The organism is Legionella maceachernii (genome assembly GCF_900167045.1).
Classification (GTDB): domain Bacteria; phylum Pseudomonadota; class Gammaproteobacteria; order Legionellales; family Legionellaceae; genus Tatlockia; species Tatlockia maceachernii.
The window spans coordinates 1-57671 of sequence record NZ_FUXJ01000014.1 but is presented as its reverse complement, the minus strand read 5'-3'; the positions used below and the strand labels follow the sequence as shown (position 1 = coordinate 57671).

The following is a 57671-nucleotide window of genomic DNA, read 5'->3' as shown; positions in this document are numbered from 1 at the left end:
TTAATGAACATTCGTGCTTCATTCATTACCTTCATGGCAATGCCTGTTTCGTTTATTCTTGGAATTTTAGTGTTGTATCTTTTTGGTTTTGGGATCAATGCCATGACGCTTGGTGGAATTGCCATCGCCATTGGTGAAGTGGTCGATGATGGCATTATCACCGTGGAAAATGTCCTGCGACGCTTACATTTAAATCGCTTATCCATTTCGCCTCAACCCGCTATTGCAGTGGTTTTTGATTCAATTCTTGAAATTAGAAATTCGGTAATTTATGCCACGCTGATTATTAGCCTAGTGTTTCTCCCCATTTTTTTCCTTTCAGGCATTGCAGAACGAATTTTTAGCCCTTTAGCTGTAGCGTATATTGCATCCGTCATTGGCTCTCTTGTCGTTTCCATTACTATGGTTCCTGCCCTGTGCTACCTGCTTTTAGTCAATCGTCGGGAAAAACAAAACGAGCGACAAGTCATTTTGCATCCGATGACCAAAGAAGAACGAATTGCACAAATGACAGAAAACCCTGAAGCCAGTTCCACCGAAAGAGAAACACGTTTTTCCAGAGCGCTTAAAGCGCGTTTTCAGCGTATTTTAAATTGGGCTCTTAATCACCTTTGGTCAGTAATTAGCCTTTCTGGTTTAGGATTTGTGCTTGCGCTCGCCTTTATACCTTTTTTTGGGACAGCCTTTCTTCCAGAATTTCATGAAGGGAATTTTATTATTGCCATGGCCACCCTCCCTGGCACATCGCTCGATGAATCCATGCGGATTGGCCAACAAGTTCGCAAACAACTCCTCAAATACCCACAAGTGATTTCTATTTCTCAGCGGGCCGGGCGCAGTGCTATTGATGAAGATGCTCTACCTCCCAATGTGAGTGAATTCGATGTTAATCTTAATTTTGATAAAGATAAAAGCGTGAGCTCAGCCGAATTAATTAGGCGGATTCGTCAAGACTTAGCCAATATTCCTGGTGCCGTTTTCAATATTGGTCAATTTATCGCCCATCGCATGGATGAGGTCCTCTCTGGCGTGCGCTCCCAAATTGCCATCAAAATTTTTGGTGACAATCTACAAACGCTTAATCAATTAGGCGTATCAGTGGAATCCTTGCTAAAAACCATTCCAGGTGTTGTCGATATTAATAAAGAGCAGCAAATCAATGTCCCTCAATTGATCATTAAAATTGATCGTGAAAAAGCAGCCCGCTATGGCATCAATGTCGGCCAAATTTCTGAAGATGTACAAACCCTACTGAATGGGGTCCGTGTTTCTAGCGTCTTGGAAGGACAGCGGAGCTTTGATCTTTACGTTCGTATGGCTGAATCCGGACGAGACACGGTCAGAGCAGTACAAGACATGCTAATCGATGCCCACGGAGCAGGGATAGAGAATGGTGATAAAATCCCTTTGCGTGCAGTCGCACAAATTGTTGAAGAAGAACAACCCTTTTCGATTAGTCGCGAAAACACGCAACGCATGATTTCAGTAGGTTTTAACGTGGAAAGGCGTGATTTAGGAAGCGTCATCCGTGAAGTTCAAGAAAAGATTAAGAATCAAATTCAACTCCCTAACGGTTATTTTATTCAATACGGTGGGCAATTCAAAAGTCAGCAACAAGCAACACAAACCATTTTGTTTTTAGGTATTTTAGCGGTTGTCGCCATGCTGCTTCTATTGCATAAGGCCTTTGGACAAGTAAGAGAAGCCCTTTTAGTCTTATGCAATTTACCTTTAGCCTTAATTGGTGGTGTTTTATCCCTTTATTTTACGAGTGGTGAAATGAGTGTGGCTGCGATGATTGGTTTTATTACCCTCTTTGGAATTGCTGCTCGAAATGGTATTATTTTGGTCAGTCACTACAATCAATTGAAAGCAGAAGGCAAACCGCTACAAGACATCGTGATTCAAGGAACACTTGACCGACTTGTTCCTGTTTTAATGACTGCGGCGACCGCTGCTTTAGGTTTAATCCCGCTGCTGTGGGGTTCACCGGTGGGTAAAGAGTTAGAAAGACCTTTAGCGCAGGTTTTACTAGGTGGGCTTTTTACATCAACCCTCTTGAATATGATTGTTGTACCAACACTCTATAATGCAATGGAGAGACGTCGAGAAAAACGGATGGCTCACCAATCGGGAGAAGAACACAGTGATAAATTTGCAAATGTTAGCTAAATCCTTCCTTCAAACAAGTATTTTTCTTTTAAGTTCACTTTATCTGCCACTTAGCCTGGCTCATACCCATGGAATGCATCATCCTACGGCAATGACTGAAAAAAAGAGCCCAGCTATCATTAAGCTGTCCGTGGAAAGAATAGTGAGTGGACGGGGGAAAAACTTGGTTTTTGTGAAATTAACTGAAATTAAGACCAATAAACCCATCTCCTTGCAAGATCTTAGCGAAGTACACACTCAGAAAATCCACATGCTCATTATTGATGATAGTCTCAGTGATTACAGTCATGTCCATCCTGTTCCAACCGATGAGCCTGGTGTATATCAATTTTCTTGGAAACCCAATAAAAAGGACGCTAATTATCGTATTTGGGCTGACCTTGTGCCTATCAACACCATGCAACAAGAATATGTTATTGCTGATTTATACAAAGCGAAGTCTCATTTTGCTCAAATCATTCCACGCATTACCACTGAAACAGTTGTTGATGGGTATAAATTTAAATTGTCTTTTGATAAGCCTAAGCTCGAACTAGGCAAAGCAGCAATGGGTAAAATTGAGATCAGTGATGCTCAAGGAAATCCGGTGCACAATTTGGAACCCATCATGGGGGCTTATGCTCACATAGTTGGCTTTAGTGACGATTTTAACACCGTAGTGCACGTTCATCCGATGGGAATCGAACCTTCGCAAGCAGCAGATAGAGGGGGTCCTGAGCTTAACTTTCATATTGAGCCGCAAAAAGCCGGAGCAATTAAACTTTTTGCACAAGTTAAGATCAATGGGAAAGAACTGTTCGTTCCTTTTAGTTATTATGCTGCTGTCGGTTGATCATCATGGGTAAGGGGTTTTTTATTGTCATTATTCCCTTACCCAAGATCTAAGGAGTTATTGCTGAGAGCAGTTTTGCACTACGCAATTTTTCGCATAAGTTGAACCTTTTGAGCAAGCAGCCATTGCACTAGCCAGTGCACTTGCACGATCCCCGCCGGTCCCCGTAAATGTCAACTGTTTAGCATCAGAAACTGAGCACATCCAAGCTGCATTTGCTGCACCTACACTAGCTATACCTAAAACGGCAACAGTGAATAATGTTTTGATTGTTTTCATGACTATCTCCTTATAGTTCCATAAGCAATAGGTTATTTTTATATGGATTAATCCATTAGATAAAAATTTTCCTCAATGTTTAAATAGCAAACAATAAAACTGTAGAAGAGGAGTCCCTGTTTTGTCAAATCAAAAGTCAGACCCTTAACGCCTTAACCAACGTTCCATGGACAAGCTATTGGACCTCATCGAGAAGAGTCGATGTGTGTTTAGAAGAATTCAAAGGGGCAAACCTTCTCTGCCCCTTTTTAATTTACTGGAAAGATTAATCAAGCAAGCCTAATTCTTTAACAGCGTCTCGTTCTTGGCGAAGCTCATTTAACGTTTCATTGAATTTCGCTTGGCTATATTCATTGAATTTCAAATTTTCCACCACATGCACGTCATTGTGTTCACGACGACAAGGGAACGAGAAAATTAAGCCTTCATCCACCCCATACTCCCCTTGAGAGCTGCGGCAAACGGAGAAAGACTCCATTGATGGCGTATCATTGGTTAAGCAGCGAACGCCATGAATGGCGGCATTCGCAGCCGAGGCCGCAGATGAAGCACCACGGGCTTTAATGATTGCAGCACCTCGTTGTTGTATTGTGGAAACGAAAGTGTTCTTTAACCATTCTTCATCTTCAATGACCGTTGCTGCCGGAAAACCATTGATTTTAGCATTGTAAAAATCAGGGTATTGTGTCGAAGAGTGATTCCCCCAAATGGTCATTTGGGTCACTCCTGTTACATCAACACCCGCTTTGTTTGCAAGCTGAGCACGCGCTCGTAGCTCATCCAGAGTAGTCATTGCATAAAATCGATCATCCGGTATATCTCTGGCATGATGTTTAGCAATTAAGCAATTTGTGTTGCAGGGATTTCCTACTACGAAGACACGAACATCTTGAGCCGCGTAGTCATTAATCGCTTTCCCTTGTTTAGTGAAAATTCCGCCATTAATTTGCAGCAAATCAGAGCGCTCCATGCCTTGTTTACGAGGTACGGAACCGACCAATAAGGCCCAGTTTATGCCATCCATTGCCTGTTTTAACTCAGAAGTACAAACAATGTTTTTCAATAGTGGGAAGGCGCAGTCTTCTAACTCCATTGCGACCCCTTCAAGCGCTGGCAAAGCTTGTTCTAACTCAAGCAGGTGCAACTCAATATCCGTATTTGGACCGAACATTTGTCCTGATGCAATTCTGAATAATAAAGCATATCCAATTTGCCCGGCAGCGCCAGTGACGGCGATTCTAACTCGTTTATTCATTGTTCACTTCCTCTTTCTAACCATTGTTTTACCATTAAAAGCGCAGCAATGCTGCGCGCTTCAGAAAAATCTGGACGCACCAATAACTCATTATAAGCACTTAAAGGCCACTCGATGACTTCAGGAGGCTCAGGCTCATCTCCAGGAAGAGGCGAAGGGTATAAATCTCTGGCAACGACTAAATCGATCTTTGCACCAAAATAAGCAGGAGCTAAAGTCATTGTTTTCAACCAGTCTAATTTTTTCGCAGCAAAACCGACTTCTTCACGCAACTCACGATTAGCGGCTTCAAATAAAGATTCACCTTTTTCAATTAACCCTTTTGGAAAACTGAGTTCGTAGGTGTCCGTTCCGGCGGCATACTCGCGTGCAAGCAGCAGCGACTCACCCGCCGTCAGGGCAACAATTAATACTGCCCCATGACCATGGCTACGAATTCGCTCAAAACAACGCTGAGCACCATTTGCAAAACGAAGATGCATTTCTTCGACAGTAAATAATCTTGACTTGGCAACGACTGTTCTATGAGTACAAACCGGTTTTTCTCGCATCCTGATGATTACCTTTCCAAAATAAGCGACTCGGTAGTCCAAAACAAACTATGATACTATTGCCCTCCTGAACAAGCCAGTACGATTTAAATAATGTTACCAACCTCTTTGTATATCCATATTCCTTGGTGTCTTCGTAAATGTCCTTACTGTGACTTTAATTCTCATAAAAGTCCGGAAAGTTTACCCGAAAAGCAATACCTCAGCGCTTTACTCGCTGATTTTAAAGCCGATTTAACTCATTTCCCTACACGCGAAATTCAGAGTATTTTCATCGGTGGAGGCACACCTAGCTTATTATCCGCAGAAACTTATGCTCTTTTATTTGCTCAATTGCAGAAACTTGTTCCCTTTGCTAAAGACATTGAGATTACTCTGGAAGCGAATCCAGGCACTGTGGAACAGCAGCGCTTTACTGACTATCGTCAATTGGGAATTAATCGACTCTCTTTAGGAGTTCAGAGCTTTAATCCTCTGCATTTAAAAGCGCTTGGGCGTATTCATGACGATAAACAAGCTCATAAGGCAATTGAGGCAGCTCGTTATGCCGGTTTTAACAATCTCAATATTGACATTATGCATGGATTGCCCGGGCAATCAGTCGACCAGGGACTTGAAGATTTAAATATAGCTTTAGCTCATAGGCCAGAGCATCTATCTTGGTATCAATTAACCATTGAACCGAATACCCTTTTCTATAAAAGTCCTCCGTCTCTACCTACTGAGGATGAGGCTTTTCTGCTCGAGGAGCAAGGCCTAGCGTGCTTAGCAACAAATGGCTATCAACGCTACGAAATCTCTGCCTTCTGTAAAACTGAACAAGTTGCTCGTCATAACCTCAATTATTGGCTTTTTGGGGATTATTACGGCATTGGTGCAGGCGCACATGGAAAAATAACGGTGGATGGGCAAGTTTTTCGCACAAGGAAACAGCGTCAACCGACTGATTATTTAAACCCCGCAAAACCATTTCTTGCCGCAAAGGAACAAGTGAACGCCGATTCACTAGTTTTTGAATTCATGTTGAATACAAGCCGTTTAGAGCAAGCTATTCCTCATTCTTTATTCACTGAAAGGACTGGCCTGCAAGGACATATTTTAAGCCCTTTACTGAAAAAAGCAGCAAAAAGAGGCCTTATCACCTTAAATAATGATTTTTGGCAAGTTACTTCTCTAGGTCGGCGCTATACTAATAATTTGCAAGCGATGTTTTTGCCCGATTAATCCTCTTCACTTCCAACTCGCTTTGCTTAATAATAGATTTTCATTCTGAACTTAAACAGGACCCGAACAAGGGAATTAAAAAAGATTAAGTTGAGATCTTTCCTGTAGTAGGAGGCATACAATGGCAGCCCTGGCATTTATTTTTTTTATGGTCCTTGGTTACGTATTTGGTTCAATTTGCTCCGCCGTAATTGTCAGTCGTATTTTTTCCCTTCCCGATCCCCGTATTTCTGGGTCACGAAATCCAGGTGCTACCAATGTTCTGCGATTAGCGGGCAAAAAATATGCAGCCATAGTATTAATTGCGGATATGCTAAAAGGATTACTTCCTGTCCTACTGGCTAAAGCATTTGATGTGAGTCCCATCACCGTTAGCTTCACCTGCTTAGCTACCGTTCTAGGGCATATGTACCCCGTTTTTTTTGGCTTTCATGGGGGCAAAGGGGTCGCCACAGCCATTGGTTCGTTGCTCGGCCTACACTTTATTCTAGGCGTTATGGTGATTGCGACATGGTTATTGATTGCAAACTTCACTCGCTACTCATCGCTAGCTTCCATTGCCTCCATGGCACTCGCCCCTTTATACGCCCTCCTTACGATAGGACGGCTCGATATTTTCCCTCCTCTCTTTTTCATCGCTTTATTCATCCTTTATAAACATCGCAACAATATCACCCGCCTCATTGATGGTGAGGAACCTAAAATTAAATTTAATCGCAGCTCACTCAATGAAGAAATCAATGCGACTCTCACTGAAGCAATCCGAGAGAGCCAAATTGAACAAGAAGAAGAGGCTACGTTATTGCCACCTGATGAAGCGAAAGAAAAGTTAGCCCCGATTCTTAAGGAAAGCGAACCTCCAAAAGAATTACCACCTGCAACTGAAGCCGAAGAAAAACGTCCATCAAAACCCAAACGTAGAAAAAAAAGAACTGAAGCCGGTGGAACTCGAGTTAAAGGAGAAGAAAACAAATAATCACAAACTGTGCTTAGTTAAAGGCCAGCGCGCTTTGACCTCCACCGCAGCACTTAAATCTTTTTCTCCTTGTAACAAATGTAGGCAACCCGCGTAAGCAACCATCGCCCCATTATCAGTACAATATTCGGGGCGGGGGAAATAAACCTCCCCTCCTAACTCCTGCATTAAAGCCTGCAAGGCAACACGTAAACTGCGATTAGCCCCTACGCCTCCTGCTACGACTAACCGACGGCATGCTGTTTGTTTTAATGCCCGCTTACACTTAATCAGCAAAGTCTCCACTATTGCTTGTTGAAAGGCTTTGGCAATTGCTGCTTTAGCTGCGTCATTTTTAGCACTGCCACTCCATGCAGTTAATGCATGGGTTTTAAGGCCACTGAAGCTGAAATCGAGACCCGGTCTATCTGTCATTGGTCGAGGAAAAGGAGGAAAGGCCTCAGCTTCAGTAGGACAGTCATCTGCTAATTTTGCAAGAATTGCCCCTCCGGGATAAGCCAATCCCATCAATTTTGCAGTTTTATCAAACGCTTCACCCACTGCATCATCCAAAGTATCACCCAACAATTGATAATCTCCTAAACCATACACCTCAATCAACTGGGTATGCCCTCCAGAAACCAATAAAGCTAAAAAAGGAAAATCAAGCTGGGGTGAATCCAGCTTCGCGGCTAACAAATGGGCTTCTAAATGATGGATGGCTAATGCCGGCTTATTAAGACCCAAAGCTAAGCTCTTTGCAAAACATGCGCCGGTTAAAAGAGCACCCACTAAACCAGGACCCGCTGTGTAAGCAATGGCATCAAGAGCGGTTTTCGTAACACCCGCTTGTTGTAAAACCCTATCCACCAAGGGCACTAAATACTTTACATGATCCCGTGAAGCAAGCTCGGGCACCACACCACCATAACGTTGATGTATCGCGATTTGTGAATGAAGTGCATGAGCTAACAATCCCTTTGCAGAATCGTAAATGGCCACACCTGTTTCATCACAAGAAGATTCAATTCCCAAAACTTGCATCAATACCCCAAAAAAATCATCTTTGCCAATTATATACCCGCGATCCTTCAAAACGCTATTTTGGGTCTATTGCCTTTTCCGCCTGGGATTATTTTAAAAACTCGCAAGGACTTGCTATTACTCGTTTTTAAAATAATCCCAGCCAAAAAAATCAAGTTGCCCAAAACATAGCATTTTGAAGGATCACGGGTATATAAAGATAAACAATCCACAATCCAGGGCGTGTTGATAATTAACTCATGAAATAAACTTGACGACTGTTACAACTAGCACTAGAATTGCCAACCTATTGTATTCAATTAAATCAGAGGAAATAATTAATGCCTACCGTTCGTGTGAAAGAGGGAGAAAATCCCGAATACGCACTACGCCGTTTCAAGCGTTCCTGCGAAAAAGCAGGAATTTTGACTGAGTTACGTCGTCGCGAGTTTTACGAAAAGCCAACTGCTGAGCGTAAACGCAAACAAGCAGCTGCGGTAAAACGTCATCTCAAAAAGATTTCTCGTGATGCTACTTCTTCTCGCCGTAATGTCAAGCATCGACGTAAATAATCATGACCATTAAAGACCGTATTAGTGACGATCTCAAAGATGCGATGCGTGCCAGAGATAAAAAAAAGCTGGACACTCTACGCCTCGTTGCTGCTGCTGTCAAACAGGTTGAAGTCGATGAACGAATTGTTATCGACGATGAGCGAATGCTGACCATTCTGGACAAACTTGCTAAGCAACGCAAAGAATCCATTGCTCAGTTCCAGACCGCAGGGCGGGATGATCTGGTCGCCCAAGAGCAATATGAATTGGACATTATCAACCATTATTTGCCTGAACCCTTGTCAGATGAAGAAATCGAGGCGCTTATTGCAAAAGCTCTAGCTGATACAGGTGCAACCAAAATGAGTGATATGGGTAAAGTGATGGCGCAGTTGAAACCTCAGCTGCAAGGTCGAGCTGACATGAGCAAAGTCAGTCAATTAATAAAGGCTAAGTTGAGTTAGCACTCCTCATGTCTGGCTTAATACCACGGCCATTCATTGATGAACTGCTTAGCCGAATTGATCTTGTAGAGCTAATTGACGGTTATGTTCCTCTCAAAAAACAAGGCACTAGCTATGTGGCTTGCTGCCCTTTTCATAGTGAAAAAACCCCATCATTCAACGTAGTGGCTAAAAAACAGTTTTATCACTGCTTTGGCTGTGGTGTAAGCGGCAATGCTATTAGTTTTATCATGAGCTACTTAAATCAAGGATTTACTGACGCCATCGAAACTCTAGCCTCTCGCTTAGGAATGAAAGTTCCGCGCGAGGGAAACACTGAAAAACACCAACACACTCTAAGCTTGTATCAACTGCTTAACCAAGTGAGCCAATTCTATCAGCAAACACTTAGAACAAACGGCGAAGTAGCGATTAACTATTTACGTCAACGCGGTTTAAGTGGCGACATCGCAAAACTATACCAATTGGGTTATGCGCCAGCAGGCTGGCAAACGCTTGAATCACAGTTTAAGCGGAACAAAAGTGAACTTATCGCCACAGGAATGCTTATTAAAAAAGAAGAGGGCAAAACCTATGATCGTTATCGTCATCGGATTATGTTTCCCATTCACGATCGCCACGGCCGTATTATCGGTTTTGGTGGACGAAGCATTGATCCACAGCAAAAACCTAAATATTTAAATTCACCTGAAACAACCCTGTTCCAAAAAAGCCGAGAACTTTACGGCTTACATCAGATTCTTAATCAACAACGGACTATCGATAATATTGTAATTGTTGAAGGTTATATGGATGTTATCGCTTTAGCCCAACATGGGATTAGAAATGCAGTTGCTACACTAGGAACAGCAACGAGCAGCTACCATATCCAGCTTCTCACCAAACACACTAAACAACTCATTTTCTGTTTTGATGGTGATGAGGCCGGCCGCCAAGCGGCTTGGAGAGCTTTGGAAAGTTGCCTGCCGGAATTAAATGCGGGTCTCGATGTAAATTTTATTTTTCTTCCTGAAGGGCACGATCCGGATAGCTTAGTCAGAGAGGAAGGTAAGGAGAAATTTCAAGAACGCTTAAAAAACGCAACCCCTTTAAACCGCTTTTTCTTAGATAATATCGCTAGCGGAATAGATGTTTTTACCGTTGCCGGAAAAAGCCAATTAATCAATGCGGCAAAGCCGTATTTATTAAAAATGGCAGAGGGACCCTATAAGCAATTGTTACTCAATGAACTCTCTCGCATGACTCATATTGAGACTTACCGAGTTGCCCAAATACTTTACGACAATCATCAACAAAAAAAACAAGAAAGCAACAAAAAAATTGCAAACTCCCCCATTCGCCTCGCAATCGCTTTGTTGATTCAAAATCCTGAAATCTACCATGCTTGCAAAGCCCAAATAAATTCGGGCTTGCTCGATGGTAAAGGACAAGAAATACTGCGGAAACTTCTTCAACAAATTGAAAATTCACCCAATGCAAATACAGCCACTCTTATCGAAGCTTGGCGGGACACGCCGTATTTTGAAGCGCTCGGAAAACTGGCAAGCTGGGACCATAATGAGCCAGAAGAGGAGTTAACAAAAAAATTTACGGATATCATTCTATTTTTGCAAAAACAAAATTTAGAAAATAAAATAAAATTATATCTTGCAAAATCACGAAATCAGGGCTTAACTGTCTCTGAAAGATTAATGTTACAAGAGATGATGAAACAGAGGCATCAAATTGAATGATGAAATTTAACCCATAATAAGCTGGCAAGTTTACGATAGCGGGTTTATAATCAAACCCTTTTTGTAGCTTTATTCACTCACCTGAAAGTGCCTATGAACATGAATGACCAAGAACAGCAGCGCTCGCAAATCACCAAAGTTATTAGCTTAGGTAAAGAACAAAACTACCTGACTTATGCTCAGATTAACGACCTGCTACCCAACATTGTTGATACTGAACATTTTGATGTCATCATCAGCATGTTAGAGGGCATGAATATTAAAGTATTCGAAACACCTCCAAGCGATGATGAGTTAGCGCTTTTGGGTACCACCGAGGAAGCGCCGGAAGATGTGGAAGAAGCAGCTGCTGTTCTCGCTTCTGTGGATAAAGAAACAGGCCGTACAACTGATCCCGTACGCATGTACATGCGTGAAATGGGTACGGTAGAGCTTCTGACCCGTGATGGTGAAATACGCATTGCTAAACGCATTGAGGAAGGCATTTACCAAGTCTTAAAATCACTCGCTCATTACCCAGAAACAGTTGAGCTAGTGCTAGAAGATTACGAACGAGTCGCTACAGAAGAAATGCGCCTAAGCGAAATTATCAGTGGCTTTGCCGATACCGAAGAAGAAGCCCCGCCTACTACTATCGGCTCTATGCTCGACGAATCGCAGCAAGAAGCCCTCATCGCCGAAGAAGACATTCTTGCTACTGAAGAAGATGAAGATGGCGAAGGCGGCGGAGGAATCGTTGAGGCTGATGATGGTCCCAACCCAGAACAAGCTAAAATCTATTTTGACGAGCTGCGCGAGAACTATAACCATGCAATGAAGGCATTGAAAGAACATGGTCGAAATGATAGCAAAACGCTGGTTTTACTCGACACAATGTCTGACTCCTTCTTAAAATTAAAATTAACTTCTCGACAAGTCGACAGGCTTACCCGTCACTTCCGTCAACTGCGTAATCACATCCGCGAATTCGAACGAAGTGTGATGCGACTTTGCATTGAGAAAGCACGCATTCCACGTAAACTCTTCATTGAGACTTTCCCAGGCCAAGAAACGGATCTGAAATGGTTAGATGATTTGATTCGTCAGCACGGTAAAAAGCTTGAAATGGAACGTATCGAAGAATACCGTGATGAAATTCTACGCTTACAAAACAAACTTGCTGCCTTCGAGGAAGAGTATGGCTTGACCATCAGCGAAATCAAAGACATCAATCGGAAGATGTCTATTGGTGAAGCAAAAGCAAGACGCGCTAAAAAAGAAATGGTGGAAGCCAACTTACGTTTGGTGATTTCAATTGCCAAAAAATACACCAACCGCGGCTTGCAATTCCTTGATTTAATTCAAGAAGGTAACATTGGTTTGATGAAAGCGGTGGATAAATTTGAATATCGCCGTGGCTATAAATTCTCCACCTACGCAACCTGGTGGATTCGTCAAGCAATCACTCGATCGATTGCTGATCAAGCGCGCACCATTCGTATTCCGGTCCATATGATTGAGACCATTAATAAACTCAATCGTATTTCACGCCAAATTTTACAGGAAACCGGTCGTGAGGCCACACCTGAAGAATTAGCGGAAAAAATGGAGCTCAGCGAAGATAAAATACGCAAAGTATTAAAAATCGCGAAGGAACCCATCTCCATGGAAACACCGGTTGGCGATGATGACGACTCGCATTTAGGTGATTTTATCGAAGACAACAACATCGAATCACCCATCGACTGCGCAACCGCGGAGGGTCTACGAGAAGCAACCCTAGAAATTTTGGAGACGCTAACCCCAAGAGAAGCAAAAGTACTGCGCATGCGCTTTGGCATCGAAATGAATACCGACCATACACTAGAGGAAGTGGGCAAACAATTCGACGTAACGCGCGAACGAATCCGCCAAATCGAAGCCAAAGCCCTCCGCAAACTACGCCACCCTTCCCGCTCAGAGAAACTGCGTAGCTTCCTTGAAGGAGATGAATCCTAAGAAATAATCTGAGGACGAAATTTCGTCCTCAGATAAAAAACTGTGGAAATAAACCCTTTTAGCCATTACAATGGCAAACTCCCCGGGCCCATAGCTCAGTTGGTTAGAGCAGCGGACTCATAATCCGTTGGTCCTAGGTTCAAGTCCTAGTGGGCCCACCAATTTAAGCCATTAAAATCAATAAGTTACACTTGATACCTTTAGTCACCTCAAAAGCCTTGCGTGACTTTTGCGTGACCTACATTTAAAACCCTATAAAACAACTACCTTTGAAGCCTGTTTATTTGCAGGCATTCTCAAATTTGGATTACGTAACAAAGTCAGCACTACCCCACTTTTTTGTTTTTCACACACTTTATTCGCAGCATCATACAGATTTTGTAATTCTGCTGATGAATAATGCGTTGTAATCCGACCTGAGCGATGGCCAAGCAAATCCTGCCTATCTTCAAAACTGACACCAGCTGCACGTAATCGTCGACCAAAAGTATGCTTAAGATCATGAACACGCACCTGTTGAAGATTGACTTTAGTTCTTGCTTGCCTCCATCCAGTTGATAAAATTCGAGCTAAGGGTCTTCCTCTAAAACTAAAAACATGAGTAGGATGCTTTCCCCTCTCTTCTTCTACAACTGAACGGGCAGTGTCATTACAAACAACAAGTCGCTCTTCACCATTTTTTACTAACTCAGCTGGAATAATAAATACTAAAATATGAGGTAGCTCCGGAATTTTTATTTCCCAATCCCAACGCAAACCGCATACTTCCTGATCTCTACATCCAGTATTCACAGCAAATAATGCCATTTTTTTCAGATGAGAAGGAAGCTCATTAAAAAGTCGATGTTGCTCATCCCAATTCAGTGGATAAGGTTTGCGCAGATCATGCTCCGGTAAAAGCTTAATTTTAGGGGCATTAATAATCCACGTTAATCCATACTCATCCATCCACTCACTGGCAGCCAGATTAAGTATACGGCGAACTAGTTGCAACCCATGATTTATCGTTCTCGTACTAACTCCATCCTTTCGTCTTCCCTCTATAAAAGGCTGTAGTGCTCCGATATGGATTGCCTCTAGCGATATATCGCCGATGTACTTAATCAGCTCACGTAAACGTCCCGCATCGTCTGCCAGGCTACGTTTATGCTGATTTTCCATCAGAAATTTTGTTGCTGCTTCCATAAAACTTCTCTTAGGCCTTACACCATACACTGTTGCAAGTCTGATTTCTTCAAGTCGCCTTGCTAGATATTTTTCCGCCTCTTCGAGGTCGCTAGCTCCAGTGCTTTCGCAAAATCGGCGTCCGAATACTTTCTTGTCAATGACCCAGAACTCACCTCTTTTTTGCAGTCCTGGCGTTCGTTTACGTCCCATTTATTAAAATTCCTTTGTTTTTTTGCTGCAGGACGACCACTACATTGGATATAATCGTCTACCCATGCATCTAAATCAAGCCGATCAAACGCCACTCCTTGTGAGCCAATAGGAATTTCAATTAACATAGGTCTAACTAATTCATTAAATCGATGTCGATCCATTCCTAAATATAAAGGAGCATCTCTAAGTCGGATAAGTCTAGGTAAAAAAGGATAAGTGGCTTTATTAATCATTGTTCCCCATAAATTAAACAAATAGTTTAAACATATTAAACTATTTGTTTAATATAATTCAATTAATAACGTCCTGAAATTTCAAATATTCGAAGAAAACGTAGTTTGGTCTAGCCAAATTGGCGGTCGATTTAATCGATGGAGCAATAAATGATAACCCAAGATTATCCATCTCGGATGCATGAGCCACGCAAGACGTTCTTTTGCAGAATTGGTTAAATTTGCAAAAACCACCGGCAAATCTCATCAAGCTATTGCCTATTTATAAAAACTTTATACCATTGAAAAAATAGCACCCGAGGGGCTGGTAATGAAAAAAAGGATTCTTGATGAGTTTATAGCAAGCACAGGTTACCAGAGGAAATATGCGATCAGCTTGCTTAATCAAAGTAAACTTCCAATTTCCGCCGCTAAAGAAGCAAAGAAGATATCTAAAAGAAAATGAAGTGATACGTCAAGCTCTATTAACGTTATGGCATGCAGCTAATCAAATTATCGGGTATACCGGCAAGTTTCCTAACCGGCACCGGGCTGTTCAACCTTCGGTTTACCCAACCACCAGTGATTCAAAGCTCAAATTATCATATTTGAGTTAGGCTTTATCACCGGATAGTATTGTCGCCAGCAGTTGTAAACTGCCCCCCACAAACGAAAACTGATCCCCCCGATACCCTACTAGAAAAAACTAAATACTTAGGGAGTTCATCTTTATCTCGAAATTCACATCATCGGAGTGCGCACCACCAACCATGTAACTTTGTAACCTTCCTTTCGAAAAGATCTTCAGGTTCGATAGCGCTGTTACCTAGACGATGAAAATAGCCTTTTACTAATTCGGTCATACAGAATTGGAAGTATTATCACTCTTGAGCTCAGCAAACTTAGCGGCCATTGTAGGGTTACCTTTGGTCAGTTTCTTAACAGTTAAATCTTCAGCTTTGTTGTTAGCAAGACGGAGATTGTTTTCGGAACCAAGAAGAGCATCCTTCGTCTTCTGAAGATGGTCAATAGTTTTGTCGATTTCCTCAATAGCCGTTTTAAATTTCTTGGATGCTAATTCATAATTCCGAGCAAAGCCAGTTTTGAAGGCCTCGAGTTCATTCTCGAAGTTCGTGATATCAATGTTTTGTTCTTTTACTAGAGCGAGCTCTTTTTTGTACTTCAGTGAGTTCTGAGCAGCATTTCGCAGCAATGTAATGATTGGAATGAAAAACTGTGGTCGAACGACATACATTTTTCGGTAACGATGAGATACATCAACAATGCCAGTGTTGTAAAGCTCGCTATCAGGCTCAAGAAGTGAAACGAGAATCGCGTATTCACAATTCTTTTCATTCCTATCCTTGTCAAGTTCTTTAAGAAAGTCTTCATTCTTCTTTTTGGTAGCTGTTTCGTCGTTCTCGTTTTTCATCTCAAACATAATCGAGACGAACTCAGTGTGAGCCTCATCAAAGTCACGAAAGATATAATCTCCCTTACTACCAGATCGCGAGTCGTTGTCTTTTTCAAAATACGCTTTAGGAAATGCCATCGCCCGAATACGATTGAACTCAGTTTCACAATGTTGCTCAAGGGTTTCGCCAACCATCTTGGTTGATAAGCGAGCTTTCATGTCACGAAGACGCTCGATCTCGCTTTCACGATCTTTGATTTGTGTTTCATACTTTTCCTTGAGTGACTGCTCAACTCGTTGCTTTTCAAGCTGCATTTGCACAAAGTCATTTTTCAGTTTGTCGCGTTCTCTTTCGATTGCCATAACTGCATCAGTCATGGCAATCTTCTGTGTAAGCTCGATAGATTCGATTTTGGCCTTCAGCTCTTGGATTTCGGCGTCCTTCATTGCAGTAATTTTTTGCCGTTCGTTCACAAGCTTTTCTTCGGCAAGTTGAAAGATGGAAAGATTATCATGTTTTGCTTGTTTAAGCTCATTATCGAGTGCATCACGCTCTTTTTCCAGAACATTTACCGCTTCAGTCACAGCGAGTTTTTGTTCGACTTTACTGGCATCAAGTTTAGCCCTCAATTCCTTGATTTCAGCATCTTTGGTTGCTGCGGTCTTCTCCAATTCGCTGGTGATTTTAGTTGTAGCTAGTTGCACGGCATTCATCTTATCCTTTTCAGCTAACTCAAGCCGCTCTTTTAACTGCTGTTCAAAATCTTTGTCACGAACCTGTTTAAGAATCTCTGCATACCCAGCCTCGTCAATTTTGAATGCTTTCTTGCAGTGTGGGCATATGATGTCATGCATAATGAGGTATCCTTCTTAATTTCGGTTGTGACAGTAGTGGAATTATATAACATTATTTCGTAGAAAGTACTTCCCCAAAGCAGTTAAGACCGTTTCCAGATTTTCAATGATTTCTGCTGCGAGATCATATAGTTAAGGTAGATTGTTCAAATCAGTCAGACTGTTGTCTTTCAACCAGAAAATCTCAAGGCTTATTTTGTCACTCATAATTAGTTCTTCATAACTGTATCTACGCCAACGACCCTCTAGATTTTTTTCGGGGTGCTAAGTTCTTTTACGTTCACATGGATTTTTGGAGTATAACATTCAATAGATCCTGTTAAATCTTAAAGCGCATTGGCTTTTTTTAGGGTGTGATGAACATTGGTAAGGTAATGATAGAACCAGACTTCCTTATTTCAAGAATTTGGGCTAGCGGCTTGGTTGTCAGAAAAAAAAGAACATTTGCTTTACCCCCATTAGCGTAAAAAATACCTGTTGGTAAAAAGAGGAGGGGGTGCACTGTAATATTTTGGAGGAATTTTTTACGGATAGTTTCACCGACACCACCTTCAAATAACACGTTATCTGGAACCACAACCGCGGCCTTACCAGTCTGATATTTAGCATGCTGCGAATGTACTGTACACAGTTAAGCTGCTTGTTTGAGGTGGCTGCCCAGAAATCTTGGTGATTATAGGTCAGATTGCCAGTTTCCTATTTTCCTTCCTGATTTGTAAAACTCATCGAGTTTTCTTACCAAAGGGAGGATTCGCCACTACGTAATCAACGTTGATGCGTCACCAAAGCATGATTCGGAGAAACAAGACTATCAACATCAATTTCGCCAATGATGTGCTAAAACAGATCCATCAAACACAAGCAACGAGTGTTAGCGACTATCTCTTGGCCATGAAAGGTATTGTGCTTTAAAAACTGTCTTTGTTCTTTATCGAGGGAATAGTTTTCAGGCAATTGGAGCGGGTTTTAGGTCAAAAGACTTTATAGAATGAGATATTAAAAGAAGCGGTGAAGCTTCGCCGTGAAAAAAAACTCATCTCGCGACAACCCTTGCTAGGACTGGAAGATTTCGAGTGAAAGCGATTGCTCGCACGTTGAATGTCTCTCGCTCTAATTTAACAGAAAGGCTTAATGCGATGAAAAGAAGAACTCAAATGTATAAAAAAATAGAAGATGAACAAATTCTACCTGCTATTTTAGCAATTACTCATAAACGGAGTAGTTATGGGTATCGACGAGTAAGCACTTTACTCAACCAAGAACTAACTCGACAACAGCAACCGAGAGTAAACCATAAACGCGTCTATCGAATTATCAAGCAAAATCAATTGCTCTAACCCGCTTTGGTAAAGACCAAGGACAACCCATGACCGCAAAATTATCATGCTTAAAAGCAACCTGCGATGGTGCTCGAATTGCTTCACCGTCTAGTGTGCCAATGGGGAGAAAGTCTATGTTGCTTTCACCTTGGATACTTGTGATAGAGAGATTTTAAGTTATATCGCTTCAACGGTAGGTATCAATGGTGAAGCCATACGTGATTTGATGCTTGAAGCCCCTAGAGTATTGTTTTGGTAGGATTGAGCGTCTTCCTCATAAAATTCAGTGGCTGAGTGATAACGGGCCTTGCTATGTCACTAAAGAGAGCGTCGAATTTGCTAGGTCATTAGGCTTTGACATCTACACAACTGCTCTTTATAGCCCAGAATCCAGTGGAATGGCTGAAGCCTTCGTCAAAATTTTTAAGCGAGATTACGTTGCTTTTTATGATGCTTTAAATGCTTATGACTTTATTAAGCAACTTGCTGCCTGGTTTGATGATTATAGTGAAATTGCTCCTCATAAAGGGCTTAATATGATGTCTCCAACGCAGTTTTTAAAAACTATTGCGCGATGATCTTGTGGTTCAGTTTGATAGGGACAACTCCAGATGTGAATATATTTCATCAATCGCTTACGACTTATTTTGTATGCGTAAGAATAATGCTACAATTTTTGATTTGGACTATAAGTATAGGGATTTATGGATGTTTTAGAAAATACACAGAGAGAATTTCAGTCGAAATTTCTTTTCCTTCTTGCAACATTATTTTCAGCAACCTGGTTAATTTCAGGTATAGCAGCTGTGAAATTAGTTTCTTTTTGGGGTATTGTTCTAACTGGTAGTTTCTTCATTTTTCCGATTACCAGCATCCTTAATTGCCTTATCGTAGAAATTTACGGTTATAAAAATGCCCGGCAAGCAATCTGGTCTGGATTTTTACTCAATCTTTTATTTGTATTTTTTATTCACATAGTTGACAAAATCCCTCCATCTCCTTCATGGACACTACAAAATCAATTTCACGATATTCTCGTACCGAGTACGAGAATTATATGTGCTTCTGTAATAAGCTATTTAATATCTGATTTTCTTAATAGTTACTTACTAGCAAAATTAAAATGTAAAAATTACATCCTGCCTAAAAGAATTTTAGTATCGACTATTTGCGCTAGTTCAATTGATATTATTTGTTTCTTTCTTTTAGCTTTTTTTGGGACAATGCCTGGTGATTTATTTTTAAAAATATTCGGGTATGCATATATAAAAAAAATATTGTGCCAAATCTTTTTCCTACCTTTAATTTTAATCCTTACTGACCTTATCAAAAAAAAGGAGGGATTTGAATTATATGATTTTGATACAGAGTTTACGCCTTTTTCTTTAAATAATGTTTATGACTTTCATGCGTATAAAACTTATTCCTCTACCACATCTAAAGCGAAAATTAGCACTAGATGAGTGATGAAATTATATACATAACCAAGTTAAAAATGGAACTTTAATGTCCAAATTTTTTAGAAAAATAGTTAATTACGTCAGGTCAGTTTATCCAATTACTTTTATTCAAAATCGTCCCTACTGTAATCTAAAAAAAATTACAGGCAATAAAATTTATTTTTCTTGCAGAGGGTCAGGCTCTCTACTTCATATAAAATTTGACGATATTATTAATGATCATGCTGTTCTTTCAGATTTTTCTTCAGAACAGGCTTCGTACATAGGTTATTGTTATGGAGAATACTGGGAAGAGTTAACCAAAAAGAATCAAAGCATTGATAGGTGCGATTTTTTTATTATCAACTCTCAAAAAAAATACTCCATATATTCGACTGATCGAAGAAATAATTTATTATTTTTAGACAAAGATACTCAAGAAATTCACACCCTTCCTCTCCTAACAATATTTAATAACAAAGAACTTATTAAAGGATTCGATCCGACTCAAGCTTTTTATATCGGGTTTTTATCAAAAAAATATGAAAAGCGAATTTGCCGGAACCAACCCAAAGTCTCTACCAATAAAATAACCTTGGTCAAATAAGCAACCTATTTTTATTAGGTGAAAGAAAGACTCTTACTTAGTTGATAACTCTCAACCAAGCGAGTAAATTGCCCAATTTCATCACATTCACCCAATGCAAGAATAAAACAATCGGAAATCGAAGAATACTGAGACAAATCATCCTTAATAAGTGTTTTATACTCTTTATTTTTAGTATTAAAAAGAGTCATATGCGGATCAAATAATTTATTATTAAATGGTTTTACTATTTTTATTATTTCTGAGTACATGTCATTTAATGCATCTACTTTATCAGGAAGCAGAGAAACCCAGAAAGTGCTCTCATCAAAAGAAATACAGCTAAAATTTCCAAATGTTAGCTCTAAAGAGTGTTCAGTCAAAGTATTGCATGCATTTTCCCATACCTCGTTTACTTGTTTTTCTTCTGCATAGAATTGGCAGAGAGTCACATGCGGTAATGATTTCTCACCCAGCATGTAATTTTCAGACAAAGTAGAAAATTTTTTTGCAAACTCGATAATCTCATCACTGCTATGCAGCGGTAATAAAGCGATATTATATTTTTTAGGCATCTATTAGTCCTTTATTTATGTCTCGACTGGATAAGCGTTAAAATCACTATGCCAATAATTTCTATTACTTCTTTGTCGTATATAAGCGCTTTTGAACCAGGGATAATTGGCAGTAATTGCCAATCAGGTGAATCAATAACCAATTCTCTCAAAGAGACACTTCTATCCTCTTTAAACCTAATAATGACTAAATCACCATCAATAGGTGGCTCATCCGGTTTCACAACAAAAGTTGAGCCGATAGGAAACCTTGGCGACATTGAGCGAGTACTTTCTAACGCATAACATTTATCGCTAATTATATTTTGTTTGTTTGCCACGACTGGAATCCAACCAGTTGAAGCCTGGGGTACAAAGTGACTATTGAAATCGGATGTTTGAATATATTCCCATGAGAGTATTGGAATAAATTGAGGCTTGCCTGAGTCAAAATTTTCACAGTTCACATTATCAGACAACAAATAATCTAAGCTAACATGAAAATATTCCGCAATTAGCTTCAGAGTAGACAATTTCGGATCGGGAGTAGTCCTATTTATTATCCGATGAATAGTGTTATAAGTTATATTCAACTTCCTAGCTAGCTCAGCTTCATTAATATGATTAGCTTTTAACAGATTAGCCAGATTTTCTGATAAATTCTCAAGTGCGCTTTTTTCTACAGGCTTTTGGTCAGTATTTTCTAGCATTGCTCAAGGTAGCTCCATCTATGATAATTATATTCTTACACATTTATATTATTTTTAAAAGTAATTATTATTTAACTAATTAAATTTACCTAAAGAAAAATATTATTTACTTGCAAGTAAAAATTTATTACTCTAATTAAAATTAAAATACTGAGGAATTCTGCATGGGATGCATTATTGAGTTTAGTGAACCATTTATTCGATTTAATTTTGGAGAAAATAAACACAATCAGAAAATATGGATTGAAGCATTATTACGATTTAAACCAATTAGTCTCGACGATCTGGCGAGTGTTCTTGAGGTACCAATTCAGATATTATCAGAGGTCCATGAAGGAAAAGCATTCTTTTCTGATGATGCTGCCCAACGGTTAGGGCAGTTTTTTTTACTTGTATTCAGTATATAACTTGCAAAATCACTTATGCTAAACATAAGCCCTCGATAGTACACAGCAAATAAAAAATTACAGGCTTATATTAAACAGCCATCTTTTTAAATAAATAGGATTTATTCTTAAAAAAATCTTCTATATTCTGTTACCACTCCAAGCATGAGTACTTCGTTAGGTTTTTTTATATCTATAGTTGCCCACAATTCATTATTTGGCAATAAACGAAATAAGTAACCTTGAACTTCACGATATTTGCGAAGCACTGTTTGTTTTTTTCCCAATAAATAAATAAGAACAAAATCACCAGGCTTAGGGGTTAACTCAGGATTAATTACGATAACATCACCTTTATTAAATTCTGGCTCCATACTGCTATCATCGATGATACTAGCAAAGAGATTGCTATTGCTGTATTCATTTCCTCTATCTATTGTAATTAAATCTTCTGAACTTAAGTGACTGACATCACCATTTGCCTTTGTTATATCTTCCATAAGCAGCACTCTAATTTGTTGAGGACCACTTTGTTCTTTCTTAGGGTTGTCTGTTAAACATAAGAGATAAGAAGCTGATACATTTAATAGTTCTGCTAATAATTTAATTTCTCCTGCCCGAGGGCTTCGTGTTCCTCGTTCCCAATTTGAAATTCTTCCTATAGATAAACCATCTGATTTTGCTGCTAACTCTGTGAGGGATAATCCTAATGCCTTACGTGCCTCGCTAATTCGATGACCTATTTTGGTTCTGAGATCCATACTTACCTCGAAAAAATAAAATCATTGACATTAAACTAAATGTTCAATAATCTTTTTATAAATTAAACTTTTTGTTTAAATTAATGGGTAAACAAATAAAATGTTTATTTTTATAGCAGTTTTTTATACAGATTATCCAAACTTACAGAATGGTAGTCAACATTTATTAACAGAAATGAGAAATTTGCATTTCATGACAAAACTCATTTTAAGATCTAATAGGAGAGTTCATATATGACAATCAGAAAGAGCGAATTTCGATTCACATCAATAGCTGATTTAAAATGAATTTTCTATTAATCAACATGGGTGAGCTTACAGCCCTTCAGGAGCTACCCTATATCCAGCGACTTATCTACCTCATGGGAATCCGTCCCTATATGGATAGAGCAACAGGGATAGTCGGGATTAAACGACGCATCAGTTATCAATCCATACGGGAAGTGTTGTATGTCGCTCCAATTGCTGGGGTGAAAACAGGTAGTCCTAGTCTTCAACAAGTCAAACGAGGAGTAAAATCTTTAGAACGCGCAGGCATAATTTTAAACCAATCAATTAACCAGCAACTTATTTTAAAATGCCTTCTTCCAGACTTGGATAATTTTAACCAAAAAAAGGCCATACCGAAGCCGAACCACGAAGCAGACTTGCAATCTACCAAAATAAATAACTTTAAATCAGAACGTTACGGAAAGAATTGCCTCGAGGTCGAACCACCAAAAATCCCACAGGCCGACATACCTCATATTAATAATAATTATTTTATTTATTTACACTCGCAATTCGAAAAGTTTTGGTCGCTTTATCCGCAAAAAACAGGCAAACAAAAAGCCTGGGAAGCTTTTGAGCAACTTAACCCCTCACAGGAACTAATCACAGAGATGCTTGCTGCTCTCAAACAACAAATCGACAACACACAAAGCCTAAAAGCAAATGGCCAATGGACTCCAAACTGGAAACATCCTGCTAACTGGCTAGCGCAACAGTGCTGGGAAGACGAAATTAATTTACCAACGCTTAAGGGAAACCATCATGAAAAACATCAGCGAAGTGCTGAAAAGCAATCCCCTTTCACTCGGCTCTGGGAATCCTGCCAAAATGGAGCCGATTTTGATTTTGACACCGAGGAGCCAGAACAACCACAACAGGACAACACAAACCCGATCTACCAATCCTGAGTATGAGCGCAAACGCATTGAACGCTTATTTTTACGGTTTGCTACAAGTTACGGCTATTTATGGCAAAACCTTTTTCAAAGCGATTTCGCTATTTTGCAATGGAAAGAAGATTGGGAAACTACGTTGCAACCTTACGATAATCAAACCGTTAAAGAAGCGATAGCGCTTTGCCTAAAGATTTCACCTAGACCACCAACATTGCCTGAATTTGTAGGTTTTTGCAAAAACGCTAATCGTAAAAATAACTTATACCAGCCTGAAAAAGTAGCACGAGCGAGCCCAGAAGTCGCTAAATATCACCTTCAAAAAATGAAAGCAATACTGCATAGCCATACAAGATAAGAGAGAAACATCATGCTAAAACTGAGAAGAAAAAAAGGTGAAATCATTATCATCAATAAAGGCCAAATCGCAATTAAGTTACTCTCTGTTAAAAAATATGCGGTTGTCTTAAATATCAAAGCAACACCAGTAACAGACATGAATTTCAGAAAAGATTTTGTACAATTTAGTCAACTCTTAAAAATTCAACGCCAAGGGGAGTCCCTTTTTTTTGATCAGGGTCAAATTGAAGTGAAAATCATTTCGATTAACCTGCCTAAAAATTCGGTGGAATTCGGCATTAAGGCACCGCCTAAAATTGATGTAGACCGCTTAGAGATTTATCTCCAAAAACAAGCTGAATTAACTGTAAAGGATAGTAACGTCTTTCAACTGAAATGCCTCCCTTAAGGAAAAACTGCATGTCTCGAATCCGTTCTCTCTTAATGCTCAGTGTCTTTTGTGTATCATTTAACCTGGATGCTGCCAATGTCACCCAGATTAATCGGTACGGCACAGTGGAAAATAAGCCATCAGCGGCACAACTAAACCCTCTGCTTGCGGTACAACAAGTCCACTTTCCACAAACCGTAATAACCATCGCTCAAGCTTTGGAATATTGGCTTCAGTATTCCGGTTTTCACCTTGCACCTGCGGATAAAAGGTCTCAAGAACTTCAATTGACACTAAGCCTACCCTTACCTCAAGTCGTTCGCCATTTAGGCCCGCTTACAGTCAAAGAGGGGCTGGAAACTTTGGTTGGCCAAAACGTATTCACCCTCATTACTAATCCTCTACTTCGGGAAATTAATTTTAGGCTCAATCAAAATTTAAAAATTAATCTATCCCATACACAAGGGAGAAAAGCCTAATGCACTTACAGAGCATAAAAAAATGGGGAAATTTTATCCCAATGAGCTTAATGTGTATCGTGACGATCATTATTTTGATCGTACTTAAGCAGCATAAACCTTCAATCGATTCAAGCGAATTTTCTGCCCCTATTAAACAACTCCAATCGCAATTAACCCAATTGCAACATCAACTCACTCATGCTGAAAATCCGGATTTAACTGCCATGAATACACAGTTCATGCAGCTTAAATCCTTAATCAAGGAGCTTAAAACCTCAAATGAACAGGAAATCAATCAATTCCTTCAAGAAAATCATTCAACTTTAAATAATAAACTTGAATCCATTCAAACCACATTAAATGCCTTTAACCAGAAACAGCATCCAGTGCAATTTCTTACCAAAACTGCATTACCTTTTGAGCTAGTCAGCATTGATAGCATTCAACAAATGAGTCTAGTCAGTGTTATTTATAACTACAAAGTAATACCGCTTGAAAAAGACGACTCTCTTGCGGGTTGGACTGTAGCACGTGTTGATTTTGGTAAACAAATGGCGGAATTTGTGAATCGCAAAAAAGAGCATGTCATCGTAACCCTTGAGTATGATGAGGATGAAGAGCATGCTTAAACCAGCAACCATGATCTTTTCCTTACTGTCAGCCCAATGTGTGTTTGCTGAACTAGCTATCCCTCCTCTTGTTCAGCAAAACATCAGCTCCATAAATCTTGAAGATATAACACTTGCAAAAACAGGATTACAAAAAAACGAAGATGATGTCACTGCAGACCAAGACATCAACCAAGTCAATTTATCGGCGTTACAATTGCATGAAGCAAAAGTTTGGGGGCTAACCTTAGAGGAAGAAAAGCGCTATGTCTTATTAATGCAAAACCGCAGTTTAATGTATTACGAAGGCTTAAGACTTACTCCCATTGACATCCTTGGCCTTAATGCGAGAAACGAAGCCGAACGTAATCATTTCGCTGAGTTAGCAGCCAACCAAGAAGCACAAAAAATTAGTAAAAACATCGCTTGGAACAATGCCTTTTACAAATCTTACAGCAAACTTTTTGCTCATGTCCCCATTGTTGGTAATTTTGATCCTGCCCCATTTTCACCTTATGCCTACAGACCCTTGCAATTAAAACCAGGCGATAACCTCTATTTCTTTATTAAACCTAATGATGCCGTGCAAACTATTCTTATGATGCTACAAGATGCTATTGCTACTGCGCCTAATAGCCATTTGCATATAATGATTTTAGGGAGCGATAGCTTAAGCATTCAACTCTTCGCAAATCAGCATCAAATTCCTCTGCATTTGGTTAACAGCGGCCAAATTACCCTTAATCAAGGCGACCTTCATTTTCAATCGTTAGACTTAAACACAAAGACGACCCCATTGCTATTATTAAGTGCTCACGGCCAATCCTCTATTGTCGATTTGGGGAGATTTTGAGCATGAAAAATCAAACTTTTCTTTGCCTTTTCCTCATCATTGGTTCTTGCTATGGCTGGCAAATTGCAGAACTTCGACAAGCCAATGAAATGCAACAAATGCAAATCACGCAAGCATCTTTAAAGCTGCAAGAAAAACTTGATGCCAGATTACCCGCAAAGAGTAAAGCGACAAGCGGCAGTGTGGCGTCACACCATGTAAACCTTGCTCATTTTTCTTATCCCTTATTTATCTTAAGCGCTGATGCACTGTCTTATCAGTGGTTAAAAACACATAGCCAAGAATTAGAAGAAATAAATGCCATTGGCTTTATCACCAATATTGAAAATTCACAGCAGCTTAATCGCTTACAGGAACTCACCAAAATGCCTTTATTACCTGCCAATGTGGATGACTTAATGGCATTACTGCATGAAACCCATTACCCCCTCATTTTTAATAAGGGTAAGGTATGGCAATAAGTAGACAAACAATACAAACTAGAAGATTACTCATTCGTGTGATTCAAGCCCTATTCTTAGGTTGGTTATTACTCTTAGGACTAACACTCATTTTTTGGATCCGATTCGGTTTTGAGAAGACCACAGGTTTTATCCAAACGCTGACGATTAGCCAATGCAGTAGATTACCTGTTTCGTTAGATTGTAAGCTGTGGTTTGAAGAACAGACTCTTTCTTCTTTAGAAGGTTACAGCCAACATACCCAAACCTATATTAACTACTTAAACTCTTTCCATATCCCCGTTGATAGGGAATTAAACACGGCTTTAGCTAAACTCTCCTTAAGCCTAAAACAATTTTGGGATCTTACGCGTTTAACCTTCTCACTTGTATCTATCAAACTGTTAGTGATTATCACGGGGATCCCACTTTTTTTGCTTGCAATAACCGTTGGCCTTGTTGATGGTTTAAACCAACGCGCTATCCGCACCTATTCTCTTGGTCGTGAGTCCAGCTTTGTTTTTCATCAATTAACCCGCCAAAGCAAAAAATTACTATTGTTGCTGATCACCGCCTGGGTAGCACTCCCGATTAGCTTTTCACCCGATGTTTTATTTATTCCAGCAAGTCTTTTGTTCGGCTTACTTGCCTCATTCACTACTTGCCGATTTAAAAAATACGCTTAAGGAGAATCATGAAACGTTTATTGTTGTTAATACTCCTCATTGGGATGAGTTTTTCATCAGTCGCTGCTAATGAGGAATTAAACCAAACCCTAGTACGTGTTATTCAACAATTGAATGCGCTCATGCCTTTATTGGATGAAGCACAAACTGAAATTAAGCCGAATGAACGTATTCAATTGCACATTGAATCGTTTGAAGGAGCCGATGGGAAAATGCATGCTGGATTGCGTGATGATGTGCTGCTTATTCGCGATAGTTTAATCGATTACATTAATCAACCCATCATTGAGCCTAAAATTATACCACCTCTGCCTCTTGACTTCATTGGAAAATAACCATGAGTAATGCCGACTTAAGCCAACAATTCGCCATCAGTTTTGCTCATGCTGCCGACGGACTTACTGTAACCATGTTTGCTAATAGCATCCGCTTTTTGGCGTTAATGTTAATGATTGTTGCAATCCTGTTTAGCATAAATCAGTTCATGGCTGACTTAAAGGCACAAGAGGATTTTTTAACTCAGTTCGCTTTTCGCCTTATTCGTCTCATCATCGCTTGCTGCTGTTTTCTTTTACTGTTAACCACTAAGGGGTAATTCAATGAAAAATTTCACATTCTTCTGCAAACAGAGTTTTCAAAAAATTGGGGCAGGTTTAATCAGCTTTTATTATGCTCCCATTCTTTTTGCCGATAACTGGGTGCCTAAAATCACCGATGCCGACAACATCGGCGATGGCAGCAAAAGCATGATGACAGTGGCGAGCAACTATGTGAAGCAAGGCTTAAGCCTGCTGCTTTTTATCGCTTCTGTCGTAAGTTTCATTAAGTTCATTACCACCATCCAACATGGGATTGAAGAAGCAAAGAAAAACGATGGCTCAATGGTCGCCTTTGGCACTTTCGCCGTAATGGGCATTACCTATTTAGCCATCAGCGTTGTCGCAGGTTACGTCGGCTACAGCATGGTCTCTAAATTCACCCTTTAAGAATAAATCATGAATCAACCTTCCTCACGCCACTTGACTTACGACTATGAGGCCTACAAGGGTTTAAGTTTAAAGGAGCTTTTTTGGATAGTCGTGGTTACCACGCCACTGACGAGTCTTGTGTTTGCTCTTGTAGGCTTAAATTGGGGTTTCTCACTTGCACTTAGTTGCATTGGTTTTTTACTGGGCTTTGTTCTTGCGATTACCGTCTGTCCTAAACAAATAGCCCGACTTAAAACAGGAAAACCGAAATGCTATTTGGCAAAGAAGATAAGGATTAAGTTGAGCCGCTGGGGTATTTGTCGGCGGGTGTACTTAAATTATCAAGGCCTGTGGCAAATTACGAAGACACTAGGGGAATAGATGTTTAAGTACTGGAAAAAAATTGACAGCCTTAATCAATTAAATCGCCTCTTGCTGCTATTTGTGGTGCTTCTTGGGATGATTGTTTCAGGGCTTCTCGTAACCTTAGGCCTTATACCTAAGCGTTATGAATTTTGGCTCTCGCCTGCGATTACCAGTAATGGTGGCTTAATGGTATCCAATGAAATTCCTAACGAATACGTACAAGGCTTTGTTGCCACTTTAGTGCCAGCATTAAACAGCTGGTCTAAAGGAGGCAAAGCCGAATTTGCGCATAATTTATCAACTTATCATTATTATTTAACTCCACGACATCGTGAGCTTCTCAAGCAAACCTTGATTGCTTACGAAGAAACTCAATTGTTTAATCGCGCTCAAGTCGCAAGCCTTTATCGATTTATGGAAGAAAACGATGTAAAAAAAATTGCACCCAATCTTTGGGAAGTGCATTTAACCCTTCGCATCAGTCAACGAATTAGTGATGCAAGTCCGATGGTTATTGCCGATAAAGTTGTCGATTACCATTTTCGCGTAGCCAGAGTGTACTTATCGCGTCTTAATAACCCTTTCCAATTAGCCTTAGATGGTTATACCCAACCAGAAACCCTTGTCAACGATTTGTTGGCATCTCCCACAAAGGATAAACATGACAACATTTAAATGGTTAGTGCCCCTCTTTGTTTTTTTAGCAAGTGAAGCTTTTGCACTGGAAACTAACCACATTTTATGGGATAAAACACCGATAGCAGTTCAGCTATCTTTAGAGAATGAACAAATCATTCATTTCCCAAAGCCCATAAGTATCATTGATAACGAAGCAGGCGAAAATCTTGCCGTGCTTAAAGTTAAAGATACCCTCTACCTCAAAGGAAAAGACGCTTTTCATAAGAAGCGGTTGATTGTGCAACTCATGCCGCAAGGTGAAGTGGTTATCTTAAATCTTTCAGCTGGCGAAAAAACTTTAGAAGGCAAAGCACTCGATATTTTGCTTGAAAATAGCAGCCAAGATCCTTCTAAAACAGATCCAGCAGGGCAAGTCATTTCCTTTGATGTCAATGCGATTACCCTTACTCGTTTTGCCATTCAATCGCTCTATTCCCCACAACGCTTAGTGAATATTCTAGAGGGCATTAATCGCATCCCCATGCAAACCAGACGGCAAATTTCGCTCTATTCAGGTGCAAGCATTGAAGCACGGCCATTGATTTCTTGGCAGCGAGGCTTGCTTTATATCACTGCAGTTGAACTTAAAAATTTACTCAATAAGGAAGTGACTATCGATCCACGCCATTTAGTAGGGCATTGGCAAACGGCAACATTTTATCCTACCAATACCCTAGCACCAAGAAGCCACGAGGATACTACTACCGTTTTTCTTATTTCCGATAAGCCTTTTGCTAATGCTTTAGCGGAAGCTGGGGAGTATGTGCGATGAAAAAACACGCCAGCCTTAAGATTTTAACAGGGACAGTGATTGGGGTTACTCTTTTAATCCTCTTTAATCATAAAACCGCAGGACCTGTGGATGAAAAAGCGAATGATCCAAATAATCTTAATGAAGCAATTGCCAGCCAATTTAATGACAACATTCGTGATGTAGCAGCGCGGCTACAAGAGGCAGAGAAAAAATTAAGCCTGCTGGAGGAACAAAATAACACACTAAAGACGCGCTTACCCATAACAAATAACGCTAATCCATTCGCAGAGGAACTTCGAACACTTAAAGAAGAAGTCACTCAGCTTAAATCAGCAGGAGAGAATAAAGCGTATCCCATTGAACGCATTAGCACCGACTCGTCACAAAAAGGCAACAGCATTAAAGACATCGATCAACTACTTATCCAACGAGAAACAAATCCTCGAGAATTGGCTTATTGGCAAAATTTAAACGAGACATCTGCATCCAGATCTGAAAAAGGTTCTACTCTCTCTCAAGCGAAAAAAAGAATTCCCTATTACACTATCCCGGCAGGTTCTGATTTAGGCCATACCACCTTACTCTCAGCATTAATTGGTGAAGTGCCGGTGGAGGGAAAACTCATGCAACCCCTTTTTCCTTTCTCAGCCATCATCAGTCGTGGTGATTTAATGGCGGCCAATAGCATTCCTTTACCGCCTGCCATTTCGGGCATGAAAATCAATGGATATGCTATCGGCGTAGGTTCCTTTCTCGATAACATCAGCTGCGTCAGAGCCTATGTTACTTCCGCCTTGTTTGTGTTTAGCGACGGCCATTTTGTCACGGTAGGTAAAGAACAAATGCAGGGTAGCGCTGAAATGATTAATAACGAAAGCTTAGGCTATCTAACTACCGCTTTCGGTAATCCTTGCATTAAAGGTCAGTATTTGAGTAATGCCCCTCGTGTGCTTGCTGCCATGGTAGCAGCCGAAGGGGTAAAAGGATTTGGTAATGCCCTTTCACAATGGCAAATGAGCTATACCACCAATGGTAACAGTATCATGAGCACACCCAATGGCTCGATGGTGAATTACGGCTTAGGAGGCAGCCTATCACAAAGCACAATCAAAGCTGCCGATTGGCTTGAAAAGCGCATTCAAGGAAGCTTTGACATGGTGTTTATCCCTGCGAGTATCCCTTCTTCCTTCGGTTTTAAACCGCAGCAATTTTCCTTTCATTTAACAAAGACCATTCAATTAGATAAAGACATTCACGGGAGACGATTAGATTATGGTCAAGCACCGCAAATTAGTCATGATTTTAGCCTTTAGCCCTGTTTTTCTCATCACCGCTTGCACTTCATCAAAAGTGACAGCCCAAGCCATTCCTGAAGGGGGATTAACGGTAGGCCAACTTTATCAACAGAGTGTGAATGAGCCGACTGAGCATTGGTCAGTTAAACACCCTTTATTGCAGCAAGTCGATTATGCCGGCTATACGCAAACGGCTGCCAATGAAATCAATGCATTATTTAAACCCATAGATAACCCGCAAATTCCAATCTATGTTTTCCCGCATGTAGCCCTCATTGGCGATGAACAATTAATTAAGCCTGGTTATACCACTGCTTTTTTTCTCTATAAGCAAAACCAATTTGCCCTAGCTTCTGAATCTTACTAAGGACAGCCATGAAACAGCGCATTTTACAATTAGGCAATTGGCTTATGGGAGAAACCAATCCCAAAGCCGTTTCAGAAAAAGCAGTAAAAGCACGCTATCAAGACATGACGCTTTCCTTACCTGACCACCTTGCTATTGTCGATTTTTGCGATAAAACCAATGTGTTTTTATTAAACGATGGACTTAGTGTGGGCTCAGGGTTTGAACTGGCCAGTATTCCTACAGAAGCAGCTTCCCCTGAATATTTAAGTGCCCTCTTTCAAAAAATTAAGGAAACATTTACCTCCGTAGTACCTTTAGAAAAAGAAGACCCGTGGATAATGCAGATCTATGTCAATGATGACTACAGCTTAAAACCCGTATTGCACCACATTAAGCGGACAATCGAACCTGCAATTGCTGAAACGTCATTTACGCAAGATTATTTAAAAAGGCTTAACGATTTATTTTATAAAATGACCCGCCCAAAAGGTCTATTTATCGACCCTAAAACAGATTCTCCATACCGGGGTAGAAGACGGCGCGTACGCGTGTTGTTTTATCGACTTTATCGCAGTGCAAAGCCTTCGCGCGAACAAGCCCTTATCGAACATCAAGAAGTTTTAACCCAAATTGAAAGTAAATTAAAATCGCCTGGCCTTGAGCTTAAGCGCTTAGCGGGTAAGGATTATTACTACTGGTGGGTGCGCTGGTTTAATCCTAAACCCGCCCTCACTGGAGGTGATGTGGATGCGTTATTGCATCAATTTCCTTATCCAAAAGCTAAGCGCGCTGCCAATTTTAATTTAAGTCAATCGGTCTTTTTTACACAAGCTCAAAGCAAGGCACAAGGGTTTCTCTTTGATGGGCTTCATCATCGAATTCTCTATGTGGATGGATTAAGGGAAGCTCCGGAAATTGGCTTGTTTTCTCGAGAAAAACCACAAGCAAATCCCAAACACCGCTATGCACTCATCGATAAACTGCCTGAAGGTGCAATTTACACCCTACAGGTGGTGTTTAGTGATGACTTAAGCCTTGATGCTCATCTAAGACGATTAGAAAAAGGCATTGTCGGCACAAGTTTAAAACCGCAGCAAGTCAAAAATGACATTAAATCGGCACGCGATGAATTAGCGATAGGTAATCGCTTGTTTTGGGTCAATCAAGCGGTTTTTTATCGTGCCGATTCTGAAGGTGAGGCTAATCGCATGGAAAAAGAATTAAAAGACTTGTTTAATGAGGCGAAAATGCCGCTAATCGCTTCAACTTACGATTTACACCCCTTAAACAGCTATTTAAATGCACTGCCATTTAACTTTATTCCTCAGTTTGCACGAGCCCACCTTCGCTTTGACCGCTTAATGTACGCCTCTGAGCTGGCAGCCCTTTTACCCGTCTATGGCCGCAACCAAGGGGCAAAACATTTGCCCTGTTTTACCTTTTTTAATCGTCTAGGTGAGCCAGTGCTCTTTGATGTGCTTCATCCTGATTTTATCACGCAAAACTCTCATCTTGCCTTATTTGCTAATTCCGGCGGGGGCAAATCTGTTGCCACGGGCTGGATGATTAATTCGCTCATGGCAATAAAGGATGCTCGTATTGTGCTTTTTGAAATGGGTAATTCTTTTGATCGCATGCTAATTCATGCGAAAGCTTATGGCAAAAAAACTAAGCAATTACTCTTAAGTAACAAAAAAGAGGAAGCCGTTCCTTTAAATCCTTTCTGTGAAGCCTATAAAGCCATTCCAGAAATTTCTGAGCAACTAACGGAAGAAGAAGCCAACTCGCTTGCTAAAAAAATGATGGAACTACAATCAGGACTCGCCGAAAAAGCAAATCCTGCTGAACTCGCTTGCAATGACAGCTCACGCAATTATCTTGCTGAATTAGCCCTTGCACTTCGTACCATGATTACCGAAGCGAACGTATTGGAAGAAGAACAATTTACTCTTGCTGATGAAACACTGCTTATTGAAGTGTTAAACGATGCCATTTTAACCTCGTTTAAGGAAAACGTGCCGCAAATGCTCACAGAGCATGTCGTGCTTGCCTTTGCGCGCCGGTTAAATCGCGAAACGGTCCCGCGTAAAAAAGACCGTCTTTTAGATTTTCATGACCGTTTAAAAAGCTATGTGATTAACAGCAGCAAGGCACGTTTTTTTAATGTGCCCACAGAGCCTCTCGATGATTTCGATATTTTTCATATCGACATTTCAGCAATTAAGGACGACCCAGGTAAGCTTGCGTTAGTAATGGTCTCTCTACTTCCCCGTATTTTAGCGATAGCGGAAGCCACCCAAAACGATAATCGTCCTACCTTTTTATTCATTGATGAATCGCATTTGCAATTTCAAATTCCTAGTGTGGTAACCAGTTGCTTACTAATTGCCAAAGTAGCGAGAAAATTAGGGCTTTGGTTAGTGGCCATCACGCAAAATGTTAATGACATGAATTCAGAAAAAGCCACAAAAATTTTATCCCTCATTGAAACATGGATTTTATTAGGTCTTGATGAGAAAGAAATCAGTGATGTAAAGCGCTTTAAGCAGCTAAGCCCACAAGAAGAAGCCTTAATCCGTGATATTGACTCCCCAAAAGGCCTTTATGCCGAGGCGGTGTTGTTGGGTTCACGCTACCAAGGTTTATTTCGCGTCATTCCACCGCGTTACTTATTAGCCTTACTCATGAATGAGAAAACAGAAAAAGCTGAACGTAATCAGCTGGAGAAAGATCACGATGTCCTGAAAGCAGCTGAACTTCTTGCCGAACGCTTGGAAAACAAACCGCAGCAGGCTATTGATGCGAGGGCTTTTTATGAAGACTAGGTTAATTTCTGCAAGCCTACTGATTTGCGTTTGCGTTCATGCCCAAGAAAGCATTAACCCTCGCAATCCTATCAGTACGCTTGGCATTGCCACTAAGGTGTTAAGCAAAACAGTTAAGAATAGCCATTATAAAATCATCGGCAGCTGCACCTGGGCCGTCACAAAACCTGCGCCTCAATTAATTGAAGTTCCAGCTGTAGAGCAATTTATACCGGATTTAATTGTTACTGTAGCCAATCATCCTGAATCAAACCCATGGATTGAGGCGAAAGCGCTTTATGAAAACCCAGCGTCGATTGCTCTTTATCAAAAAACGTATCAACTCGCCACAGGGTTTCCTTTAGCTTTCGGTGATACAAGTGCGCAGATAAGTACAATGCACACCAATGAGGCAAGAACACGAGTGGTGAATGTGATTGGGAGCCCTGCTGGGTTTTATCGGCTTCCTGAGGTGTCGCATAAGCCTGAAACACAATTTGGCTTTCCTTACTATTTAAGTGAAGCTGATGCCATTTCAGATCGTACCGAAATCGCCGAAATTGCCTACATGGCTACTCACCCACAGCTCTTAATCAATCATACGATCGGCAAACAAGGTCAAGTGTGGGGAAATGAAATCCCACGTATCATGCAGATATCCAATCCATCACGCTTTCGCGCATCCGTTGTGGCGGCGTTGCATGCTGCTGATATCGTGACCAATAAAAATAGTCTCCATGTCACCCAAAGTACAAAGAATTCCTGCGGGAAAAATTGCGTAGTAGCCAATGTCATTTTTGACCCTCAACAAAAACAAGTCATTTGGCAGGAAGTTTATCCTAAAAATCGCAACATCTCTTTTGCTGCTGACGATGAAGGCATTACAGATGAACTACTCGGTAATGGCAATTATATCTTTGTGGTCTGGCGAAAATACCGTGGCTGTGTTCAACATGAGGGCAAATTAATATTGCCCTTATCTTTTCCGAAAGTCAGTCGTCCTCAAAAACGCTAAGAGAAACGCTCATGAAAAAAATTTACTTCTCCTTAATGCTTATCAATGCTTTTTCTCCAGCACTATTAGCAGGTTCCTTTCTACCCAATCAATCCGATTATTACTACAAATTAGGTGGCACCTCCAATTTGTACATTCCTCCTATCAACAAAGACCAAACCATTACGATTGGTGGTAATGTCGATAGTCGATTAGGGTTTAGCTGCAATGGCTTTAATCCCGTGGTATCAATCAGCAATACTTTTCAAGATTTAAAATCCTCTGTGGTTAACATCCCTGGCGGCATTATTGAGAATTTGAAAGGCTCAGTCATTGGCTATCCCCTCTATAAGCTGCAGCAATCCATGCCGGGGCTTTATAACGTTTTACAAAACACCGCAGCAGCGGCTATGAATGAATTTACCGTGCGGGTTAAAGATTGCCAGGATGTGAAATTAGCGTTAGAAGCTGGCCAATCGCCAATTGAAAACATGCTTTCTGTCTCCGATAGCCAAGGCTGGCTTGACGCGGCAAAACGAGCTAAAACGAGTAACGTGGATGTCATGCAGGTGTCAAAGACTCTGGCACAAAAACGCGATGAGTATGGGCTACCTTGGATAGGCCACCACCAGGGTAATGCAGGTGGAAAATACCAGCGTCCGATTAGAGTCATCAATGATGTGGTGATTGCAGGCTACAACGTGCTACTACAGCGTGCACCTTTAAATAATGAACAACCATCCGATGCACAGACGCCAATGACTCAAACTTGGGCCTCACCCCTCATCGCTGCCGATTGGGCAGTCAAAGTGTTAGGTGATATTCATGTCAGTGCCAACGATGAGAGTACGAAATCTAGCAATCACGATACCAAAGCCGGTATTGGTTTATCAGCCCTACTCCAAAGCTGTGATAGCTCCAATACCTGCACCCAAAATGTCGCTAAAGCCCTTTGGCAATTAGTCGATAAACAATGGCCGCTAACCGAAGAAAAGTTAAAACCAGTGAGCGCTTCAAATCTCATGGTGACCGATGAAATCATCACCACCCTTCAGCATATGGAGCGTGAAGAACAAATCCTCACGGTCTCCAAACTCGCAGAAGAAGTTGCCGTGCAAAATATGCTCGACAAAGCATTAATGATGCGCAAAATCTTACAAGCAGGCGGCCAAGTTCAAGAAGTACAAAATTTAAAACCTGCTCTTGGCATGGTGCATTTTGCGCTTAAAAAATTAGATGAAGAAGTTCACTCGTTAAGTTTTGAAAGTGAGGTAAGAAAGAAAATGCTTACTGATACTTTAAAGCTCATCATGGACATGAAAAAGCAGGCCATTGATAGAGCACAACCGAATGAGACAACAGTCCAAGTGCCTGTGAAAAATGGCGCAATTTATGTAAAACCCAACGCGAACGGAGCCTAATACCATGGTTGTATTTAGCCCACTTTCGCTTTATACCACCTATTTAGGTTGGCAATACTATAACATCCTGTTTAATGCTTTATGGCAAACAGGTCTTCTTTACTTAGGCTTTTTGATGGTTGCTTATCGTTTTTTAAAGCACGCCTTAGCCCCCACTGCCTCAGCTCATCATGCCGCTGAATATGCTTTAAATAATTTTTTATATGAGTTAACAATCACCTTTTTAATTTGTGCTTTTTTTGTTTATCCGTGTGTTCCCCTTGAAGCACAGGCACTGAATTTTAAGCCGCTTTGTGAAATGACCAAAAATACAGGGGAAATTAAAGCCTCAACGCTTAAAAATTCCGGCACTACTTATGATGAAGCCTTTGCTGATCTCTTGACGACGAAGGTGAAAATGCCCATTGGATTTGCGCTCCTTCAAAATTACTTTTCCAGTCTTACCTACGGCTTAATGAAAGTGACAGGTTGCACCGATAGTTTGCAAGCCATTGAGGGGGATTTAGTCTCTATTTATCTACCTATGGCAGTGCGTGAGTCTGCCTTAAATTTTCATCGTCAATGTTTTTTAGAAGCACGCAACCGCTATGGAAGCGAAGCGCACGATAAAGAACAAGTCGATAAACTACTTAAGGATTATGGTGGAGAGGATGATTTAAATTGGATGGGGTCAAAAGTATATCAAACCCTTTATTACGACAACCTACACGCACGCTCACCAGTGACAGGATTTAATTTTACTGAAGCACCCAATAACAATTTAAAAGACGCCTCTGACCGAGGTGACATTGAAGCAAAGCATTTACCTAATGAAGGGTATCCCACGTGCAATGCATGGTGGACAAAACTTCGCCATGATTTAGTTAGCATTGCAAATAATGCAAGCCTTTTTGATGAGCATCTTAATTATTATGCCGTCTTAGATAGAGTTCGTACTTTTAAAGAAAACCATCCCAAAGCTTGGGATTCGCAACTTTCTTCCGAAGATTACGTTGCCAAAATGCTTCTTAATGATAATAAAGATTTGCAGACCCATAGCATGCGAAATTTAATGGATAATACCAATAGTGCAGTTTCTGGAGCCCTCTCACATGGACTAGTCAATTTAGGTCAATGGGCTAAATCATGGACCTCAACCCCTTTAAAACGCGAGGCCATTATGCAAACCCTACCCGTCATGCAAGCCTTTCTTTATTTCTTTCTCATCATCCTAACTCCCTTAATTCTTTCCTTAAGTGGCTATAGTCCGAAAGCTTTAGGTAGCTTATGTGGTTTATTCATGATGACGATTTTCTTGCAATACCTCTGGCATTTAGTTGGGTTTGTAGAACGAAGTGTGTTAGACCCACTTGGTAATAATGATGTGGTTGCTGCTATGCGCAATATGGCAGTGATGTTTTATTTTATTGCCCCGATGGTGCTGCTTCGACTCTCTTATCATTTTGGAGGAGAAGCAGGAGCAGGTTTGATTAATTTGATTGATGAAGCAGGTCAACAAAGCGATCAACTAGCCCATTCAGGAATAACTGTTCTAAACCAAGGAGCAAAAATAGCAAGGAAAGGAAACTAAAATGAAAAACACATTATGTATCACCACGAATATGTTTGGCGCATTCAGCACCTGTTATAGAGCCACTCTCACGCAATCGTCGTGCTTTTATAGCCACAAACCGAGCTTTAGGTCTCTCATCAGAAGCAAAAGCGATCACTACTTCCAAAACAACAATTACCAATCGCCAAAACACAGACACGCTTTTTTTAGTAACTACCCACACCATTTTCCTTTTAGTCATCGGAAGAATACCCATGTTTATTAAATTTTTGCGCTTTTTCATTGTAACGTTCATTCCAATTGTTCTGCTAGTTTGGCTTATCGTCCTTCTCTCCCAGTACATTAATCTCAATGAGCCATTTAAGCAATTAGAACACTTTTTAAAGTCTCAAACGGTTTTCTGGCTTCTATTTCGAGCAAATATTTATGCTGTTCTGTACTACTTATGGCCATACACTGTTCAATGGCGTATCACAGCGGTTAACGAAATTCCCACGCCTGAACAAATCAAAAAAATTTTGTTGGCACGCAATTATCTTTTAGTTGCCGTAGTGCTTCATGAACTACTCAATTTCTGGAAATAATAATGGCTGATTATCCCGTAGAAAATCTTCTACGCGAGCCTACCGAGTTTTACACCAGTGTCGTTTGTGGACTTCTAGCCCTGCTTACTGCGAGCAAGCCGCACTTGTTTTTATTAACTCCACCTATGGCTTATTTTACAACGAGTATTCTTCTATTTTTAACTTTTATGCGGGGACTTCAGGGCTTACGCGTCAAACGATACCACAGACGTTTAGTGGCGATGCCCTTTTATGCCCTGTCTACCACACAAATTCCTCTTTCATCGAAATGGCTTTTCCTAGGTAGGGGATTTCGCTGGCTGCCTCACCACACGCAACGCTTGCATCAAATTAAGCAAATTAAAAATGAATCCTTCTTACAAAAAGGTAGGCTTTATGCGTTTATTCAAAGTTTTTGCCAACATCATGAACACCATTTTTTAGCTAAGCGATTGAATTCCCCTTATCAACTCAACCCATTTAGACCGCCATCACACGTTGGTGGTAGCCCCTACTTACACGGATTAGGTGGAAAAGATAAACCTGTTTTTATCCCTCAAGAAGTGCGAGCAGGCCATACCTTTGTGGTTGGTACAACACGTGTCGGCAAAACACGACTTGCCAGTATTCTCATAAATCAAGATATTCGCTCAGGGGATGCTGTCATTGTGGTTGACCCCAAAGGTGATTTAGAACTCGTTCGTGATATGTATTCTGCCTGTAAGGCGGCTAATCGCCTTGATGATTTTCGAGTGGTGCATTTGGGTTTTCCTGAACTATCGGCACACTACAATCCCTTGCAAAACTATGACCAGATTAGTGAAGTTGCAACACGTATTACCGATGCCATTGCGGCTGTTGGGGAAGGAAAGCAATTTGCTGCGTTCGCTTGGAAATACGCCAATATCGTCGCAATCTGTCTTGAAGAAATGAATCAGCCCATCACCTACAAATCCATTGCTTTCTACATAACTCGCCTTGACCAGTTACTGATGAGCTATGCGGATTGCATTATGCCTTCACGGTTTCCTGATTATCAATCGAAGATTGAGCAAGTCATAGCCAATAACAATTGCCGCATTGATAAATTCGGCAAAACGCCAGAACCGATGGATAGAACTAAAGCCGTCATTCATTATTTGAAAGATTACATCTACAAAACCATTGCCACAGGAAGCATGGAAAGTTTGCAAGACCAAATTATCATCGACTTATACGATGCGGCCATCATGGATAAACACTATTATGACAAAATTACCGCAAGCATCGGACCGGTGCTATCGGAAATTAATAAAAGCAACGCTTCATCCATTTTTTCTTTTCCTAAAACGACGAATGAAATTGAATTAATGCGGGTCATCAAAGAAAAGAAAGTTTTTTATTTAGGCTTAGATAGTTTAACTAATTGCAACGTGGCGCAAGCCGTTGGTAAGGCATTTTTATCCGACCTAGTCTCCACTGCAGGTAAACTGTACAAAGAAAATCCTACTAATTACCGACTTAATCTTCATTGCGATGAGCTTTCAGAAATTATCCAAGACTCTTTCGTCAAAGTCTTAAACAAAGCAGGAGGTGCCGGCTTTCAGGTCACCGCCTACGCGCAAACCAAACAAGACTTAGAGGTTGCTTTAGGAACACGTGCCAAAGCGGAAGTCACAGAGGGGAATTTAAATACCCTAATTATGCTAAGAGTAAAAAATGAAGAAACCGCTCACCTTCTAGTAAAGTCTCTACCCACTGTAGATATCATAACAAATACTCAAGTCTCGATGGTTAATGACACCCCACATGGTGATGAGGGGATTTATTTTAGTACTACCAATGAAGATCGCCTACAAACAACCCCTGTTGCTATGGTTAATGTCGATGACATCATGTCCCTTCCCAAAGGACAAGCTTTTGTTTTAGTCAATGGTGGTGAGCTTTATAAAATCAGAATTCCGTTTCCATTAAACGATGGACTTGCCCCAAAAGACCTCAAAACTGCCATCAGAATCATCAATCAATTACCCTCAACCCCTCCTGGAGACTTTCATGAAAGCTAACCTTGAGTTAACTTTAATAACTCGCGAAGTTCATTACTGTTTTGTTAGAAAAGTAAAAGACAAGCGATACTTGATACCTGCGATTCAACATCGAATCAATCGGTTAATGAATACTTCACAGCAGAATAATGAACAGGCAACTCTTCTTCTTAAGGAGTTTAAAGGTAAAATAACCGAACTCACTGATCATTTTATTGCTGAAACAACACGATTTAAGGAACTGCTGCAGCAAAAAGCCCTTTTTCACAATAAACCCATCCATTTTATAGGACAGTTTCGAAAAAAAATGATTCTCGAGAATGAGTTAAGTCCACTGCTTGCCTATTTTTTAGAATGCTATGACCGTTTAGTTGCGATTTTAAAATTACTGCACCTTGCAGGCTGCTTTAATAGTGAAAAAGACTTCAAACATACTTTAAATAATTATCATAAAATGGCAAATCACTTATTTTGTTTTTTACTCTTTACACCTGCAATTAGCCAATAGACTCTAAAAACAACTCATTAAGTATGAAACTTAAAATACCAAGTAAAGGGGTTATTGCATAATGAATAAAGCATTATTCGAAAATTTTTTGATTTTTAGAGGAATTCAATGATGACTCAACAAAGAAAGGATTCCACATTATCTCTCATTGTAGACACCTATTCAGCGGTACGACCCTCAGAAACAATCAGCCAAGTGAACGAGCATTTTAGCTTTGATGAGGAAAATCCCTCAGATTCAGATTTATCAAAAAAACAATTACTTTCAGAGCAAAGCCTATTTGGCAAAGCCGCGAGAAAATTCTCAGCACTTAAATGGTGGAAAAAAGGATTGATTGGTTTAAGTATCGTTCTTGTTTTTTCTTTCGTAGGCTTAATGTTCTCAATTGTTTGGGCTATCGCTTTACCTATAATAATCCTCGTATGTTATGCTACTATTTCTTATCTTTTCAATGACTATATAGGGCATAAGAACACCAATTTAAAATATGACCTAATAGATAAAGAAACTCGATTCCGTGAGCAGCAACGAGAACGGTCTCTTACATCAACCTATAAACGTGTGAAGGAGGCTACAGATAATATTATGAAGGATTTCGATGAAAACAATAATAAAATGGCCAATGCTATCGAAAGATTGGACGGATTGACAGTTATGGCTGAAGATGCAAATGAGAATATTTCTAAATTTTTGCTAGAAGAACCGACAGTTAATCAATTGACTGCTGAACTAAAACAAAAAACAGACCAGCTCACAAAAATAACTGAAGAGTATGAGGCGCTTAAACAGAGGTTTACTCAAGCTGTTAACAAAATTGAAGAGGAATTAATAAGCTTAAAGCAGGTCAAGCAAGAAAGATGGGGAGGTGCTGAGGGTACAGATAAGATTTTTGATTTGTTTAATAAAATGAAAAGTCATAATGTTGAGCTTAGAAAAAGTTTGGAAACAAGGAATGAACAATTAAAAAAAGCAGAGCAACAAATCATACAGTTGACCAATCTGTTAAAAGAAGCCAAAGCAATCATCGAAGCACACGATCGCGAGGATTCCAATATCGGCCCTACATTAAACTAATTAACCAAGATTTTTTCAGGAATGGCCATATAAATGTCTCCTGTAATCATTGGAATCAGATAGCTCGCCGTTCTGCGACAAGCTGTCTGACACACGATATGTTACAGTTAGTCATCAAATAAATTCTGAAATCAATGATTAAATCAACCGAAATAAGCTCTCTTCAGTTCTAATCTTTCATTTTGGCTAACTTACTTCGTGATCTACAATTTGATTGAACAAGCGACAAATTTCGAGTCTTTATTTTCTTTTTTCTTTAAAGTAATATGCACGGGATTTTAATTAATCGTTTTACTTAATGGAAAAATAAAGGAGATGTAATGGATCTTATCACTATCAATTTTCAAGAAAAATTAATTCTCAAAAAAGACAATAAAAAAATAGTAATTATTGCCTATCCAAACAAAGGATTTAGTGGAATCTCCATTGGAGTCGATGCGCCACAAGCTATCTCGGTAAATCGTGAAGAGATTTTTAAAAAAAAGATAAAATGAGTTAGAGCATCCTAGAGGTGACCGATTTCAGAAATTTATATTATTTTATAATAAGAGACTTTGAAGCTTTTCCGCCGAAATCTCGAATAGGAATTAATGGAACCGTCAATAAAATTTTATCAAATAAAATAAGGAAATTTTTTTCCAATCCACAACTAATATTTTTATTTAATTCATCGAAATGGTTTTACATGAGCTTGGAAATTTAGGCAGAAATAATAAAAGGTGATAATTTCAAATAGTACACAGCTGCGCATCCCATATAAAACATTTTATTATGGTGGTTCGACCAGTAGAAATTGTAGTCATTGCTTTTAGTATTATGCTAGTACAAAAACAAAAAGCCTTAATTACCCAAAAACGAAGAAATGTTATCATGATTCATTACAATTTATAAACAATTCAAAGCCTCATCCCCGCGGGTTAGTGACTATGCTCATTATCTATTACAACACCTAAAAAACCACCTATACTTATCGGTTTTTGCTCAATTTGGTGTTTTTTGATAAAATTCATGCTTTGTAAACACAACCCAAGGAAGAAGATATGCATCATAATTTGACTAAAAAAGCGATTTTAAAATCAAAACATAATTTAACTCATGGTTCAAAAACAATTATTACTATCAGTGTAGGTCAACCCAATCATGAGGGCGATAAATTATTGTCTACTCTGATCGCTGCAAATAAGCAGTTTTCATTTATACGGATTATGGTCTGTGACAGCTTGCAAAGACATACTATGAAAATAACATCTCCTCTTAGCATAGAGGAACTCCACGATATATCAGTTCAGCTTGGTAGTGAGTGGATAGAGCGCAATAATATGTACATAAAAGCTTTGACCGTTCCCTATCATATCTCAAGGTGGGATGAATGGCTTTATCACCCAGATTTTAATTATAAACAAAGGGTTATCTCAGATTTGTATTTAAATGATTCGTCATTTAAAAGTAGTATACTTGATACTGTAAATGAATTTATCACTAGAAATCCCGAACGATTATTAGTTGACAGCCAAACAGCATTTAATTTAAGCAGAGATTATTTATTAGAAGAATGTGCTGTTATGTTGCTTTTGGCAGATGAAGAGTTTGAATATGAAATTTATCCAAGCCAGCGGAATAAAGCCTTAGATTATGTCTATCAAGCAGTCATCTCAAAAGTAAACAGCAAACTAATGCAGGCGGTTTCAATCAAATTTAAAAACATTAGCTATAATGAGATTAAACATGAACTGGCATAATTCGAAAAATGAAGAAAAACTTTTGGAATTTAGAGCAGTTTTTTTCATTATTTCCTGTACATCTTTACATGATTGATGTTCATGGACGATATCAATCATGTAATGAAATGCAAGCACAAGATTTTGGCCTTAATGATATTAGAGATATAGTTGGCAAAACTAATTATGATATTCCAACTCTTAAAAAACACCCTTCTGTAGTCGAGATCCTTGAAAAAAACAATAAGCAAGTCCTCACTGAAAAAAAACCCTTAGAGTTTTATGAGCCAGGGTATAGGCAAAATGGCACATTGACTCACTTCAAATCATACAAGATACCTATTTTTCAAAGCAATGATTTAATGGGTTTGATTGGAATCTCGTTTGATTTATCTAACGAGGCAGAACGCATAGGAAGTTTGGTTCAAAAAATTGATCAAACTGAACTTACCCTTAATAATATAATAGATAATCTCCCTGAGCATATCTATTGGCTTGACAAAGAAAATCGTTTTTTAGGTTGCAACCAAAATCAAGCCAAAGATTTTGGGTTAAAAAATAGCAATGAAGTAATCGGTTTTCCCGTTTCAAGTTTTCAAACAAAAGAAAATGCGCATACATTAATATTAAATAATAATAAAATTCTAAAAGAAGGGATCTCTTTATCGGCAGAGGAAACTTACCAAAACCCTAATGGTGAAACTCAATACTATCTTTCCAAAAAAGTTCCATTAAAAAATAATGCTAATGAAATAGTGGGCATTGTAGGTATTTCTGTAGATATAACCGAGCAAAAAAAATTAGAAATTTCATTGCGTGAAGCAAGAGACGCCGCCGAGGCTGCTAATCATGCTAAAACTGAATTCCTTGCAAATATGCGCCACGACATTCGCACACCACTTTCAGGTATCGTTGGTTTCGCAGAACTACTTAAATCTGAAGCGCAGGATTCACGTATAAAAGAATATGCAGAAAACTTACTTGCCTCAAGTAATGCCCTTAGGGATTTCTTGGATGAAATTCTCGAAGCCGTACGTGTTAGTTCCGGTGAAATACCTATGTTAAAAAAGAAATTTGACTTGAAAGCAACCTTTGAAAAAATAATTGATCTTTACTTAGCTAAAGCACATCAAAAAGATTTGGAATTAACACTTACTATTGATCCTAAACTCCCCTCTTATGTAATAGGAGATAAAATCAGATTACATCGTATCATTCTTGAATTAATTGGGAATGCATTAAATTTTACCGATAAGGGGAAAGTGGCTGTAAATGTAGATATGGCTAAACGAAAAAATAGACAGATAATTATTAAAGCAACAGTAATAGATACCGGCATTGGTATGCCAAAAGATAAACAGCAAGAGATCTATCTACAATTTAAAAGACTAACTCCTTCTTACCAAGGTATTTATAAAGGCGCGGGACTTGGCTTGTATATTGTTAAACAATTTATTGATGAATTAGATGGTGAAATTTATGTAGAGAGTGAACCTAATAAGGGTACATGTTTTACTTGTTTGCTTCCTCTGCAATTGCCGCTATTAGATGATGCTTATGGTATAGATACCATTGGTGAAGCTGAAATAGAGCAGCCCTATTTACAACCTATTACAGTTCGACAATTACCAATAAACAAAATAGGTGAACATTCCAGTTCAAATAAACCACGCATTCTCATTGTTGAAGATAATAAAATAGCTCAACTTGTTGCTCAAAAGATTCTGTCAGCATTGGACTGTATTGTTGATATTGCTTCTGATGGACAAGAAGCACTTAATCTCTTCTCTTCTAATACATACAATTTAATTTTCATGGACATTGGATTAGGGGCAGGAATGGATGGCTATGAAGTGACAAACCATATCCGAAGCAACCAGTTAGCATCACATTACACACCTATTGTGGCTCTTACCGCTCATGGCAGCGAAGAAAATAAAGAACGATGTATACGAGCTGGCATGGATACAGTTCTTACTAAACCTCTTACTCACGCTCATGCAGCGGATATGATTAAGGCTTTCATTCTTGAAGAAAATGTTCCACAAGATACCAATGTGCCTACTGTTCGTCGTGATTTACCTGATACAGACGAGGAATTATTTCAGCTTAACCAATTTGCTTTGCTCGATTTTGAATTAGGGCTTAAAACTTATACATCTAAATCAACCTATATCGAATTGCTGCAACTGTCATTAGAGGATACGGCAAATGAATTAAAAAGAATGAAACAAGCCTTCACCGAAAAGGATTTTGCTTTAGTAGAAAAAATAGCACATAAACTTAAAGGTGGTGCGGAATATATTAGTACAGTTCGTATGAAATATGCCTGTCAGTATCTCGAACGCTATTGTAAAACGGGAGCAACCACACTGTTCAAACCCTTATATTATCAAGCAATTCAGGTCATTACAGAGACACAAATTGCTGTAAAGGAATGGTTAAATAAAAATGAATAATCCAGGTTCTAATTGTCAATTCTATTTATTAAATTTTTTTTTATGGTATCCACGGTTAATAAGAAGCATTCGTTTTGGAATGACCACATACAAAGCTGGAAAGAAAGCGGGTTAAGCCAGCCTGAGTATTGTGAAGCCCATGGAATAAAGTTATCGATTTTTTCGTACTATCGGTATATTTATTTAAAGATCACATCACCGATTGGGTTTGTCTCGATTAAGCCTAAGGTAGAGAAGGCTCCATTGTCAGTTAATTCACTTCAACTCTTACTACCAAATGGCATTCGTGTAATGATAGCCGCCGAAGTACCAGAGCACCTATTAAAGATGGTTATAAATATAGCGGGACAAACCCCAGGTAATCTCCCCCTTTTTAACTGAAACCATAAGTAGAGGAATTAGGCAACTAATGCCATCCGCAATCAGTGATGATTTCGGCCGAAAGCTGCATTAGGGGTAATATTCTTCTGGACGCACCAGCCAAACCCCCTTTATTTTTTCTTTATCAAAGATAATTTTTAATTTTTCACTGACTAATAAATTACTGTGGTATTCTTTGTCGCGGGCTAAAGGGTGCGCTCCCATGCATCCTTTCTTATAAGTTAAGTAATGGAAACCATAACCGGAGCGGTCATAAACCGTTTTTTCTTTATCAATTCCCTCTATTTCGACTGTTACATTTAAAAAAGAATACCCTTCTAACTCCCCATCGACACATATAATCCTTGCTGGAAAAAATTGCACTTCATTAGGAGCGATTTCTTCCAAGATGTCTTGAACTCTCTCGTTAATTAGCGGAACCATCGCATTGTTATCTAAGCAATCAAACTTTAATGCCCGTGCTTTAGGAATTTCAAAATTTACTACCGGCACAGCGCTAAACTCCTCTGGCTCGAGCTTACGACCTGCTTTTAATAAAAAGCGATCGGGCGAACAGTCCGTATCATATTCTCCAATTTCTTTGTTTAAAATATTATCGGAAGGATTCCATAAATAAATCATGTTTTATTCCTCCTACCACTTGGTGGCCTCGGGTCTAAGATTCTTGTTCAAGCCAATATTACCTGCTCGTAATTCCTGGCGTAATGCAGATAACACTTTTCTTGTTTCTGCCCGATATTGCTGTTGGGTCCACCCTTGAGCTCTCCCTTGCTCTACCACTGTATCCAAGCGTCGAGCCACTTTTACACTGTAGCTATTAGTATGCCGGCCCTGGTGAATGGAGCGCGTTTTATGCAGAGAAGGATCGGTAGGTAAGTATATCTTATTAGCGCGCGAATTAATATTGATGCCTGCTAAAGCAAAAGCTTGATGGTTTTTTGTATGGCTATTGGTATTACTAGCAATATGATGGTCTTGAAACCCTTTTGTAACCGCATTACGGTTAAAAGAACCCCCATTAACTGGATTACCACCGAGCGGCCTATTGCCGCCCTGGACCACATTAATCCGAGGTTGGACATTGACCCCACCATAAACAAAAAATGAATAACGGTTGGTCCCTCTAGAGTCCTCTTTATGCACTTCATGGCGGACACTCGCAGGAACCCATAAACACTCTTTAGTCACCTCTTTGTTTTGTTCTTCTTCATCGCTGAAATGGGCGTTAAAAAAACCCCAAGCTAGCTTTAAATCCTTTTCCCTTTGCTCATGAAAAAGATGCTTGGATTCTTCAGCAGCTATACGGTCAACAGCCTTATCATCCCCATGCTCAAAAGCCATCTCGATATCAGCATAAGGGCTATGTGGAAAGTGGGAAGACATCTTATCAGTAAGCTTCCACTTGTCCTCTTGACTCATGGTACTTAAGACTGCTTTAGGAATTTGTTCACGCCATTTTTTAAAGGTAGACATCGTGTGTTGAAGCACTCTGTCCTGCTCTTGCTGATACACCTTATAGGCATGTAATGTAAAATAATTGTATGCAAAAGAGATCCCAAGCAAGGCATTTAAAGCTTGGATTGATTCTTTATTCGCTTGGCGGATACCACTTAAATAACGAATCAAGGCAGATATCCTGCTCAGCTCCCTTAAGCGGCCAAATTCAGGTAAGTATTGGGCAAACTCATCGTAATGGGTTGTAAATTTATGGGCAAAGATAAATTCGGGTGAGTAACGATTAGGCATGCCCGCATGCTGGGCCATTTCCGTAGTCACTTTGTAAATCAAGGGCATATTGCTGCTATTGGCAATGACCTTTCCATCCCCATCTCGTGGTTGGGTATATAGCCGGATTAAAGTATCGCGATATTCTCGTGTTGGGAAAAACGATTTTACAACCTCCTGGTTTTCCCAATAATACAACTTGGCCTCTGCATGAATAAAAATCATGGCATGGCCTATAATGGTTCGTTTCCCTTGTGATAGCTCCTGAAATTGTTGAGGAGTTAGCACATAAATGGGCCATCCTTCTTCATCATCCAAAACATCATGAAGTTCACCATTAATGTCCCTTTCCATACGGTGCTTTTTAACCACCATCTTAACCGTATCAACGCCAATTCGAGTGGTTTTATTTTCATCCTGACCTTGCTCATCAACAAAGAGATTCAACTCTTCTGCCTCAATCCAAAAACGATGGAGCTGGCCTGAATGCTGCGTACTTTGAAAATCTTTGATTATTTTGCGCAAATACCCAGGCAAATGCTGAATCATGTCGTCAACTGGCCGTTGGGCAAAGGGATAATAACCTTGGACTTCCTGGTCTGTTGTCAGGAATTTAAGGATATAATCCGTCATCAACATGGTATTGAATAATTCAGTTTCTAAAAGTTGGTTTGGTGCATAGCGCATTTTGTTAAACGGATGATAAGGTTTATTGGCATCCGCCGGGTCGAGGCTAAAAATAGCCCCTTGCAGGTTTTTTTCCAGCATCTCCTGAAAGTCATATAAGGTAAATAATCGCTCATAACTAGGCCTGTCTTGACTCCAGGGCGTTAAATAAAACTCAATCTCACCGGTCTTATAATTGATTTTTGCCCCATTAATGGCCCGATAAATGGTCACTTCCTCATCCTTAGGAAACGGCAAGGTGCGTGTTGGATTGAGCCAGCCGTCCTTGTTTCTATCGACCATAATCCAGGGTGAAGTCAGCCGTTGTTCGACGTCTAAAAAAGTCCAGCCATTATCGAACAATAATTCTTCCATCAATTCGACCCGAAACTGGTTTTCCAAAACCGGATCATATTCCTCCTGGTACCAGTTTTTTAAACACGCTTCATACGCTTGATACAAAATGGTGACCGAATCATGGCCGAGAGGAATGGCTGGTGCATGGGATTTATTATGGTCGTAAATGGCAACCATGGTTTTAAGCAGGCGGCGCATCAAGTGTAGGGTTTTATGTTCTTCTTTTACCAGCGTGATATTTGATTTTGGACTCTCAAGAAAAGGAAAAACGTCCACAAGGTTTAAGGTTCTTTCCTTCAAGACAGGAAGAATCTCTTGCAAGACTTTGTTTTGATAAGTGAACGATGACAGGCCTTTTATAACTGCAGTATTGATATAAATTTCCACATTGGGCGTGCAATGGGGCGCAATGCCTACTGCGGTTAAATAGAGTTTTAAAGCGAGTTGCTCATCAGCCATTTGCTCGGTAGGGGACTCTGAAACACTGGCTGCCCGTTGCAATTGGAAACCCACTTGCAAAAAAACATTGGCAAGCACTTCCCGGTTACATTTATCAAGTAACGCAGGGATCCAATCAAGACAGTGAAAAGCACTTTCTCGGTAAGCGTCTGCCTCTTTTTCCTCAGCTTCCCTCCGGTGCTTGTCTTTTTCAAACAAGAAAAGCAATTTGACATAACGGATTAATTCCGTTAATTCCTTTATTTCACTGCTAGTTGATAGGCGCTCTTTTAACACCAGAAGAAGGTTTTTTGTTTCTTCATACCCGTCAAATTGTTGGAACAGACCAGGCTCTAGCTTGCCCTCATCAGAATGCCACGATAACGTCAGGGTATAGGCAAATAAGTTTCTGAAATGGCTATCATAAAAAAGCGGGATTAGGATTGGCAGGAGCCCATCCGGTGCTCGTTTAGCAAAATCAGAGAGTTTTTGCATGGCTGAAATCAGGGACTGGTGTTCTTTAGCAGGCTTTTCTGCCAAAGCAATGATTTCAAAAACACCTTGATAAAAAGTGTCTATTGAAACCTGCTGGCCCGTTTTGGGTACCTGTTGCGATAAATAATCAATAAGCTTTGTTAAAGCAGGGCCATAATAGCGCCCTGATAAAAAATCCATGAGTATTTTTACGGCCAGTTGTACCGTTAAGGCTTCCTTTGGAACGGTTGCCGCTTCAAGTTGGGAATAATCCCTTTTTGCGTGCAGCAAATCAAAAATATGGGCATAGTTCATGCCTGAAAACGAATAATGAGTTGAGCTAAAAGGTTTCTTTTCTTTTTCTCGGGGCGATAAAGGGGTATGCTGGCATTGTTTGAGGAATTCTGTGTGCGCTGCCCTAAATGAAAAGGAATAGGGGATTGTTTTGCCTTCCCTTAAATGCCCCACAATATCGACAGCGGACTCCTCATCCACGTCTGCTTCTCTTGCTGCATCCAAACTTGCATCAAAATGCCGTCTTTTAGTTGGATCAGAGAGTACTTCATAGGCAGCATTTAGGTGTTGCATGCGTTCAGTACTTCCCCCTCTATCAGGATGCGCCTGTAAAGAGAGTTTTCGATAGGCATTTTTTATTTCATTCGGGGTGGCTTCCTTGGGAACACCAAGAACTTCATATAAATCTCTCATCTCATTATTCCTGCTTAATTAAATTGAATATCGAATGAAGGTTGTGCGATTTCGGTCGCTTTTTGGCGCCAGTAGGCCGCCTTTTCATCGTTGTGAAAAAAAGAGCCATATAATTGGCTAAGAGCTAATTGCTGGTCTTTGTTCGCTTCTTGGGCAAGCCTTTCCAGTGACACCAAGGCTTCGCTATGCCCAGAGCGTGCTGCATGAAGATAAGAGGAAAATACCTGTTTAAAATCGCCTGGCTTATTTTCTTCGGTTAATTGGGCTAACTCTAAAGCGCTTTGCTCGGTTTCTTTATCCGATGCACTTGATGGGATAGATGGTGTTGATGAACTCGTCTTGGCACTGGATGGTTTATCACAAAGGGCTTTTTGCATTTTCGACGCTTGAGTTAGCCCCTTATTTTGCGGCACTTCATGGGTGCTTGCCTCTGCTTGCATTTGGGCTAGACTTTTAAACGGGCCTTCCTCTTTTGCCCTAATTTGTTCAGCGATGGTTCTATACACTTCATTGGAAATGCCTTCAAATAATTCGGGGTTTTCACTGAGTACTAGCATGCTTGGGTGGAGGTGGTGCTTAAACTCTGTTTCGTAAAGCGACACTTTCGAAAAGGTTGACCAAAACCCACCAAGCTCTTTATCTTCTGAGAACGTACAGTCATGTACGACGATTGCTTTATGATTAAAGGGGGCATGGGGATGGTTTTTTCCAAACACCATGAACGCAGTCCATAAATACCTTACAATTTTTGATGTTTCCCCTGTATTTCTAATTTCTATAACAATGGGGTGTTCTTCTGAGGGAGGCTCCTTATTTACAAGGTAAAGATTGGCGATAGCCATTGCAAATTTGACACGCGCAGAAGGTGTTTTGGGGAAAAGCAGAGGGTTATTGAGGAGTGTTTCAATGTGCTGCTGTTTTTCCTTTTCTTTATCCAACTCTTTGGCTATTTTTTCTTTGCCAGCTGTTATTTGTTCATCCACTGTTTTATATTGCTCGCTGGAAACGCCTTCAAATAACTCAGGATTTTCCGTCAGGACGAGCATCTCTTGAGTGAGATAATGTTTAAATACCGTTTCATAGAGTGATTTTGCGGAAAAAGTTGACCAAAATCCCCCTAATTCTTCCTCAGGATAGCGTTCTGAGCTTCCGCTGATCACTATTGCCTCATGGCCAAATGCCCCATCCGGATGGTGTTTTCCAAATACCATTAATGCAGTCCATAAATATCTGGCAAAACCAGCCGGCCCCTTGGTATTCACTTGAATTGGGTATGTTTTCGAAGGGAGGCCGAAGTATCCAAGCAGTAAGTTGGCAACACCCATTGCAAATTTGACGCGCGCAGAAGCTGTCTGAGGAAAGAGAGAGCGATCGCTTAGAAGCCGATAAATTTGCTGCTTCCTTTCCTCGATTCTTTTGAGCTCCTCGGAAGAATAGTCCTCGTCGGAACCATGATCAAAAAACTCTAAATAAAGCCGGTGATTTTTTCGCATAAACACTCCTTGTCATAATTAAAAATAAATTTTATTAAAGTCGTAGTCGAAAAATGAGAATGTGGTTTTGGGAAATTATCCTTTGAAGTATGATTCAGCCTATTTTCTCTCATCCAGATCGTGGAAATTGGCACTGATAGAATTTTGATTAGGCATCTTGATACTCCTCTCTAAAATCCACATCGTAAATATGACCATTTTTTGTCCGCTTAAAGTCGGTTATATGGAAATACACCCGTCTTATGGCCATCTTTGCATCTACTCTTGCCCTGAAACCATATTGTTCTGGCAATAAATCTGCTTCAAATATGGGATTTAGCAGGATAAGCATTGCTTGTTGAACTACTCAATCTTTTATACAAGTAATGCTAAGGGGACGCATCGATTTCCTATTTGCTTTTGGGATCCAAACTCGTCAAAGGGGCTGTGGTTCATATGTTTTTATCCTAAGCTCCTCCTGTAGCTTCCCAATCCATTCTTTCACTCCCGCCTGGTCAATTGCCGAAAAGGTCTCTTCGTCTATGCTATGACTACCAGCATTCCTGCGGCATTTTAAGTAGGCAATTGTCAGAATATCTTCGCGGTATATCTTGTCCCAGAGTGTGTAAAATCGGTAGTTTGGTTCAGCCTTAGCTTTTGCGTGTAATGCACTCTGTAGTTTCTGAACGATATTACTCAGTGTTCCTAGACTTCCGTCAATCACCTTGCTCTCTCTACTTATTACATTCCCTTTAAATCAGGGCCGCTTCCCTCCATCTGCATTACCAGCTCTCCTCGGTACTACCAGCCCATCCGCCATCTATAAGGTTCAATCTCAGTTCCTCACGGAACGATTGTTTAATAAGTGCCAATTATTCACCCTATAGACTTCCCCTGTTGACTATATGTCCTCTCCTGTACGCGCTATCACCACTACCTCGCTGGTACTAATGGGTTCACTTAATACTCAATCCCCAATCAGCATCGAACTTCCCCGTTATTATGGCGGGTCGTTTACCAGAAGGCATTTTCGAGGCCTGCTCAGTGTTCGCTGCGCGCTATGGCCCGCACAGTCGTTGACCTCCTAAAGAGCCTTTTTCTTCAGATGCTTTAACCCATTCGTTGCCTCCTGAGCTACTCCAAAGTACTTCCGGCTGGAGTAATAGTAACCGTGTGGGATTTGAACCCACTGAACATATTGCCCTTAGCAGGGCGCACATAACAATCGTACTGAGCGCTCTATTAAACCCTTTGTTATTGGCCCGCAAAAACTGGCTCTTTCATGGGAATGACATCGGCGCTAACGCTGATAGCATCCTCTTTTCCCTTATCGAAACTTGTAAACAACATCAGGTTGACCCTTTTGCTTGGTTCAAATACGTTCTTTCCAATATTCATAATGCCCACACCATCGAACAACTCGATTTGCTCCTGCCATTTAATGTGAATCCAGACCAATTAATCAGTATGCGAAATATACCTAAGCTAATTTTTCCTTACAAGAAGGCGGTTGGTTAAACGCTTACGGCTTATCTTCTTCCCTGGTATTCCTTTGCCAGCTACGCACTCTAAGCACTTAAAAATCGCCACCTAGAAGCAAAACCTTCGGTCGAAAAAAAGTAACTCTAATCCAGAATCCAAAACCTTATCGAAATTGATGAAACCAATACCGATAATAAAAAAACGAGTATCTCAGAAGGATAGGTTTACCATCTTTGAATCACATACTGAACAACTCAAAGAAATCACTAATAAATATAAGTTTGGTGATGGAATATAGTGGAGCTCTGGCTTATATAGAGAACACGCTTCTTTTGTCACAATTATTTTATTTCCCATCATAACCGGTATTTAGCTATAATCAGCTTAACACACCCGCCAAGCCTCTATTGACTTAGGTCAATAAGCTCAAATCGAGCGGTTTTTTTATGTCTAAAATTAAGGTGGGCGGATGGCAAGGATAAGTACAAGGAAAAATAAAAGTCCATCTGGTACCTGGGACACATGAATCAATGTTTTTCCATCCCAATGTAGAAAAATGGGCTCCTTTATTTTTAACCTTCTCTGTTAAAAGCAATAATTTGCAATTTAGTTACAATCTTTGCTAATTATTGACATTAAGACATCATTTCAGTAAAATTTGCTGCACTTCGCGGTGACAAGGAGATGAGTTGTGCCTTTACCTTTACAGGATAGAGAAAATCCTCTGTATAGCTTAACGCTTGAAGCACAGTGCGAAGTGGTTATCAAATGGCAGGAAAAGAAGATAACTCCCAAGAAGCTATTCTCTTTAACCTCTCCTTATACCGAAGAAGCACTTAAAAAGGCCTACCGTCAGTTAGCACTTCATTTTCATCCGGATAAAAATGTAGAATTAAAATCAGCGGAAAGCGCTTTTAAAATCGTAACTGCTGCTTATGATTATTTAAAATACGATATAATACCAGAAGCTGAAAAGACAAGTGCTTTTCTCGCTCTGCAGGGAAATGAGTTTTACAAACAATATGGTCTTTTAAACTCTAAAACCCATTCCACTTACTCTAATTTTTATTCCTACGGATTTAGCTCAACTTCTAAAAAACAAGCTCAGCCTCCTAAAAAAAAAGCTTACAGTGAGATGAGTTTTTTAGAGCTTCTCGCCGAAGCTAAACAAAGCCCTATTCCTGATGAAGTAATCGAGGGATTGAAGCGCTACATTCGACGCGATAAGCATTATTTAACAGTCCAAATTCGGGAAGATTTACCTGGCGTAACTACGTTTGATACTATTTTAAACATCGCTGCTTTTTATGGTGACCTCAATTTTTTCCAATGGTTGCTTGACGAAGGGGCAACACTTTATATCACTCAAGAGCGCTCTTATGAGGATGTAATCAATTGCGTCTGCTGTAACAGAGAGCACAATAAAACTATCCTACCTTATTTGTTGAAGCGTTTGGGTAGAAACATTTTTTATACCCAAACAACAGAAGGACTCTTACAGCCCCAATGGTGGCGTTTGCAAACAGCGATTAAGGGACGCCTTAAGTATGCAGCAGTATTCTTGTTGGAAGAGGTAGGTTATGCGCAACATCTAAAGGGCCATTTTTTCGACGAGGCTTGGCATGAGTCTGTAAAGGATGATGCATGGATTAAATCTCAAGACTATCAGGGTAATCGAGAGCCCATGCTGGCCTTGTGCTTAAAGTATGGGCTATTGAAGGATTTAAAACAATGCTTTTATTCTTTGATAAAATGTGATTTTCGCTCCGAAGCCTTATTAATTTTACCCAAATTACCTACCAAAGAGTTAGAAACATCCATTTATTATGCACTAAAGCTTAATCGTATTAACCTGGCTAAGGAGATATTACGCCATTATAAGGGAACTGTTTACTACACTATAATGTTGGATGCTTTATTAGTAGGCACCCAATACTGCTCTATTGAAACTCACGCGGAAACTCTCGCATGGTTGCGTGCTCTTCTTTCCGATTATGACTTCTCCCCGCTAATACTGCGTGATATCTTAAAGGATCTCATTTCAGTTAATGGCGCCGATAATCCTACACACTTGGCTATAAGCCTTCAAATACTCCCCGATGTGGCGCAACAACTCGTTTCAAGAACTTGCAAATACCAAATAGAACAGGAAATGCTAAGCGATCTCTTAAGTGAGACCTATTTTGCGGTAATGCGAAAGGCAAATGCTAGAGCTTTAGATGATGGCAATATCGGCTGCGAGAACCTTGCCCTTAAGACGCTACAAAAATTGCACGCCATCTACCCTCCCCCGATTGGCTTATTAAGGGCAGCCCTTTGGGCAGCATATCTGCGCGATTGGGAAGAAAAAAACAATCAACTAGACAGCACCATTTCCTGGTTGATTAGTTTAGGGGGGGAACCGCTAGTGTTGCCAGAGGATTATTACGAGTTTAAAGACATTACGCCGCTTCATTTTACTATCGAATATAATCTTAACGCTTTCGCACAGCAACTCTTTGAAAAAATGCGCGCAGAAAAATGTTCATTGAATGCGATAATGAGTAGAAAAGAAAAGCATCGATCCTATGATGGTCGCTATGTTTTATGCAATTACACCTACTTGCATTTAGCCATCGAAAAAGGCCAGGAGCAACTAGCAGTCAATTTAATCCACGCAGGTGCTGATATTCATCTTAACGCCACGATTGAAAAAACCGAAGAGGGCTTCATGAGCTTCTTTTCTCCCATTAGCTATCAAGAAAAAACAGCGCTTGAAATGGCTATTGAATATAAGCGCCCACAAGTCATTCGTGTTTTGCAGCTCGCTTTGCTTGATGAATACATTGAGCAGCGGGAACAAGAGGAGGAATACCTAAGTCAGTT

General features: G+C 40.0%; 59 protein-coding genes and 1 tRNA gene (1 of these 60 running past the window's edge). 45 read left to right on the top strand and 15 right to left on the bottom strand.

All coding sequences use genetic code 11. The features are described from left to right. Both B5D33_RS12220 and B5D33_RS12215 read left to right on the top strand, forming a co-directional pair. On the top strand, positions 1-2172 hold the 3' portion of the coding sequence (locus B5D33_RS12220) for an efflux RND transporter permease subunit (protein WP_058453520.1). The gene continues 1059 nt to the left of window position 1, outside the view; 2172 of the gene's 3231 nt are visible here — the last part of the coding sequence; its start codon lies off the left edge, out of view; its stop codon occupies positions 2170-2172. Next, the gene (locus tag B5D33_RS12215) at positions 2162-3004 is read left to right on the top strand and encodes a hypothetical protein (protein ID WP_058453519.1); all 843 of its coding nucleotides are present in this window, start codon (positions 2162-2164) and stop codon (positions 3002-3004) included. Before B5D33_RS12220 ends, B5D33_RS12215 begins: the two co-directional genes overlap by 11 nt. A gap of 57 nt (positions 3005-3061) precedes the next feature. Here B5D33_RS12215 and B5D33_RS12210 read toward each other — a convergent pair whose 3' ends face one another. The 3 genes from B5D33_RS12210 to nudE all read right to left on the bottom strand — a co-directional run bounded on the left by B5D33_RS12210 (position 3062) and on the right by nudE (position 5089). After that, a complete protein-coding gene (locus tag B5D33_RS12210; protein ID WP_058453518.1) occupies positions 3062-3283 on the bottom strand; it encodes a hypothetical protein in 222 nt (73 codons plus the stop codon). 265 nt (positions 3284-3548) lie between these two features. Then, positions 3549-4538 (bottom strand): malate dehydrogenase, encoded by a 990-nt coding sequence (locus B5D33_RS12205; protein WP_058453517.1) that lies wholly within the window; start codon positions 4536-4538, stop codon positions 3549-3551. Further along, positions 4535-5089 carry an ADP compounds hydrolase NudE gene (gene nudE / locus B5D33_RS12200; protein WP_058453516.1) on the bottom strand — a complete coding sequence of 185 codons (555 nt, stop codon included), beginning with the start codon at positions 5087-5089 and terminating at the stop codon, positions 4535-4537. Before nudE ends, B5D33_RS12205 begins: the two co-directional genes overlap by 4 nt. A gap of 93 nt (positions 5090-5182) precedes the next feature. Here nudE and hemW point away from each other — a divergent pair, with 93 nt between their 5' ends. Both hemW and plsY read left to right on the top strand, forming a co-directional pair. Further along, positions 5183-6313: a radical SAM family heme chaperone HemW gene (gene hemW, locus B5D33_RS12195; protein ID WP_058453515.1), complete on the top strand. Its 1131-nt coding sequence runs from the start codon at positions 5183-5185 to the stop codon at positions 6311-6313. A gap of 121 nt (positions 6314-6434) precedes the next feature. Then, the gene (plsY, locus tag B5D33_RS12190) at positions 6435-7289 is read left to right on the top strand and encodes a glycerol-3-phosphate 1-O-acyltransferase PlsY (protein ID WP_058453514.1); all 855 of its coding nucleotides are present in this window, start codon (positions 6435-6437) and stop codon (positions 7287-7289) included. On the opposite strand, the gene tsaD is transcribed toward plsY, so the two are convergent. Next, positions 7290-8312 (bottom strand): tRNA (adenosine(37)-N6)-threonylcarbamoyltransferase complex transferase subunit TsaD, encoded by a 1023-nt coding sequence (gene tsaD / locus B5D33_RS12185; protein WP_058453513.1) that lies wholly within the window; start codon positions 8310-8312, stop codon positions 7290-7292. Positions 8313-8632: 320 nt separating this feature from the next. On the opposite strand from tsaD, the gene rpsU reads away from it, so the two are divergent. The 5 genes from rpsU to B5D33_RS12160 all read left to right on the top strand — a co-directional run bounded on the left by rpsU (position 8633) and on the right by B5D33_RS12160 (position 13180). Next, complete coding sequence (gene rpsU, locus B5D33_RS12180; RefSeq protein WP_058453512.1) at positions 8633-8863, top strand: 30S ribosomal protein S21; 231 nt, start codon at positions 8633-8635, stop codon at positions 8861-8863. A gap of 2 nt (positions 8864-8865) precedes the next feature. Beyond that, positions 8866-9309 carry a GatB/YqeY domain-containing protein gene (locus B5D33_RS12175; RefSeq protein ID WP_058453511.1) on the top strand — a complete coding sequence of 148 codons (444 nt, stop codon included), beginning with the start codon at positions 8866-8868 and terminating at the stop codon, positions 9307-9309. An 8-nt stretch (positions 9310-9317) separates the two neighbouring features. Next, positions 9318-11042 (top strand): DNA primase, encoded by a 1725-nt coding sequence (dnaG, locus tag B5D33_RS12170; RefSeq protein ID WP_058453510.1) that lies wholly within the window; start codon positions 9318-9320, stop codon positions 11040-11042. 93 nt (positions 11043-11135) lie between these two features. Then, positions 11136-13019, top strand: a complete 1884-nt coding sequence (rpoD, locus tag B5D33_RS12165) for an RNA polymerase sigma factor RpoD (protein WP_058453509.1) — start codon at positions 11136-11138, stop codon at positions 13017-13019. 84 nt (positions 13020-13103) lie between these two features. After that, a tRNA-Ile gene (locus tag B5D33_RS12160) sits at positions 13104-13180 on the top strand. Positions 13181-13271: 91 nt separating this feature from the next. On the opposite strand, the gene B5D33_RS12155 is transcribed toward B5D33_RS12160, so the two are convergent. Together B5D33_RS12155 and B5D33_RS16755 are read right to left on the bottom strand one after the other, a co-directional pair. Then, positions 13272-14180: a tyrosine-type recombinase/integrase gene (locus B5D33_RS12155; RefSeq protein WP_058453809.1), complete on the bottom strand. Its 909-nt coding sequence runs from the start codon at positions 14178-14180 to the stop codon at positions 13272-13274. A gap of 86 nt (positions 14181-14266) precedes the next feature. Continuing rightward, a complete protein-coding gene (locus tag B5D33_RS16755) occupies positions 14267-14632 on the bottom strand; it encodes a hypothetical protein (RefSeq protein WP_058453508.1) in 366 nt (121 codons plus the stop codon). Between the two features lie 310 nt (positions 14633-14942). On the opposite strand from B5D33_RS16755, the gene B5D33_RS16955 reads away from it, so the two are divergent. Continuing rightward, a complete protein-coding gene (locus B5D33_RS16955; RefSeq protein WP_267889336.1) occupies positions 14943-15077 on the top strand; it encodes a hypothetical protein in 135 nt (44 codons plus the stop codon). Positions 15078-15470: 393 nt separating this feature from the next. Here B5D33_RS16955 and B5D33_RS12145 read toward each other — a convergent pair whose 3' ends face one another. Together B5D33_RS12145 and B5D33_RS17075 are read right to left on the bottom strand one after the other, a co-directional pair. Then, positions 15471-16880: a DUF2130 domain-containing protein gene (locus tag B5D33_RS12145; protein ID WP_058453507.1), complete on the bottom strand. Its 1410-nt coding sequence runs from the start codon at positions 16878-16880 to the stop codon at positions 15471-15473. 346 nt (positions 16881-17226) lie between these two features. Beyond that, positions 17227-17511, bottom strand: coding sequence for an N-6 DNA methylase (locus tag B5D33_RS17075; RefSeq protein WP_327393841.1), 285 nt, complete (start codon positions 17509-17511; stop codon positions 17227-17229). 505 nt (positions 17512-18016) lie between these two features. Here B5D33_RS17075 and B5D33_RS12135 point away from each other — a divergent pair. The 4 genes from B5D33_RS12135 to B5D33_RS12120 all read left to right on the top strand — a co-directional run bounded on the left by B5D33_RS12135 (position 18017) and on the right by B5D33_RS12120 (position 20245). Next, positions 18017-18217 carry an IS3 family transposase gene (locus tag B5D33_RS12135; protein WP_133140985.1) on the top strand — a complete coding sequence of 67 codons (201 nt, stop codon included), beginning with the start codon at positions 18017-18019 and terminating at the stop codon, positions 18215-18217. A gap of 212 nt (positions 18218-18429) precedes the next feature. After that, positions 18430-18777: an integrase core domain-containing protein gene (locus B5D33_RS12130; protein ID WP_078767442.1), complete on the top strand. Its 348-nt coding sequence runs from the start codon at positions 18430-18432 to the stop codon at positions 18775-18777. Positions 18778-18903: 126 nt separating this feature from the next. Further along, positions 18904-19662, top strand: a complete 759-nt coding sequence (locus B5D33_RS12125) for a queuosine precursor transporter (RefSeq protein WP_058453506.1) — start codon at positions 18904-18906, stop codon at positions 19660-19662. A gap of 43 nt (positions 19663-19705) precedes the next feature. After that, positions 19706-20245 (top strand): hypothetical protein, encoded by a 540-nt coding sequence (locus B5D33_RS12120; protein WP_058453505.1) that lies wholly within the window; start codon positions 19706-19708, stop codon positions 20243-20245. Positions 20246-20259: 14 nt separating this feature from the next. Here B5D33_RS12120 and B5D33_RS12115 read toward each other — a convergent pair whose 3' ends face one another. Further along, entirely contained in the window at positions 20260-20799 is a 540-nt protein-coding gene (locus B5D33_RS12115; protein ID WP_058453504.1) for a 2'-5' RNA ligase family protein, read from the bottom strand. Positions 20800-20810: 11 nt separating this feature from the next. Beyond that, complete coding sequence (locus B5D33_RS12110; protein WP_058453503.1) at positions 20811-21488, bottom strand: helix-turn-helix domain-containing protein; 678 nt, start codon at positions 21486-21488, stop codon at positions 20811-20813. Positions 21489-21652: 164 nt separating this feature from the next. On the opposite strand from B5D33_RS12110, the gene B5D33_RS12105 reads away from it, so the two are divergent. Beyond that, positions 21653-21895, top strand: coding sequence for a hypothetical protein (locus tag B5D33_RS12105; protein WP_058453502.1), 243 nt, complete (start codon positions 21653-21655; stop codon positions 21893-21895). A 107-nt stretch (positions 21896-22002) separates the two neighbouring features. Here the strand turns inward: B5D33_RS12105 and B5D33_RS12100 are convergent, their stop codons facing one another. After that, positions 22003-22635 (bottom strand): helix-turn-helix domain-containing protein, encoded by a 633-nt coding sequence (locus tag B5D33_RS12100; protein WP_058453501.1) that lies wholly within the window; start codon positions 22633-22635, stop codon positions 22003-22005. Between the two features lie 284 nt (positions 22636-22919). Here B5D33_RS12100 and B5D33_RS12095 point away from each other — a divergent pair, with 284 nt between their 5' ends. Genes B5D33_RS12095 through B5D33_RS12000 form a run of 20 tightly spaced genes read left to right on the top strand, consistent with a single transcriptional unit; the run spans position 22920 to position 38775 of the window. Beyond that, a complete protein-coding gene (locus B5D33_RS12095) occupies positions 22920-23813 on the top strand; it encodes a hypothetical protein (RefSeq protein ID WP_058453500.1) in 894 nt (297 codons plus the stop codon). After that, positions 23746-24156, top strand: a complete 411-nt coding sequence (locus tag B5D33_RS16375) for a hypothetical protein (RefSeq protein ID WP_133140984.1) — start codon at positions 23746-23748, stop codon at positions 24154-24156. Before B5D33_RS12095 ends, B5D33_RS16375 begins: the two co-directional genes overlap by 68 nt. Positions 24157-24168: 12 nt before the next feature. Continuing rightward, positions 24169-24546, top strand: a complete 378-nt coding sequence (locus B5D33_RS12085; protein ID WP_058453498.1) for a carbon storage regulator — start codon at positions 24169-24171, stop codon at positions 24544-24546. A gap of 11 nt (positions 24547-24557) precedes the next feature. Further along, positions 24558-25007 carry a PFGI-1 class ICE element type IV pilus protein PilL2 gene (pilL2, locus tag B5D33_RS12080; protein WP_058453497.1) on the top strand — a complete coding sequence of 150 codons (450 nt, stop codon included), beginning with the start codon at positions 24558-24560 and terminating at the stop codon, positions 25005-25007. A 50-nt stretch (positions 25008-25057) separates the two neighbouring features. Beyond that, positions 25058-25618, top strand: a complete 561-nt coding sequence (locus tag B5D33_RS12075) for a hypothetical protein (RefSeq protein WP_176119741.1) — start codon at positions 25058-25060, stop codon at positions 25616-25618. Continuing rightward, positions 25611-26450 carry a TIGR03759 family integrating conjugative element protein gene (locus B5D33_RS12070; RefSeq protein WP_058453495.1) on the top strand — a complete coding sequence of 280 codons (840 nt, stop codon included), beginning with the start codon at positions 25611-25613 and terminating at the stop codon, positions 26448-26450. Before B5D33_RS12075 ends, B5D33_RS12070 begins: the two co-directional genes overlap by 8 nt. 2 nt (positions 26451-26452) lie before the next feature. Next, positions 26453-26911, top strand: coding sequence for a PFL_4695 family integrating conjugative element protein (locus tag B5D33_RS12065; protein WP_058453494.1), 459 nt, complete (start codon positions 26453-26455; stop codon positions 26909-26911). After that, positions 26902-27576: an IncC plasmid conjugative DNA transfer DtrJ family protein gene (locus tag B5D33_RS12060; RefSeq protein ID WP_058453493.1), complete on the top strand. Its 675-nt coding sequence runs from the start codon at positions 26902-26904 to the stop codon at positions 27574-27576. The genes B5D33_RS12065 and B5D33_RS12060 overlap by 10 nt, the downstream gene beginning before the upstream one ends. Positions 27577-27584: 8 nt before the next feature. Continuing rightward, complete coding sequence (locus B5D33_RS12055) at positions 27585-27911, top strand: hypothetical protein (RefSeq protein WP_058453492.1); 327 nt, start codon at positions 27585-27587, stop codon at positions 27909-27911. A gap of 2 nt (positions 27912-27913) precedes the next feature. Further along, positions 27914-28171 (top strand): hypothetical protein, encoded by a 258-nt coding sequence (locus B5D33_RS12050; protein ID WP_058453491.1) that lies wholly within the window; start codon positions 27914-27916, stop codon positions 28169-28171. Positions 28172-28175: 4 nt separating this feature from the next. Continuing rightward, a complete protein-coding gene (locus B5D33_RS12045; RefSeq protein ID WP_058453490.1) occupies positions 28176-28562 on the top strand; it encodes a hypothetical protein in 387 nt (128 codons plus the stop codon). 9 nt (positions 28563-28571) lie between these two features. Beyond that, positions 28572-28925 carry a TIGR03750 family conjugal transfer protein gene (locus B5D33_RS12040; RefSeq protein ID WP_078767441.1) on the top strand — a complete coding sequence of 118 codons (354 nt, stop codon included), beginning with the start codon at positions 28572-28574 and terminating at the stop codon, positions 28923-28925. After that, positions 28926-29585: a DUF2895 family protein gene (locus B5D33_RS12035; protein WP_058453488.1), complete on the top strand. Its 660-nt coding sequence runs from the start codon at positions 28926-28928 to the stop codon at positions 29583-29585. Further along, the gene (locus B5D33_RS12030; RefSeq protein ID WP_058453487.1) at positions 29572-30360 is read left to right on the top strand and encodes a TIGR03749 family integrating conjugative element protein; all 789 of its coding nucleotides are present in this window, start codon (positions 29572-29574) and stop codon (positions 30358-30360) included. The genes B5D33_RS12035 and B5D33_RS12030 overlap by 14 nt, the downstream gene beginning before the upstream one ends. Beyond that, entirely contained in the window at positions 30357-31655 is a 1299-nt protein-coding gene (locus tag B5D33_RS12025; protein WP_058453486.1) for a TIGR03752 family integrating conjugative element protein, read from the top strand. Before B5D33_RS12030 ends, B5D33_RS12025 begins: the two co-directional genes overlap by 4 nt. Continuing rightward, positions 31615-32004, top strand: coding sequence for a TIGR03751 family conjugal transfer lipoprotein (locus B5D33_RS12020; RefSeq protein WP_058453485.1), 390 nt, complete (start codon positions 31615-31617; stop codon positions 32002-32004). The genes B5D33_RS12025 and B5D33_RS12020 overlap by 41 nt, the downstream gene beginning before the upstream one ends. Before the next feature lie 8 nt (positions 32005-32012). Further along, the gene (locus B5D33_RS12015) at positions 32013-34811 is read left to right on the top strand and encodes a conjugative transfer ATPase (RefSeq protein ID WP_058453484.1); all 2799 of its coding nucleotides are present in this window, start codon (positions 32013-32015) and stop codon (positions 34809-34811) included. Continuing rightward, positions 34801-35805 (top strand): TIGR03756 family integrating conjugative element protein, encoded by a 1005-nt coding sequence (locus B5D33_RS12010; RefSeq protein ID WP_058453808.1) that lies wholly within the window; start codon positions 34801-34803, stop codon positions 35803-35805. The genes B5D33_RS12015 and B5D33_RS12010 overlap by 11 nt, the downstream gene beginning before the upstream one ends. 11 nt (positions 35806-35816) lie before the next feature. Continuing rightward, complete coding sequence (locus B5D33_RS12005; RefSeq protein ID WP_058453483.1) at positions 35817-37205, top strand: integrating conjugative element protein; 1389 nt, start codon at positions 35817-35819, stop codon at positions 37203-37205. A gap of 4 nt (positions 37206-37209) precedes the next feature. After that, entirely contained in the window at positions 37210-38775 is a 1566-nt protein-coding gene (locus B5D33_RS12000) for a conjugal transfer protein TraG N-terminal domain-containing protein (protein ID WP_058453482.1), read from the top strand. 13 nt (positions 38776-38788) lie between these two features. On the opposite strand, the gene B5D33_RS11995 is transcribed toward B5D33_RS12000, so the two are convergent. Beyond that, a complete protein-coding gene (locus B5D33_RS11995) occupies positions 38789-38998 on the bottom strand; it encodes a hypothetical protein (protein ID WP_065240053.1) in 210 nt (69 codons plus the stop codon). A 13-nt stretch (positions 38999-39011) separates the two neighbouring features. On the opposite strand from B5D33_RS11995, the gene B5D33_RS11990 reads away from it, so the two are divergent. From B5D33_RS11990 to tnpA, 8 genes are all read left to right on the top strand, one after another. Continuing rightward, a complete protein-coding gene (locus tag B5D33_RS11990) occupies positions 39012-39341 on the top strand; it encodes a hypothetical protein (protein ID WP_058453480.1) in 330 nt (109 codons plus the stop codon). Between the two features lie 2 nt (positions 39342-39343). Further along, positions 39344-41365 carry a type IV conjugative transfer system coupling protein TraD gene (traD, locus tag B5D33_RS11985; RefSeq protein WP_058453479.1) on the top strand — a complete coding sequence of 674 codons (2022 nt, stop codon included), beginning with the start codon at positions 39344-39346 and terminating at the stop codon, positions 41363-41365. Next, the gene (locus B5D33_RS11980) at positions 41355-41852 is read left to right on the top strand and encodes a hypothetical protein (RefSeq protein WP_058453478.1); all 498 of its coding nucleotides are present in this window, start codon (positions 41355-41357) and stop codon (positions 41850-41852) included. The genes traD and B5D33_RS11980 overlap by 11 nt, the downstream gene beginning before the upstream one ends. Before the next feature lie 108 nt (positions 41853-41960). Continuing rightward, positions 41961-42926 (top strand): coiled-coil domain-containing protein, encoded by a 966-nt coding sequence (locus B5D33_RS11975; RefSeq protein ID WP_133140983.1) that lies wholly within the window; start codon positions 41961-41963, stop codon positions 42924-42926. A 320-nt stretch (positions 42927-43246) separates the two neighbouring features. Next, complete coding sequence (locus B5D33_RS16370; protein WP_115304938.1) at positions 43247-43420, top strand: carbon storage regulator; 174 nt, start codon at positions 43247-43249, stop codon at positions 43418-43420. A 546-nt stretch (positions 43421-43966) separates the two neighbouring features. Next, entirely contained in the window at positions 43967-44665 is a 699-nt protein-coding gene (locus tag B5D33_RS11970; RefSeq protein ID WP_058453476.1) for a hypothetical protein, read from the top strand. An 8-nt stretch (positions 44666-44673) separates the two neighbouring features. Continuing rightward, on the top strand, positions 44674-47103 hold the full coding sequence (locus B5D33_RS11965) for an ATP-binding protein (RefSeq protein WP_115304939.1): 2430 nt from the start codon (positions 44674-44676) through the stop codon (positions 47101-47103). A gap of 42 nt (positions 47104-47145) precedes the next feature. Further along, positions 47146-47484: an IS66 family insertion sequence element accessory protein TnpA gene (gene tnpA / locus B5D33_RS17070; protein WP_411550307.1), complete on the top strand. Its 339-nt coding sequence runs from the start codon at positions 47146-47148 to the stop codon at positions 47482-47484. A 69-nt stretch (positions 47485-47553) separates the two neighbouring features. On the opposite strand, the gene B5D33_RS11955 is transcribed toward tnpA, so the two are convergent. The 3 genes from B5D33_RS11955 to B5D33_RS11945 are packed head-to-tail and all read right to left on the bottom strand — an operon-like array spanning position 47554 to position 53345. Further along, positions 47554-48105: an imm11 family protein gene (locus B5D33_RS11955; protein WP_058453474.1), complete on the bottom strand. Its 552-nt coding sequence runs from the start codon at positions 48103-48105 to the stop codon at positions 47554-47556. Between the two features lie 12 nt (positions 48106-48117). Further along, on the bottom strand, positions 48118-51852 hold the full coding sequence (locus tag B5D33_RS16650; RefSeq protein WP_058453473.1) for a DnaJ domain-containing protein: 3735 nt from the start codon (positions 51850-51852) through the stop codon (positions 48118-48120). A 14-nt stretch (positions 51853-51866) separates the two neighbouring features. Next, positions 51867-53345, bottom strand: a complete 1479-nt coding sequence (locus B5D33_RS11945) for a hypothetical protein (RefSeq protein WP_058453472.1) — start codon at positions 53343-53345, stop codon at positions 51867-51869. A gap of 1152 nt (positions 53346-54497) precedes the next feature. Here B5D33_RS11945 and B5D33_RS11930 point away from each other — a divergent pair. Together B5D33_RS11930 and B5D33_RS16365 are read left to right on the top strand one after the other, a co-directional pair. Beyond that, positions 54498-54842 (top strand): transposase domain-containing protein, encoded by a 345-nt coding sequence (locus B5D33_RS11930; protein ID WP_160158678.1) that lies wholly within the window; start codon positions 54498-54500, stop codon positions 54840-54842. 655 nt (positions 54843-55497) lie between these two features. Beyond that, the coding region (locus B5D33_RS16365; RefSeq protein ID WP_214608092.1) for a DnaJ domain-containing protein at positions 55498-57671 on the top strand (2174 nt) is incomplete at its 3' end.

Bases quoted from the DNA above. Each gene is read 5' to 3' on its own strand.
- B5D33_RS12215 (WP_058453519.1), top strand. From the start codon at position 2,162: ATGTTAGCTAAATCCTTCCTTCAAACAAGTATTTTTCTTTTAAGTTCA.
- B5D33_RS12210 (WP_058453518.1), bottom strand. From the start codon at position 3,283: ATGAAAACAATCAAAACATTATTCACTGTTGCCGTTTTAGGTATAGCT.
- B5D33_RS12205 (WP_058453517.1), bottom strand. From the start codon at position 4,538: ATGAATAAACGAGTTAGAATCGCCGTCACTGGCGCTGCCGGGCAAATT.
- nudE (WP_058453516.1), bottom strand. From the start codon at position 5,089: ATGCGAGAAAAACCGGTTTGTACTCATAGAACAGTCGTTGCCAAGTCA.
- hemW (WP_058453515.1), top strand. From the start codon at position 5,183: ATGTTACCAACCTCTTTGTATATCCATATTCCTTGGTGTCTTCGTAAA.
- plsY (WP_058453514.1), top strand. From the start codon at position 6,435: ATGGCAGCCCTGGCATTTATTTTTTTTATGGTCCTTGGTTACGTATTT.
- tsaD (WP_058453513.1), bottom strand. From the start codon at position 8,312: ATGCAAGTTTTGGGAATTGAATCTTCTTGTGATGAAACAGGTGTGGCC.
- rpsU (WP_058453512.1), top strand. From the start codon at position 8,633: ATGCCTACCGTTCGTGTGAAAGAGGGAGAAAATCCCGAATACGCACTA.
- B5D33_RS12175 (WP_058453511.1), top strand. From the start codon at position 8,866: ATGACCATTAAAGACCGTATTAGTGACGATCTCAAAGATGCGATGCGT.
- dnaG (WP_058453510.1), top strand. From the start codon at position 9,318: ATGTCTGGCTTAATACCACGGCCATTCATTGATGAACTGCTTAGCCGA.
- rpoD (WP_058453509.1), top strand. From the start codon at position 11,136: ATGAACATGAATGACCAAGAACAGCAGCGCTCGCAAATCACCAAAGTT.
- B5D33_RS12155 (WP_058453809.1), bottom strand. From the start codon at position 14,180: ATGGAAAATCAGCATAAACGTAGCCTGGCAGACGATGCGGGACGTTTA.
- B5D33_RS16755 (WP_058453508.1), bottom strand. From the start codon at position 14,632: ATGATTAATAAAGCCACTTATCCTTTTTTACCTAGACTTATCCGACTT.
- B5D33_RS16955 (WP_267889336.1), top strand. From the start codon at position 14,943: ATGAAAAAAAGGATTCTTGATGAGTTTATAGCAAGCACAGGTTACCAG.
- B5D33_RS12145 (WP_058453507.1), bottom strand. From the start codon at position 16,880: ATGCATGACATCATATGCCCACACTGCAAGAAAGCATTCAAAATTGAC.
- B5D33_RS12135 (WP_133140985.1), top strand. From the start codon at position 18,017: ATGAAAAGAAGAACTCAAATGTATAAAAAAATAGAAGATGAACAAATT.
- B5D33_RS12125 (WP_058453506.1), top strand. From the start codon at position 18,904: ATGGATGTTTTAGAAAATACACAGAGAGAATTTCAGTCGAAATTTCTT.
- B5D33_RS12120 (WP_058453505.1), top strand. From the start codon at position 19,706: ATGTCCAAATTTTTTAGAAAAATAGTTAATTACGTCAGGTCAGTTTAT.
- B5D33_RS12115 (WP_058453504.1), bottom strand. From the start codon at position 20,799: ATGCCTAAAAAATATAATATCGCTTTATTACCGCTGCATAGCAGTGAT.
- B5D33_RS12110 (WP_058453503.1), bottom strand. From the start codon at position 21,488: ATGCTAGAAAATACTGACCAAAAGCCTGTAGAAAAAAGCGCACTTGAG.
- B5D33_RS12105 (WP_058453502.1), top strand. From the start codon at position 21,653: ATGGGATGCATTATTGAGTTTAGTGAACCATTTATTCGATTTAATTTT.
- B5D33_RS12100 (WP_058453501.1), bottom strand. From the start codon at position 22,635: ATGGATCTCAGAACCAAAATAGGTCATCGAATTAGCGAGGCACGTAAG.
- B5D33_RS12095 (WP_058453500.1), top strand. From the start codon at position 22,920: ATGAATTTTCTATTAATCAACATGGGTGAGCTTACAGCCCTTCAGGAG.
- B5D33_RS12085 (WP_058453498.1), top strand. From the start codon at position 24,169: ATGCTAAAACTGAGAAGAAAAAAAGGTGAAATCATTATCATCAATAAA.
- pilL2 (WP_058453497.1), top strand. From the start codon at position 24,558: ATGTCTCGAATCCGTTCTCTCTTAATGCTCAGTGTCTTTTGTGTATCA.
- B5D33_RS12075 (WP_176119741.1), top strand. From the start codon at position 25,058: ATGTGTATCGTGACGATCATTATTTTGATCGTACTTAAGCAGCATAAA.
- B5D33_RS12070 (WP_058453495.1), top strand. From the start codon at position 25,611: ATGCTTAAACCAGCAACCATGATCTTTTCCTTACTGTCAGCCCAATGT.
- B5D33_RS12065 (WP_058453494.1), top strand. From the start codon at position 26,453: ATGAAAAATCAAACTTTTCTTTGCCTTTTCCTCATCATTGGTTCTTGC.
- B5D33_RS12060 (WP_058453493.1), top strand. From the start codon at position 26,902: ATGGCAATAAGTAGACAAACAATACAAACTAGAAGATTACTCATTCGT.
- B5D33_RS12055 (WP_058453492.1), top strand. From the start codon at position 27,585: ATGAAACGTTTATTGTTGTTAATACTCCTCATTGGGATGAGTTTTTCA.
- B5D33_RS12050 (WP_058453491.1), top strand. From the start codon at position 27,914: ATGAGTAATGCCGACTTAAGCCAACAATTCGCCATCAGTTTTGCTCAT.
- B5D33_RS12045 (WP_058453490.1), top strand. From the start codon at position 28,176: ATGAAAAATTTCACATTCTTCTGCAAACAGAGTTTTCAAAAAATTGGG.
- B5D33_RS12040 (WP_078767441.1), top strand. From the start codon at position 28,572: ATGAATCAACCTTCCTCACGCCACTTGACTTACGACTATGAGGCCTAC.
- B5D33_RS12035 (WP_058453488.1), top strand. From the start codon at position 28,926: ATGTTTAAGTACTGGAAAAAAATTGACAGCCTTAATCAATTAAATCGC.
- B5D33_RS12030 (WP_058453487.1), top strand. From the start codon at position 29,572: ATGACAACATTTAAATGGTTAGTGCCCCTCTTTGTTTTTTTAGCAAGT.
- B5D33_RS12025 (WP_058453486.1), top strand. From the start codon at position 30,357: ATGAAAAAACACGCCAGCCTTAAGATTTTAACAGGGACAGTGATTGGG.
- B5D33_RS12020 (WP_058453485.1), top strand. From the start codon at position 31,615: ATGGTCAAGCACCGCAAATTAGTCATGATTTTAGCCTTTAGCCCTGTT.
- B5D33_RS12015 (WP_058453484.1), top strand. From the start codon at position 32,013: ATGAAACAGCGCATTTTACAATTAGGCAATTGGCTTATGGGAGAAACC.
- B5D33_RS12010 (WP_058453808.1), top strand. From the start codon at position 34,801: ATGAAGACTAGGTTAATTTCTGCAAGCCTACTGATTTGCGTTTGCGTT.
- B5D33_RS12005 (WP_058453483.1), top strand. From the start codon at position 35,817: ATGAAAAAAATTTACTTCTCCTTAATGCTTATCAATGCTTTTTCTCCA.
- B5D33_RS12000 (WP_058453482.1), top strand. From the start codon at position 37,210: ATGGTTGTATTTAGCCCACTTTCGCTTTATACCACCTATTTAGGTTGG.
- B5D33_RS11995 (WP_065240053.1), bottom strand. From the start codon at position 38,998: ATGACTAAAAGGAAAATGGTGTGGGTAGTTACTAAAAAAAGCGTGTCT.
- B5D33_RS11990 (WP_058453480.1), top strand. From the start codon at position 39,012: ATGTTTATTAAATTTTTGCGCTTTTTCATTGTAACGTTCATTCCAATT.
- traD (WP_058453479.1), top strand. From the start codon at position 39,344: ATGGCTGATTATCCCGTAGAAAATCTTCTACGCGAGCCTACCGAGTTT.
- B5D33_RS11980 (WP_058453478.1), top strand. From the start codon at position 41,355: ATGAAAGCTAACCTTGAGTTAACTTTAATAACTCGCGAAGTTCATTAC.
- B5D33_RS11975 (WP_133140983.1), top strand. From the start codon at position 41,961: ATGATGACTCAACAAAGAAAGGATTCCACATTATCTCTCATTGTAGAC.
- B5D33_RS16370 (WP_115304938.1), top strand. From the start codon at position 43,247: ATGGATCTTATCACTATCAATTTTCAAGAAAAATTAATTCTCAAAAAA.
- B5D33_RS11970 (WP_058453476.1), top strand. From the start codon at position 43,967: ATGCATCATAATTTGACTAAAAAAGCGATTTTAAAATCAAAACATAAT.
- B5D33_RS11965 (WP_115304939.1), top strand. From the start codon at position 44,674: ATGAAGAAAAACTTTTGGAATTTAGAGCAGTTTTTTTCATTATTTCCT.
- tnpA (WP_411550307.1), top strand. From the start codon at position 47,146: ATGGTATCCACGGTTAATAAGAAGCATTCGTTTTGGAATGACCACATA.
- B5D33_RS11955 (WP_058453474.1), bottom strand. From the start codon at position 48,105: ATGATTTATTTATGGAATCCTTCCGATAATATTTTAAACAAAGAAATT.
- B5D33_RS16650 (WP_058453473.1), bottom strand. From the start codon at position 51,852: ATGAGAGATTTATATGAAGTTCTTGGTGTTCCCAAGGAAGCCACCCCG.
- B5D33_RS11945 (WP_058453472.1), bottom strand. From the start codon at position 53,345: ATGCGAAAAAATCACCGGCTTTATTTAGAGTTTTTTGATCATGGTTCC.